Here is a 56871-nt window from a genome sequence, read left to right as displayed (position 1 = left end):
CTGTTCGCCATCGCCTTCGCCACGCTGCTGTGGTTCGATATCTCGAACCGGTTCGTGTGGATCGTGCTGTGGGTCACCATGGGCTTCGGCGCCATCGGCTGGGTCGACGACTGGCGCAAGGTGGTGAGCAAGGACCCGGAGGGCATGCGCTCGCGCGAAAAGTATTTCTGGCAATCGGTGGTGGGCCTGCTGGCGGGCTTCTACCTGCTGTTCAGCATTTCGGAAAGCTCCAACTGGCGCGTGCTGCAGCTGTTCTTCGCCTGGGTGCAGTCGGGCTTCGACCTCGACTTTCCGCCCAAGATCAACCTGCTGGTGCCCTTCTTCAAGGAAGTGAGCTACCCGCTCGGCGGCATCGGCTTCGTCATCCTCACGTACCTGGTGATCGTGGGTGCGAGCAACGCCGTGAACCTGACCGACGGGCTGGACGGCCTGGCGATCATGCCGGTGGTGATGGTGGGCTCGGCGCTGGGCGTGTTCGCCTACGTGACGGGCAGCGCGGTGTACTCCAAGTACCTGCTGTTCCCCAACATCCCGGGCTCGGGCGAGCTGCTGGTGTTCTGCTCGGCCATGGCCGGCGCGGGCCTGGCGTTCCTGTGGTTCAACACGCACCCGGCGCAGGTGTTCATGGGCGACGTGGGCGCGCTGGCGCTGGGCGGCGCGCTGGGCACCATCGCGGTGATCGTGCGCCAGGAAATCGTGTTCTTCATCATGGGCGGCATCTTCGTGGTCGAGGCGGTCTCGGTGATGGCGCAGGTGATGTACTTCAAGTACACCAAGAAGCGCTACGGCGAAGGCCGGCGCGTGCTGAAGATGGCGCCGCTGCACCACCACTTCGAGAAGAGCGGCTGGCGCGAGACGCAGGTCGTGGTGCGCTTCTGGATCATCACGATGCTGCTGTGCCTCGTGGGCCTGTCGACGCTGAAGCTGCGCTGAACACACCATGCGGCACCTGAAAGACCTCCCCGTTCTCATCCTCGGCCTCGGCGCGTCCGGGCTGGCGATGGCGCGCTGGTGCGCGCGCCACGGTGCGGTCGTGACCGTGGCCGACACGCGCGAGGCGCCGGCGTCGCTGGCCACGCTGACGGCGGAGCTGCCCGACGTGCGCTTCGTCGGCGGGCCGTTCTCGGCCGCGCTGGTCGAAGGCACGCCGATTCGCGCGGTGTACCGCTCGCCGGGCCTGTCGCCCGAAACCATCGCACCGGTGGCCGATGCGGCGCGGGCCATGGGCCTGCCGGTCGGTGGCGAACTGGACCTGTTCGCGCGCGCGCTGCTGGACCTGCGTACCGTCGAAGTGCCGGTGGCCGAATCCGAAGCCGAAGCCGAGCCGGAGGCCGCATCGGAAGCGGTCGCCGAGCCCGAGCAAGCCGAAGCGCAGGCCGAACTGCCGCTCGAAACCGCGGCATCGGCCGAAGCGGTCGAAGCGGTCGAACCTGAAACTGAATCGACGCCCGAAGCCGAACCGGTGACCGGGTCGATCGAACCCGCCGAAGCCCAGCCCGAGCCGACCGCGCCCGCCATGGCCGAAGCCATGCCGCGCGATCCGTCGGCCAGCGTGGCCGTGCCTGTGCCGCCGGAAGCGCATGAAGCACCGGTCGAGCCTGTGACAGCAGAAGAAGCGCCGGAGCCGGCCGTTGCTCCTGCGGGCACGCAGCCTGAAGCCGCGGTGCAAGACGCAGCCGGCGAAGCCACTGCATCGGACGCCGCCGATTCGCAGGCGCCCACATCGGAAGCGCTGGAAGCGCCGGAAGCTCCCACTGCTTCGCTCGCAGCCGCCACCGTCTCCCGCCTGCCCAGCACCGGCAAGCCCTACGTCCCCACGGCCGCCCGCGAAGCCGCGGAGTTCGTCGCTAAGATCGCCGAACTCGCCGCCACCAACCCGGCCTCGGCCGCGGCCGAAGAAGAAACACCCCAGCTCGAACTGGCGCCTCCCGTCGAGCCCGAAGCGCCCAAGGGCTACACGCCTGCCGTGCTCGCCATCACCGGCACCAACGGCAAGACCACCGTCACCTCGCTCACCGGGCAGCTGGTCGAGCGCGCCGGCAAGACGGTGGCCGTGGCCGGCAACATCGGCCCGACGCTGCTGGACACGCTCAGTGCGCACATCGATGCCGGTACGCTGCCCGACGTGTGGGTGCTGGAGCTCTCCAGCTTCCAGCTCGACGGCGTGCAGGGCTTCGAGCCCACCGCCGCCACCGTGCTCAACCTCACGCAGGACCACCTCGACTGGCACGGCGACATGAAGTCGTACGCCGCGGCCAAGGCGCGCATCTTCGGCGCGCGCGGGCTCATGATCCTGAACCGCGACGACGCCGGCGTGATGGCCATGCTGCCCCCGCCCTTGCGCGTCAAGCTGCAGCGCCCGCAGATCCGCACCCACGTCACTTTCGGCGCGGCGATGCCGCTGCGCCCGGGCGACTACGGCATCGAGCGCGTCAACGGCATGACCTGGCTGGTGCGCGCGCTGGAAGCCGACGAAACGCAGAAGCGCAAGCGCGGCGCGGTGGTGGAAGAAGAAATCTTCCTGCAGCGCCTGATGCCGGCCGACGCGCTGCGCATCCGCGGGCGCCACAACGCGATGAACGCGCTGGCCGCGCTCGCGCTCGCGAGTGCCGCCGGCTGCGCACTGGGACCGATGCTCTACGGCCTGCGCGAATACCGCGGCGAGCCGCACCGCGTGGAGTCCGTCGCCATCGTGGACCAGGTCGAGTTCTTCGACGACAGCAAGGGCACCAACGTGGGCGCCACCGCCGCCGCACTGGTCGGCCTTGGCGAAGAGCGCCGCGTGGTCGTGATCCTCGGCGGCGAGGGCAAGGGCCAAGACTTCGAGCCGCTGGCCGAGCCCGTGCGCCAGTACGCACGCGCCGTGGTGCTCATCGGCCGCGATGCGCCGGTCATCGAGGCCGCGCTGGCCGCCACCGGCGTCTCGCTGCTGCACGCCGCCTCGATGCACGACGCAGTCAAGCTCGCCGGCGCGCGCGCCAACCCGGGCGACGCCGTGCTGCTGTCGCCGGCCTGCGCGAGCTTCGACATGTTCAAGGACTACGCGCACCGCGCCGAGGTGTTCCGCGAGGCCGTGCAGGCCTACGAGGACAGCCCGCGCGGCCTGGTGGAAGGTCTTGCTTCCGATTCGACGGAGGAACCGCTGTGAACCCCGCTGCCGCAGGCGCCACGCCCAACACCCGCACCAGCCGGTTCAGCGGCTGGTTCAGGCGCGCCCGCAGCGGCATCGACGCGCTGCCCGTGCACCTGCCCGTGCGGCTGGGCGGCGCCGGCATCGCGCAGACCAAGGCCACGCCGATGCGCGTGCTGGGCTTCGACCAGGCGCTGGTCTGGGTCACGGTCGCGCTGCTGACCTGGGGCCTGATCATGGTGTATTCGGCCTCCATCGCGCTGCCGGACAACCCGCGTTTCGCGCGTGCCGGTTACAGCGCCTCGTTCTTCCTCACGCGGCATGCCGCGTCGGTGGCCATCGCGTTCGTCGCTGCGCTGCTGACCTTCCAGATCCCCATGAAGACCTGGGAGCGCGCCGCGCCCTGGCTGTTCGTGGCGTCGCTGCTGCTGCTGGTGGCGGTGCTCATTCCGCACATCGGCATCAACGTGAACGGCGCGCGCCGCTGGCTGCCGATGGGCTTCATGCGCTTCCAGCCGTCGGAGCTCGCCAAGCTCGCGATGGTGCTCTACGCCGCCAGCTACATGGTGCGCAAGATGGAGATCAAGGAGCGCTTCTTCCGCGCCGTGCTGCCGATGGGCATCGCGGTGGTGGTGGTGGGCATGCTGGTGATGGCCGAGCCCGACATGGGCGCGTTCATGGTGATCGCCGTGATTGCCATGGGCATCCTGTTCCTGGGCGGGGTGAACGCACGCATGTTCTTCGTGATTGCCGCGCTGGTGGTGGTGGCCTTCGGCAGCATCGTCGCGAGCAGCCCGTGGCGCCGCGAGCGCATCTTTGCGTACCTCGATCCGTGGAGCGAAGAGCATGCGCTGGGCAAGGGCTACCAGCTGTCGCACTCGCTGATCGCCATCGGGCGCGGCGAGATCTTCGGCGTGGGCCTGGGCGGCAGCGTGGAGAAGCTGCACTGGCTGCCCGAGGCGCACACCGACTTCCTGCTCGCGGTGATCGGCGAGGAGTTCGGCCTGGTCGGCGTGCTGCTGATCATCGGCCTGTTCCTCTGGCTCACGCGCCGCATCATGCACATCGGCCGCCAGGCCATCGCGCTCGACCGCGTGTTCTCGGGCCTCGTGGCCCAGGGCGTGGGGGTGTGGATCGGCTTCCAGACCTTCATCAACATGGGTGTGAACCTGGGCGCGCTGCCGACCAAGGGCCTGACGCTGCCGCTGATGAGCTTCGGCGGCTCGGCCATCCTGATGAACCTGGTGGCGCTGGCCATCGTGCTGCGCATCGACTACGAAAACCGCGTCCTCATGCGCGGAGGCCGCGTATGACCGGCAAGACCGCACTCGTCATGGCGGGCGGCACGGGCGGCCACATCTTCCCGGGCCTTGCCGTGGCCGAGGCCCTGCGCGAGCGCGGCTGGCGCGTGCACTGGCTGGGCGCGCCCGGCAGCATGGAAGAAAAACTGGTGCCGCCGCGCGGCTTCGCCTTCGAGCCGGTGCAGTTCGGCGGCGTGCGCGGCAAGGGCCCGCTCACGCTGTTCCTGCTGCCGCTGCGCCTGCTGCGCGCCTTCTGGCAGAGCCTGGGCGTGGTGCGCCGGGTGAAGCCCGACGTGCTGGTGGGCCTGGGCGGCTACATCACCTTTCCGGGCGGGATGATGGGCGTGCTGCTCGGCAAGCCGCTGGTGCTGCACGAACAGAATTCGGTCGCCGGTCTCGCCAACAAGGTGCTGGCGGGCGTGGCCGACCGTGTGTTCACGGCCTTCCCGAATGTGCTGAAGAAGGCGCAGTGGGTGGGCAACCCGTTGCGCGCGGCATTCACGTCGCAGCCCGACCCGGCTGCGCGTTTCGCGGGCCGCACCGGGCCGCTGAAATTGCTGGTGGTCGGCGGCAGCCTGGGTGCGCGCGGCCTCAACACCGTGGTGCCGCAGGCGCTGGCCCGCATTGCGCCCGAGACGCGCCCGCAGGTGCTGCACCAGAGCGGCGCCAAGCAGATCGACGAGCTGCGCGCCAACTACACGGCCGCCGGCGTCGAGGGCGAGCTCACGCCTTTCATCGAAGACACCGCGCAGGCCTATGCGGACGCCGACATCATCGTCGCGCGGGCCGGCGCCAGCACCGTCACAGAAATCGCGGCCGTCGGCGCAGCAGCGCTGTTCGTGCCTTTTCCCTCGGCGGTCGACGACCACCAGACCACCAACGCGCGCTTCCTCGTGGACGCGGGCGGCGGGTGGCTCGTGCAGCAGGCCGACCTCACTCCTGAATTGCTGGCTGATTTGCTACAGACAACCGAGCGCACCGCGCTGATCGACAGGGCCGCCAAGGCCAAGACCATGCAGAAGACCGAAGCAGTGGAAGCGGTCGTCCGCGCCTGCGAGGAGTTGGCCAAATGAAGCACGCGATCCGTCATATTCACTTCGTGGGCGTCGGCGGCTCGGGCATGAGCGGCATTGCCGAAGTGCTGCTGAACCTGGGCTACAGGATCACCGGCTCCGACCTGTCCGACAGCGTCACGCTGCGCCGGCTCGCGGGCCTGGGCATCGGCACCTTCGTGGGCCATGCGGCCGCGCACATCGCAGGGGCCGACGCGGTCGTCACCTCCACCGCCGTGCAGGCGGACAACCCCGAGGTGCTGGCCGCGCGCGAGAAGCGCATTCCGGTGGTGCCGCGCGCGCTGATGCTGGCCGAGCTGATGCGCCTGAAGCAGGGCATCGCCATTGCCGGTACGCACGGCAAGACCACCACCACCAGCCTGGTGGCGAGCGTGCTCGACGCCGCCGGCCTGGACCCGACCTTCGTGATCGGCGGGCGCCTGAACAGCGCCGGCGCCAATGCGCAGCTGGGCAGCGGCGACTACATCGTGGTCGAGGCCGACGAGTCGGACGCTTCGTTCCTGAACCTGCTGCCGGTGATGGCGGTGGTCACGAACATCGACGCCGACCACATGGAAACCTACGGGCACGACTTCGCGAAGCTGAAGAAGGCCTTCGTCGACTTCCTGCACCGCATGCCGTTCTACGGCGTGGCCATTCTGTGCACCGACGACCCGGCGGTGCGCGACATCGTGGCCGACGTGACCTGCCCGGTCACCAGCTACGGCTTCGGCGAGGACGCCCAGGTGCGCGCCATCGACGTGCGCGCGGTCGGCGGCCAGATGCACTTCACCGCGCAGCGCCGCAACGGCGTGACGCTGCCCGACCTGCCCATCGTGCTGAACCTGCCGGGCGAGCACAACGTGCGCAACGCGCTGTCTGTGATCGCCGTGGCGGTCGAGCTCGGCATCGCCGACGAGGCGGTGCAGCGCGGGCTGGCCGGCTTCAAGGGCGTGGGCCGCCGCTTCCAGAGCTACGGCGACGTGGCGGTGCAGGGTCATGAAGACGGTGCCGCGGGCACTTTCACCGTGATCGACGACTACGGTCACCATCCGGTCGAGATGGCAGCCACCATCGCGGCGGCGCGCGGTGCGTTTCCGGGCCGCCGGCTGGTGCTGGCGTTCCAGCCGCACCGCTACACCCGCACGCGCGACTGCTTCGAAGACTTCGTGAAGGTCATCGGCACGGCCGACTCGGTGCTGCTCGGCGAGGTCTATGCCGCCGGCGAGGCGCCCATCGTGGCGGCCGACGGCCGTACGCTGGCGCGCGCCCTGCGCGTGGCCGGCAAGGTCGAGCCGGTGTTCGTCGACGACATCGCCGACATGCCGCGCGCCATTCTCGACAACGCCCGCCCGGGCGACGTGGTGCTCTCGATGGGGGCCGGCTCCATCGGCGCGGTGCCGGGCAAGGTCGTCGAACTCGCCGCCGTGCTGTCCGCCACGGCTTCCACATTGCAGCGCGACACGCGCAAAGAGGGGGGCGCATGAGCCTTCAGGATCCCACACGCTTCGGCAAGGTTGCCGTTCTGTTCGGCGGCAGTTCCGCCGAACGCGAAGTTTCATTGATGTCGGGCACCGGCGTGCTCGAAGCCCTGCGTTCGCGCGGTGTGGACGCGCATGCCTTCGACCCGTCGCAGCGCGAGTTGACCGAGCTCAAGCGCGAAGGCTTCGCGCGCTGCTTCGTCGCACTGCACGGCCGCCACGGCGAAGACGGCACCGTGCAGGGCGCGCTGGAGCTGCTCGGCATTCCCTACACCGGCTCGGGCGTGATGGCTTCCAGCGTGGCCATGGACAAGGTCATGACCAAGCGCATCTGGCAGGCCGACGGCCTGCCGACGCCCAAGTACGTGCGCCTGGCCTTCGACCAGCAAAGCCGCGAGCAGGTGATGGCCGTGCCCGACGTGCTGGGCCTGCCGCTGATCGTGAAGCCGCCGCGCGAGGGCTCGTCCATCGGCGTGACCAAGGTCGAGGGCTACTCGCAGATGCAGGACGCGGTCACGCTGTCCGCCAAATACGACGCCGACGTGCTCTGCGAGGAATTCATCGACGGCGAGGAAGTGACCTGCGCCGTGCTCGGCCATGGGCTGGACGCGCGCGCGTTGCCGGTGGTGCGCATCGCCGCGCCCGAAGGCGCCTACGACTACCAGAACAAGTACTTCACCGACGTCGTGCAGTACCAGTGCCCGAGCGGCCTGTCCGACGCCGAGGAGCACGAGATCCAGCGCATCACGCTGGCCGCGTACCGCACGCTCGGCTGCCGCGGCTGGGGCCGCGCCGACGTGATGATCCGCGCCAGCGACCGCAAGCCGTTCCTGCTGGAGATGAACACCTCGCCCGGCATGACCAGCCATTCGCTGGTGCCGATGTCCGCGCGCGCCGCGGGCATCGCCTACGAAGACCTGTGCCTGCGCGTGCTGGCATCGGCCGCGCTCGACGCAACGGGAGGCTCGCAATAGCCATGGCCGACAGCATTCCCGCGCCCTTCGACGTCAAGCTCATGAACATCGTCGCGAACATTGCGTTCGTGATGGTGACGCTCATGCTGCTGGCGGCGGGCGCCTGGTGGGTGCTGCGCCAACCGTTCTTCCCGCTGGCCGGCATCAAGGTGGACGGCGAGGTCACGCACAACAACGCGGTGACCCTGCGTGCCAACGTGGCGCCGCAGCTGAACGGCAACTTCTTCACCATCGACCTGGCGCGTGCGCGCACCGCCTTCGAGTCGGTGCCCTGGGTGCGCAGCGCGGTGGTGCGCCGCGAGTTCCCGAACAAGCTGCACGTGACGCTGACCGAGCAGGTGCCGGTGGCCACGTGGGGCGACGACGCGGGCTCCAAGCTCATCAACGGCTTCGGCGACGTGTTCGAGGCCAACGTGGCCGAGGTGGACGACAACCTGCCGCGCCTGGACGGCCCTGTCGAACAGGCCGGCCAGGTGCTGGGCATGTACCGCGTGCTGCAACCGCAGTTCCAGCCCTACGACCTCGCCATCGACGAGCTCACGCTGTCGAGCCGGGGCAGCTGGAAGGTGGTGCTCGACAGCGGTGCCGAGATCGAGCTCGGCCGGGGCCAGAGCGAGGAGGTGACGGCCAGGCTGCAGCGGTTCCTGAAGACCGTGACCCAGGTCGCGGCGCAGTACCGCCGCACGATGGTCGATGTCGAAGGCGCCGATCTGCGCCACAACGACGCGTATGCATTGCGGCTGCGCGGCGTCACCACGGTCTCGGCAGAGGCCCCAAGAAAAATCAAGTAGCGAACACCGAGGAATCGAGGACATATCAATGCCCAAAGAATACAAAGACCTGGTCGTAGGACTGGACATCGGCACCGCCAAGGTCATGGTGGTGGTGGCCGAGGTGCTGCCCGGTGGCGAGCTCAAGCTGGCCGGCCTGGGCATTGCGCCTAGCAACGGCCTGAAGCGGGGCGTGGTGGTGAACATCGACGCCACGGTGCAGAGCATCCAGCAGGCCCTGAAGGAGGCCGAGCTGATGGCCGACTGCAAGATCAGCCGCGTCTACACGGGCATCACCGGCAGCCACATCCGCGGCATCAACTCCAGCGGCATGGTGGCGGTGAAGGACAAGGAAGTGACGCCCGCCGACGTGGCCCGCGTGGTGGAGACGGCGCGCGCCATCAACATCTCGAGCGACCAGCGCCTGCTGCTGGTGGAGCCGCAGGAGTTCGTGATCGACGGGCAGGACGTGAAGGAGCCGATCGGCATGAGCGGCATGCGCCTGGAGGCCAAGGTGCACATCGTGACCGGCGCGCAGAGCGCGGCCGAGAACATCATCAAGTGCGTGCGCCGCTGCGGCCTCGAAGTCGACCAGCTGATGCTGAACCCGCTGGCTTCGAGCCAGGCGGTGCTGACGGAAGACGAGCGCGAACTGGGCGTGGTGCTGGTGGACATCGGCGCGGGCACCACCGACGTGGCGATCTTCACCAACGGTGCGATCCGCCACACGGCCGTGATTCCGATCGCGGGCGACCTGATCACGAGCGACATCGCGATGGCGCTGCGCACCCCCACCAAGGACGCGGAAGACATCAAGGTCGAGAGCGGCTATGCCAAGCAACTGCTGGCCGACCCCGACCAGCAGGTCGAGGTGCCGGGCCTGGGCGACCGCGGTCCGCGCATGCTGAGCAAGCAGGCGCTGGCCGGTGTGATCGAGCCGCGCATCGAAGAGATTTTTTCGCTCGTGCAGCAGGTGGTGCGCGAGTCGGGCTACGAAGAAGTGCTGTCGTCGGGCGTGGTGCTCACGGGCGGCAGCGCGGTGATGCCGGGCATGGTCGAGCTCGGCGAAGACATCTTCCTGAAACCTGTGCGCAGGGGCATCCCGAAGTATTCCAGCGCGTTGTCCGACATGGTGGCGCAGCCTCGCGCCGCTACAGTCATGGGCCTTCTGGAAGAGGCACGTTTCGCACGCATGCGCGGCTTCAAGGTCGCGCAGAAGAATGGGTCGGTAAAGACTGCATTCGGACGTTTCAAAGACTTCATCGTGGGGAATTTCTAGCCATGATCAAGTCTCCACTGTGGCTCGCACGCGGAAGCCCCCCTTTGCATTTCAATGAGCGATGGCGACGCACAGGTCCACCATCGTGACGCTCGCACGTTGATCTCGTCACGGCACAAGAATATTCACAGATACATAACGGCAACTGCAAGATTCAAGGAGTTAAAAATGACCATCGAAATGATCGAAGTCGAAGAGTTCAATCAAGGCACGCAGATCAAGGTGATCGGTGTTGGCGGTGGCGGCGGCAATGCGGTCGCCCACATGATGGAGCGTGGCGTGCAGGGCGTTCAGTTCGTCTGCGCGAACACCGACGCACAGGCACTGCAACGCAGCAACGCGCACAAGATCATCCAGCTCGGCACCAGCGGCCTGGGCGCCGGCAGCAAGCCCGACAAGGGCCGTGAAGCGGCCGAGCTCGCGGTGGACGACATTCGCGCGGCCATCGACGGCGCGCACATGCTGTTCATCACCGCCGGCATGGGCGGCGGCACCGGCACCGGCGCGGCGCCCGTGATCGCACGCGTCGCGAAGGAAATGGGCATCCTCACCGTGGGTGTGGTGACCAAGCCCTTCGACTGGGAAGGCGGCCGCCGCATGACCAACGCAGACGCCGGCCTGACCGAGCTCGAAGCCAATGTCGACTCGCTGATCGTGGTGCTCAACGAGAAGCTGCTCGACGTGCTGGGTGAAGACATCACGCAGGACGAAGCCTTCGCGCATGCCAACGACGTGCTGAAGAACGCCGTGGGCGGCATCTCGGAAATCATCAACGAGTACGGCGGCGTGAACGTCGACTTCGAAGACGTGCGCACCGTGATGGGCGAACCCGGCAAGGCCATGATGGGCACGGCCGCCGCAGCCGGCCCGGACCGCGCGCGCATCGCTGCCGAACAGGCCGTGGCCTGCCCGCTGCTGGAAGGCATCGACCTGTCGGGCGCCAAGGGCGTGCTGGTGCTGGTGACGGCATCGAAGGGCTCGCTGAAGCTGAACGAGTCGAAGCTGGCGATGAACACCATCCGCGCTTACGCTTCGCCCGATGCGCACGTGATCTACGGCGCCGCCTACGACGAGAGCCTGGGCGACGAAATGCGCGTGACCGTGGTGGCCACGGGCCTCTCGCGCGCGGAAGCCCGCCGCCAGGCCCCGACGCTGGAAGTGATCCGCACCGGCACCGACAACATCCCGTTCACCGTGCCCACGCTCGGTGGCATGGGTCACGCAGGCAGCGGCGGCAACGGCGGCCACCAGCCGAACTACGACGGCATGGCCGTTCCCAGCGTGTGGCGCACCAACCGCACGATGGCCGCAGCCAAGGTCGACGCGCTGTCTTCGGGCGGCATGGACGACTTCGAGATTCCGGCGTTCCTGCGCCGCCAGGCCGACTGAGCCTGGCTCGCCCCCAGGCTGCGTGTACTTCGTGTCGCTTCGCCACCCCTGCCGGGGGTTGCGCGAAGCGGCCTACCGGACGCAGAGGGCACGAGGGATCGCAAGGGGTACGGGGACGACCTGAAAGGGACGTCTGCCGGCTCTAGGCGCTGCGTTCATCTCGTGCCCTTTGCGTCCATTTGCCTGGATTGCATAGAACCCATGTCTATCGGTGCCATAGCCAGGGGCATAGGGCGCCACGCCGGTGGCGCGCCTAGAATCGCCGGCGTGCTGCAACAACGAACCCTCAAGTCGATCAGCCGCGCCGTCGGCGTGGGGCTTCACAGCGGGCAACGCGTGGAACTGACCCTGCGGCCGGCCCCGGCCGACACCGGCATCGTGTTCCGCCGCGTCGACCTGCCCGAGCCGGTCGAGATCCGCATGACCGCCGAGGCGGTCACCGACACGCGCCTGGCGTCCACCGTGTCCGAGGGCGGCGCCAAGGTGCAAACGGTCGAACACCTCATGTCCGCCTGCGCGGGCCTGGGCATCGACAACCTCTACATCGACATCACGGCCGACGAAGTGCCGATCCTCGACGGGTCGGCTTCGTCCTTCGTGTTCCTGCTGCAAAGCGCGGGCATCGCGCTGCAGAAGGCGCCGCGCCGCTTCATCCGCGTGACCCGCAAGGTCGAGGTGCGCGAAGGCGAGGGCGCCAACGAGAAGTGGGCGAGCCTGGAGCCGTGCCACGGCTTCAAGCTGGCCTTCGAGATCGACTTCGACCACCGCGTGGTCAATTCGACCGGCCAGCGCGTGGAGTTCGACCTGGGCACCGATTCGTACAGCCGCGACATCGCACGCGCGCGCACCTTCGGCTTCACCAAGGAAGTCGAGTACATGCGCAGCAAGGGCCTCGCGCTCGGCGGCGGGCTGGACAACGCCATCGTGATGGACGACACCAAGGTGCTCAATGCCGGCGGCCTGCGCTACGACGACGAGTTCGTGAAGCACAAGATCCTCGACGCCATGGGCGACCTGTACGTGGTCGGCAAGCCGCTGCTGGCGGCCTACACCGCCTTCCGCTCGGGCCATGCACTGAACAACAAGCTGCTGCGCGAACTGCTCTCGCACAGCGACGCCTACGAAGTCGTGACCTTCGACGACGAGAAGCGCGCACCGCGCGGCTTCAACGAAGTCGCTCGCGCCTGGTAGGGCGCGGTTCCCCCATGCTTCTTTTCCGCTGGGCCATCCTGTTCCTTTTGCTGGTGGCGGGCGTGTCGTTCGCGTTCTACGCGGGCACGGGGCAGGTCAAGTACCGGCGCTTCGGCTGGATCGTGCTGAAGTGGACGCTGCTGGCCGCGTTCGGCTTCTTCGCGGTGCTGATCGCCGAACGCGTGGCCTGAAGCTTTTTCGGGCCTCGCGCGACGCGACCGCTCAGCGCGAACGCCCTTGCCGGTAGGTGCCGGCATGCGTCTTCGACAATTCAGCTGCCTGCGCAAGCCGCGCCATCGAACGGCCCACCTGCGCATGCGTGATGGCGATGCCCAGCGCGTCCGCCGCGTCGGCGCCGGGCGCGCCGGGCAGGTCGAGCAGGCGCCGCACCATCTCCTGCACCTGTGCCTTGGCGGCGCCGCCGTGGCCGGCCACGGCCTTCTTCATCTGCAGCGCGGTGTACTCGGCCACCGACAGGTTGTTCGTGACCAGTGCCGTCACGCAGGCGCCGCGTGCCTGCCCCAGCAACAGGGTCGACTGCGGGTTGACGTTCACGAAGATGATTTCCACCGCCGACGCATCGGGCTGGTAGCGCGCGGTGATCTCCGCGATGCCGTCGAACAGCACCTTCAGGCGTGCCGGAAGGTTGCCGCTGCCCAGGTGACGGGTGCTGATGGTGCCGCTGGCCACGTAGCGCAGCGCATGGCCGTCCGCGTCGACCACGCCGAAGCCGGTGGTCTGCAAGCCGGGGTCGATGCCAAGAATGCGCATGAAAGGAAACGTAAAGGCCTAAGCCCGGGTAAAGAGAGGCCAAAGAGGTGCGAAGCCACGCGGGAAAGCCGTGCGATCGCGGGCAGAATCCGAGCCGATTCGGACCGTCCGCCCCGCTTCTCGCAGGGCGCGCCACACAAGGAAGCGAATGTGAATGTAGTCGAGTCCTCCGCGCAGCGGCAACTGGACGAAGCCCGGGCCCTGCTCGAAAGCGCGCACCACCCCGCCGAACGCGCCGCCGCGAGCTTCAGGCAAGCCGAATTGCTCGATGAACTGGGCCGTCGCGCCGAGGCGCTGGCCGCCTGCAGCCGGCTGCTCGAAGAGTTCGCAGGCCAGCCCGCGCATGGCGTGGTGGTGCCGTGCTGCCAGGCGTTGCGCCTGCTGGCGCACATGCTGCGCCAGATGCACCGTCCCGCCGATGCGCTGACCACGCTCGATCGCCTGGTGGCTGCGCACGGGCACCGCAGCGAACCCGAGATCCGCGCGCACATCGCCGACGCGCTGTTCCAGCGCACCTGGCTCATCGACGAGCCCGCGGCCCGCTGCGCGGCGTGCGATGCCATGAGCGAGCTGCTCGATGCCCAGGCTGACACCGTGCTGGACGCGTGGCGCGTGGAAGCCCGGTTGCTGAAGGCCGACACCGAACACCACCGCGGCATGCCGCAGGAGGCGCTGGCCACGCTGGACGCCGCCATCGAGCGCTTCGACGCCAGCACCGACCCCGGCGTGGTGCTGCGCGTGGCGCGGGCGCGCCTGGCCTCGGTGCTGAACCTGCGCGAGCTGGCGCAGCACACCCAGGCCCAGGTGGTGTGCCTGCAGGTGGCCGACCAGATCGAGGCCGGGCTTGCCGATGCGGCGCCCGAACTGCGCGCCGAGGGTGTGCGCGCGTTGACCCTGTTCTTCGACGGGCTGGGCCTCGACGAGCAGGCGCGGCGTGCCGAGCTTGTCGGCTGGCTGCTCGATCGCTATGGCCGCGATGCGTCGTCGCAGGTGCGCCGCATGGCGGCGGTGCGCGCCTACGACTGGGCCGTGGGGCTGCGCGACCAGGGCGACGGCGCGGCGGCGCTGGCTGCGTGCGACCGGTTGCTCGCCACCTTCGCCGGCGACACCGATGCCGCGGTGCGGCGCACGCTGGCGAGCACGCTGCTCAACAAGGGTTTCGTGCTGCTCGAGCTGCTGGGCCGGGCAGACGATGCGCTTGCGGCGTACGAGCAGCTCATGATCGACCTGCGCGATGGCGGCACGCCTGAGCTGCAGGGCATGCTGGGCAAGGCCACGGCGGGCCGCGCGGCGTGCCTGAGGCGGCTGCGCCGGACGGGCCCGGCCGATGCCGGCGAGCTGCCTGCCGAGCTGCGCGACGAGGTTCGTGACAAGGTGAGGCAGGGCCGCAAGCACGGCGATGCGGGGGAGTCGCTGGAGGCTGTCGCGCGCTTCGACGAGGTGATTGCTGCGCATGGCGCATCGACCCACCCCGAGTTGCGCCGTCAATGCGCGCGGGCGCTGGTGCACAAGGCGTTCTGCCTGATCGCGCTCGAGCGCTTCGCCGAGGTCGTGGCCGCCGCCGACGCCATGGATGCCAGCTACGGCGCCGACGTCTCGGCGGCCATGCAGGAGCAGGTGGCGCTGTGCCTGCAGTACAAGAGCACGGCGCTGGACCGCCTGGGCCAACGCGACGAAGAGATGCGGGTGCACGACCAGATCGTTGCGCGCTGGGGCAACTCCGAGCTGCCCGACCTGCGCGCGCGCGTGGCCGGTGCGCTGTTCCGCAAGGGCGCCGCCTTGCGCCAAGCCGGGCGACTCGCCGAAGCCGTCGCCTGCTACGACGAGGTGGTCATGCGCACCGCCGTGGCCCGCGAGGGCGCGCTGCAGCTGTGGGCGGCCAAGTCGATGATCAACAAGGCCAAGGTGCTCAAGAAGCTCGGCGACCCGGCGGGGCAGGCCAAGGCCTACCGCGTGCTCATCGCGCGTTTCGGCGAGTCGGGCGATGCGGCGCTGCGCGAGCGCGTGGTCAACGCCTGCGAATGGCTGGCCGAGGCGGAAGGGCAACAGGGGCGGGTGGAGGCGCAGCGCACGGCGCTCCAGCTGGCCTTGGGCCGCTTCGGCACGGCCTTGTCCGCGGAGCAGCGCACGCGCATGTCGCGCGAACTGCAGGCCGTGAAGGCCAAGGCCCTGGGCCGCATGGCGAAGCAGGCCTTCGACCGCGTGGTGCGCCGCAAGGCCTGAGCTTCGGCGCAGACGATCAAGTCGTCTTCCGGTGCATGCCGCGGAACCGGCTTTGCCGGGCCGCAGGTATGGCCCCCCTGCAAGGTGGGGGCCGTCTACGCGTTGAAGTACCAGCGAATGGAGTGGAAGAAGATGGGTGCGGCGAAGCACAGCGCGTCGACCCGGTCGAGCAGGCCGTTCGCACCGGTCACGCCCACGCCCTTCTTGCCCCAGTTGGGAATGCCCCGGTCGCGCTTGAGGGCCTTCATCACCAAGTGCCCCATCGACCCCGCGATGCAGGCGATGACCGATACCGCGAGCGCCTGGCCGAACTTGAACGGCGTGATGAACGAGAACAGCGCGCCCACCAGGCTGGCCACCACGATGCCGATGCCCCAGCTGGTCCAGTTGAAGCTGCGGCTCACATTGGGTGCGAAGGGCGCGCGCTGCGTGCGGCGCGAGATCAGGTGCTGCACCAGCACCGAGGTCTGCACCACGAACACCAGGAAGAACACGAGGAACGCGCTCTTGCCCTCGTAGCCCGGAAAGCTCAGCAGCAGCAGCGCCGGCACATGGCTCATGCCGTAGACGCAGACCATGATGCCCCACTGCAGCTTGGCGTTGCGTTCGAGGAAATGGCTGGCATCGTTCGACAGCGCGCTGGCCACCGGAATGGCCAGGAACACGTAGACCGGAATGAACACGGTGAACAGGTCGAAGCGTGCCGTGGCCACCAGCCAGAACTGGATCGGCAGCACCACGAAGAACGCGAGGATCAGGCTGCGGTGGTCGCCGCGCCGCGTGGGCGAGAGCGTGATGAACTCGCGCAGCGCGAAGAAGGAAATCAGCGCGAACAGCACCGTGGCCACGGTCTCGCCGAGCGCCCAGCCGACCCAGAAGATGATCACCATGAACCACGTCGTGCCCAGCAGGGCGCGGAAGTGCGCGAGCTCGGCTTGCCAGGTGGCGTCGTGCACCGGGTTGCGGCGTTCCCTGAAGGTCAGGAAGAAGGCCGTGGTGCTCACGATCACGAGCACGCCGAAGACGATGAGGAAAAGGGCCGCGACCTGCTGGGTCGGGGTGAGGTTGCGCAGGAACTGGTTCATGTCAGACGTCGCGCAATGCGATCACGGCGGCACGCGCGCGATCGAGGAAGGGTCGGCGCTCTTCGCCGTCTTCCACGCGAAGCGGCGCGCCGAAGGTCACGGAGCAAAGAATGGGCACCGGCACGATCTCGCCCTTGGGCATGACGCGCTGCACGTTGTCGATCCAGGCCGGCACCAGCACCACGTCGGGGAACATCGTCGCGAGCGCGTAGAGGCCCGACTTGAACTTCTGCGGCTCGCCGGTGTGGCCGCGCGTGCCTTCGGGAAAGATGATGATCGAGTCACCGCTGCGCAGCGCTTCGATGAGCGGGGCCAAGGGGTCGGGGGCAGGCGGTGCGTCGGCCGCTGGCGGCTCGGGCTGCGCTGGCATGGCCGGTGGTTCAGGCGCGCGCGGTGGCGGCGGTGCCGGAGGTGGCGGGGCGGGAAGGTCGAGCCGGCCCTGCACGTCGTTCACGACTTCCGTGGGCGTGTCCGCGAAGGGCAGCGACATCGGAAGCAGCGGCTCCATCGACGGCTCGATGCGCTCGGCTGGCGGCGCCGCGACGGCACGTGGCGGGGGTGATGGTGGCGGTGGTGGCGCTGGAACTTCTGCCGCTGCCGCTGCGGCGCGCTCCACATACACCGCGTTGAACACTTCCGTCGTGATCCAGCGCTTGAACGGCGTGTTGGCCCAGTAGTCGCGTGCCGCGATCGGCCGCGTGATGCTGCGCAGTTCCTCGGGCAGTGCCGCCCAGATCATCACGAGGTCGGCGTGACTCTGGTGGTTGGCGAAATAGATGCGTTGCTCGGCCTTCGGTGGACACCCGTACCAGCGCGCTTGCGCGCCCGTGAGCAACCGGACGATTCCCAACAACAACCAACCTGTGAGCTTAGCCAGCATATGGGCGCGATGATACGGGCCATGCGATGGCGTTTCGATCCTCTTTCTCTGGCATGGGCGGTGGCCCTTTTCATCTTGCTCGTGCTGCTGGCCACCGTCGGCGCGCGATGGGGCTGGGTGCGCAGCTTCTTCGGCGACGTGCTGGCCGTGGTGTGGGTCTACTTCGTGTTCAAGACGGCGATCGGCGCGCGCGTGTGGCCGCTGGCGCTGGCCGCGCTGGGCGTGGGTTGTGCCGTCGAACTCGGGCAGTACCTGGCATCGGTGTGGCACCTGCGCATTTCGAACCGCGCGCTGCGCATCGTGCTCGGCAGCACGGCCGACTGGTGGGATGTGGCGGCCTACGTGATCGGCTTTGCGGCGGTGCTGGCGCTCGAAGGCCTGCGCGATTTGCTCAGGGCAGCTCGGCCGAGGACATCCGCGCCATGACGGTCGACGCCCGAGCGCTCAGGTAGGGCGAACCTGGCCGGCGCTCGAAGAACTTGGGGCTCGGCAGCATCACCGCGAGGCGTGCGGCCTCGTTGGCGCTCAGGCGCGACGCGGGCTTCCTGAAGTAGTACTGCGACGCCGCTTCGGCGCCGAACACGCCTTCGCCCCACTCGACGTTGTTGAGGTACAGCTCCAGGATGCGCTGCTTGCCGAGAAACACCTCGAGCAGCGTGGCGAGCACCAGTTCCTGGCCCTTGCGCAGCATGGTGCGCTCGCCCGACAGCAGCAGGTTCTTGGCGAGCTGCTGCGTGATGGTGGAGCCGCCGCGCAGGCGCACCGGCTGCACCGGCCTGCCGCGCGCCACCCCGCGCGCGGTGCGCTTGGCCGCCAGCTCCTCGGCCTTGGCGTTGCGCTGGCGCGCGCGCTCGATGGCCTCCCATTCCACGCCGTTGTGGTCGACGAAACCGGCATCCTCGCTCGCGATGACGGCGCGCTTGAGCGTGTCGTTGATCTGCGCATAGGGCACCCACTCCTGCCGCCAGCCCGCGCCGCGGCCCTGGTGAATGGCGATCTGCCAGGCCTCGGAGCGCTGGAAGGCGGTGCTCTGCGGATCGACCACGGCCATCGTGGCGATGCGCACCACGAAGAACAGCTCGAGTGCCACGCCCGCCACCACGAGGCAGGCGATCAGGCGCAGCACGGCCTTCATGGTTTCGCCTGGACGGGTGTGAGCGATGCGCGCACTTCCGCCAGCACCTGCGCGGACGGAGGGCGCACGCCGCGCCAGATCTCGAAGGCCTCGGCCGCCTGCTCGACCAGCATGCCGAGCCCGTCGCGCGCGACCGCACCGTGCGTCTCGGCCCACGCCATGAAGCCCGCGGCCGCCGGGCCGTACATCATGTCGACCGCGAGCCCGCCGGCACGCAGCACGCGTGCGTTCACCGGCACCGCATCGCCCGCGAGGCTGGAGGCCGTGGCGTTGACCACCACGTCGAAGCTGCCCGGCACCTCGTCGAGCGCCCAGGCTTCCAGCGCGGCGCCGTGGCGCAGCGCGATGGCCGCATGACGGCGCACCAGTTCTACGGCCTTGCCGACCGTGCGGTTGGCCACCACGACGCGCGACGCACCGGCGTCGAGCAGCGGGCCGAGCACGCCGGCGGCCGCGCCGCCTGCGCCGATCAGCAGCAGCGACTTGCCCTTCAGCGGCACCGCGGCGTTGTGCACGATGTCGTTGACCAGGCCGATGCCGTCGGTGTTGTCCGCGTGGATGCTGCCGTCGTCCGCGAAGCGCAGCGTGTTCACCGCCTGCGCGAGCGAGGCGCGTTCGCTGACGTGCTGCGCGAGCGCGGCGGCGTCGAACTTGAAGGGCACGGTGACGTTGCAGCCGCGCGCGGTGTCGCCGCGCTCGGCGGCCTCCCGGCGAAAGGCCGCGATGCCTTCGGCGAAGGCGCCGAGGGGCACCAGCCGCCGGCCGTAGTCCATCTGCTGGCCGCAGAGTTCGGCAAAGCGCGCGTGGATGCGCGGCGAGCGGCTGTGCTCGACCGGGTTGCCCACTACACAGTACAGGTCCATGGCCTTGTCTCCGCTGCCGCCGGTGGCGTTGTCTTGTCGTGTTGACGGGTTACTGGGACGAGAGCTCGATGGTCTCGTCGCGCGTGAACTTGAAGCGCGACTGCAGCACGATCTGGTCGCTCTGCTTGCGCATGGCGTCGGTGAACTTGCCGAAGTTGCCCACGCTGCGCACGATGGCCTGCGCGCGCCGGTCGAGCGTGACGTCGCCGGAGCTTTCATCGACGGCGGTGTCGAGCACCTTGCCGTCGAAGTTGACGGTGATGGTCATCTTCAGCTCGCCGTAGAGCTTCTTGCCGGCGGCCGAAGGAAAGTTCTCGGTGCCCTTCAACTCGATGCGGCGGCGCAGCGTGTCCACGTAGATCGCGTAAGCGGCTTCTCGCGTGGCGGGGCTCAGGTAGCGTTTCTTGGGGCGCGCGTTTTCCTCGTTCACGCGGCGCTCGATTTCGGCGACCAGCTCCACCATCTGGCGGCGCTTTTCCTCGCGCGCTGCGGCCTCGGTCGGCTCGCCCGCGCTGCGCGGATCGGGCACCGGCATGGCGGCCAGTTCGCGCTTGATCTGCGCGAGCATCTGCATCTGCTGGGCCTGCAGCGCCTCGACCTGGCGACGCGAATCCTCGAACGAATCGCCCATGGCGGTGAAGCTCGACGGCGGCAGCGGGCTGGTTGCGCGGCCCCTGTCGAGGTCGCCGCCGCCCGCGAGCGAGGTCTGCGCCATCACGCGCGCGTTCGCATCGGGCCTGTCGTTGGTCTTGCTGTTGACCAGGATCACTTCGAGCGGCGTTTCGCTGAAGACCTTGTTGAACGACTCGGGGTCGACGAAGCGCACCGCGAGCAGTGCGGCGTGCGCAATGACCGACACGCCCAGAGCGATCTGCAGCGTGCTGAGGTCCTTGAAGTTCATTGCTAGAAACTCCTCCAGGGGCGCATTTCTCCGGACGATCCGCCGGCGTTCATGCGGGCGTGTTTTCGGGCGCGGCCTCGTTGTCCGTCAGATCGACGGCAATGGCGATCGGGCCTGCGACCACTTCTTCGTCGTCACCCTCTTCGTCGGCAGCCGCATCGGCCGCGTCGGTTTGAGGCGCGTCCAGGCGTTCGAGCACCGTGCCGGACACGTCGAGCGCGATCTCGTCGATCTCGCCGAGCTTCACGCGCAGGCGCGCGCCGCGCTCCTGCTGGCCCGCCACGGGGAACACCAGCGGCAGCGTTTCGGCACGCACCAGCGCGCCGTTGGGCAGGTCCTTGATGACGGTGGCTTCCAGCTCGGTGATGCCCTGCTGCTGCAGGTACTTCAGCGTCCAGAAGCGCTCCATGCCGCCCTGGTAGGCGTTGTAGGTCGCGTAGGCCGCATCGAAGCCCGAGAGGATCGAGAACAGGTCGGCGTCCTTCGGCTTGAACGGCGCGGCCAGCGCGGCGGTCTTGCCGTGGCGCGCGGCCGCGATGATCTGCCACTGGTTCACCAGGTCGGTGTAGCGGCGCAGGGGCGAGGTGCTCCAGGCGTAGCTCTTCACGCCCAGGCCCGCATGCGGCAGCGCGCGCGTGCCCATGCGCACCTTGATGCCGGGCGCCAGGCTGGCCTGGCTGCGGTAGAGGCCTGGCACGCCGAGTTCGCCCAGCCAGCTGCCCCAGGTGCTGTTGGCCAGGATCATGGCCTCGGACACGATCAGGTCGAGCGGCGCGCCGCGCTGGCGCGTGCCGATCTGCACCTGCTCGTTGCCGACCGGCTCCTTGCCGTCGTTGCCCACGAGGCGGAAGTTGTAGTCGGGCCGGTTGAAGTTCTCGGGCTTGCCGCGCACCACCTCGCGCTGCGCCTTCAGCTGCTTCGCCAGACGGAACAGGAAGGAGAGCGGGGCGCGCAGCTTGGCCGCGGCGTCGGGCGTGTTGTCGCTCTGGAAGGAGGCGTCTTCGAGCCAGGGCTGCGTGACGACGGCATCGAGCTGGTCGTGGCGCAGGTTGGCCACGATCGGCACGCGCTCCAGCTTGGTTTCGGTGCCCTGCAACTCGAGCGTGGCTTCGTCGAAACGCGCATAGAGCGACACGGCCGGGCGGTCGCCGCCTTCGAGCAGCGTGTAGGTGTCGACCACCTCGTCGGGCAGCATCGTGATCTTGTAGCCGGGCATGTAGACCGTCGACATGCGCGCACGCGCCACGTTGTCGATGGCGCTGCCGGGCGTGAGCGCCAGGGCCGGCGCCGCGATGTGGATGCCGACGGTGACGGTGCCGCTGCCCAGGCCCTGCACGGACAGCGCATCGTCGATTTCGGTGGTCTGCGAATCGTCGATCGAGAAAGCCTGTACGCCGGCGGCCACGGGCAGGTCGTCCACGATGGCCGGTGCCGCGAGCGCAGGGAAACCGGTGCCCTTGGGGAAGTTCTCGAACAGGAAGCGGCGCCAGTGGAACTGGTAGGGCGAGTCGATGGCGCCGGCGCGTTCAAGCAGGTCGAGCGGGGCGCGCTGCGTGGCGCGCGAGGCGTCGACCACGGCCTTGTATTCGGGGGCGTTCTTGTCGGGCTTGAACAGGATCTTGAAGAGCTGCTCGCGGATCGGCGGCGGGCACACGCCCTCGGCCAGCTGCCCGGCCCATTCGACGATCTGCGCCTGCACGGCCTTCTTTTTCTCGATGGCGGCCAGCGCCTGCTGCACGATCTCGGCCGGCGCTTTCTTGAAACGCCCCTTGCCCGCGCGGCGGAAATAGTGCGGCGCCTCGAACAGCGCGAACAATGCCGCGGCCTGCTGTGCGAGCGACGGCTTGTCGCTGAAATAGTCGGCCGCGAGATCGGCAAAGCCGAATTCCCCCTCGGCCGCGAATTCCCAGGCGAGGTCCAGGTCCATGGTGGCGGCGAGCGTGCGCGCCTCGGCGATCAGCTCGGCGGGCGACGGTTTCTCGAACCGCAACACGATATTGGCGCTCTTGACCTTGACGCGCTTGCCCGTGTCGAGCTCGACCTGCGCCGACGCTTCGGCCTCCGACAGTACGCGGCCGCCGAGGTACTTGCCGGCTTCTTCAAACAATACAAACATGGGCGGGATTCTCCCATGCAGCAGGGGGGCGCCCGGCCCCGCCGTGTTCAGACGGGGTTGATGAACGCCATCACGTCGTCGAGATGGCCTTTCTCGAAATCCGACAGGGCGTGGTCGCTGCCTTCGAGCAGCTTGATGTTGCTGTCGGGATAGCGCGCGGACATTTCGTGCCAGTCGAGCGCCTCGTCGCCCTTGGCGATGATCGCGAAGACGCGCTCGGGCCGCGTGAGCTGGCCGACTTCCATCGCGCGCAGCTCGTGGATGTACTCGGGACGGAAGTAGAAGTGCTCGGACGGGTCGTGCCACACGGTCTGGTCGCCGATGTAGCGTGTGAGGTCGCGCGCTGGATGCACCGCGGGGTTGAGCAGCACGGCGCGGCAGCGCGTCATGCCGGCCACGTAGGTGGCGTAGAAGCCGCCGAGCGACGAGCCGACCACCGCCATCGACTTGCGCGGCCAGTGCGCGATGCCTTTCATCACCATGTCGATCGCGTCATGCGGCGACGGCGGCAGTTGGGGGCACCACCAATGCAGATCCGGGTGACGCTGCGCCACCCGCTCGGCCATGATTCGAGCCTTGGTCGAACGGGGCGAAGAGCGAAAGCCGTGCAGGTACAACAGGTGAGTGGTTTGCGGATCCATGCGAGGAAAAAAAGGTGGGTGCCGACGTAGCCCCCCACTTGCGGGAAGCGGGTAATTTTGCATGAGGTCTGTTCTCGCGAGGCCGCTTCCAACGTACAAAAACCCCGCCGAGCGGGGTTCTTAGGTAAAGACACAGCTTACTGTTGCCAGGGTGCTCGGGCATCCTGCATGCGCCCTTGTCGGGTGTTGCCGCATGCAAGGAATTCAAAAGTATTCAGAGCGCAGCCATGGAAGCTCGAATGGTCTACGTTCGGACTACTTCGTCTGCGCAAAGCCTGCCATGTGAGGGTGTGCCATTGCGCTGCGCAGGCCGCTGAAAGCGGCGCAAAGTGTCGTGGCGAGGCTTGCCGCGCGCATCCCATGAACGGGTGAGGCTCGCCGGGATGTGCGGTGTACCGCGCGGCTTATGCTTGCACCCATGAACACCGAGACTCAGCACGACGCCACGCCACGCCGCTGGGGCGTGCTTGTTGTCGAAGACGACAGTCGCGCGCGCGCATTCTTCGAAGCCAGTGTGCAGCGCAGCCCGCGGCTTTACTGGCTCGGCAGCGCCGGCACGGTGCAGGAGGCGCTGGCCTGGCTGGCCCATACGGTCACCATTCCCGATGTGTTGCTGGTCGACCTCGGCATGCCCGACGGCACCGGGCTGGACGTGATCCGCGACGCCGTGACGCGTTTTCCGGGCTGCGAGCCGCTGGTGGTGTCGGTCTTTGGCGACGAGGAGAACGTGCTCGCGAGCATCGAGGCCGGTGCTGTCGGCTACATCCACAAGGACGCCGCGCCGGAGGACATCGCGCAGACCATCGTGGAGATGAAGGCCGGCGCCTCGCCGATCTCGCCCATGATCGCGCGGCGCGTGCTGGCCAAGTACCGCAGCCTGCAGTCGGCCGCCTTGCCTGGCGCATCTGCCGCCGTGGCGGGCGCCGCCCTCGAGGCGCCTTCCGAGGAGTCCGACCGCGGGTTGCTGTCGGCGCGCGAGCACGAGGTGCTCACGCTCATCGCTCGCGGCTTCTCCTATGCGGAAATCGCGCGGCTCAAGGGCCTGAGCGTGCACACGGTGCAGACCCACATCAAGAACCTCTACGGCAAGCTCGCGGTGCACTCCAAGAGCGAGGCGGTGTTCGAAGCGACGCGGCTCGGCCTGCTGTCACACCCGGGCTGAGGCCAGATGCGGCCGAGGCTGGTGTCGCTGCTGGTGCTGTGGCTGGCGCTGCTCGTGGCCGGCTGTTCGGGCGTCGCGACTGCGGCGGAAACGCCCATCGAGTTGCGCCGCGGTACCGTGACCACCGTGGTCGACGGCGTCATCCGCACCGAGCCGGTCGATCTGTCCTACCACTGGGACCGCCAGCACCACGGGCGCCCCGGGTTTGCGCGATTCGACCTGCCGTTCAGGCTCGATGCCGCGCCCCAGACGCCGTGGGGCATCTTCATTCCGCGCGTCGGCAATGTCTTCGAGGTGCAGCTCAACGGGGCGCTGCTGCAGGTCTACGGCGACCCCGAACGCGGCAACGACGCCGACTATGCCAAGGCGCCGATCTATGTGCCCGTGCCCGGGCGGTTGCTCAAGCAGGGCGACAACCTCCTGCAGATCCGCCTGCGTGCCGACACCGCGCGGCGCGGGGGCCTGTCGCGCGTGGTGATCGGCCCGGCGGCGCCGGTGCGAACCGAACTTTTCGAGAGCGCGTATGCGTGGCGCTTCACCGGCTCGGTGCTGCTGACCGCCTTCAGCCTGGTCGTGGGCGGTATCGCGCTGGGGCTGTGGCTCACGCAGGTCGATGCCCAGGGCCATGGCGCGAGCCGGCGCGACGGCATCTACCTGTGGGCAGCGCTGGCCGAGTTCTGCTGGGCGGTGCGCGTGGCCGACGGCGTGATCGCCGAGCCGCCGCTGCCCTGGGGCGTCTGGGGCGTGCTCATGGCGGCCTGTTATGCAGGCTGGACCGCCTCGGCCATGATGTTCTGCTTTCACCTCTCGGGATGGGCCCGCGAGCCGCGCCTGCAATGGCTGCGCTGGCCCTTGTGCGCCCTGGTGGCCGGCACCGTGGCGGCGAGTTCGCTGGCGTTGCGGCGCGAGGAGCCGCTGTGGCTCACCGGCTGGCTCGCCGTGGAGATCGTGTTCGTCGCAGGCTTCGTGGGCGCGTTCCTGGTGGCCACGGTGCGCCGGCCGGGCACCGAGCAGTGGCTGGTGGCCGGCGCGGCGCTGGTGTCGGTGGCGTTCGGCGTGCGCGACTGGCTGGTGATCCGGCTGAGCGACGCCTATGGCGAAACCACGTGGGTGCGCTATTCGTCGGTGTTCTTCGGTGTGGCGCTGCTGCTCATCGTGCTGCGGCGCTTCCATGCCGCAACGGTCCAGACGCGCGGCTGGGTCACCGCGCTGGGCGACCGCGTGGCACAGCGCGAGCGTGAACTGGCGGCCACCTATGCGGAGCTCGAGGCGGTGGCGCGCGACCAGGCGCGCACCCACGAGCGCGAACGCATCCTGCGCGACATGCACGACGGCGTGGGTTCGCACATCAGTTCGGCCATCCGGCAATTGCAGTCGGGCCAGACCAGTTCGGGCGACCTGCTGCGCACGCTGCGCGATTCGCTCGACCAGCTCAAGCTGTCGATCGACTCCATCCACCTGCCCCCGGGCGACGTGGGCGCCCTGCTGGCGGCGGCGCGCTACCGGCTGGAACCCCGGCTGGCGGCGGCGGGCATCGAGCTCGAATGGGCGGTGGACGAGCTGGCGCCGGTGGCGCGGCTCGACGCGCAGGCCATGCGGCAGCTGCAGTTCCTGCTGTTCGAGGCGATCTCGAACGTGCTGCAGCACGCCCAGGCCGGCGTGCTGCGCATCGAGGCCGGCATGCAGGGCGCAACCCTGCTGTTGCGCGTGATCGACAACGGCAAGGGCTTCGACGCAGCGCTCGCGCCGCGGGCGCTGTCGGAGCGCGCGGGGGCCATCGGCGCCCGGCTGGCGGTCGAAAGCCGACCAGGGCGCACGGTCGTTCAACTCACTTTCGATTGAGTCGGCCGGCAGGGCGCGGATAATCCGCCCCCATGTCTGCCGTGTTCAATCAGCCCTCCCTGGCGCGTCGCATCGCGCCCATCTTCCAGGGCTTCGACGGCTTTCTGGCCTTCGCCGTGCTGCTGCTCGCGTTCGCCGGCTTGCTGACCATGTATTCCTCGGGGTACGACCACGGCTCCCGTTTCATCGACCACGGCCGCAACATGCTGCTGGCCGGCTTCATCATGTTCGTGGTGGCGCAGGTGCCGCCGCAGCGCCTGATGGTGGCCGCCGTGCCGCTCTATTCGATGGGCGTGGCGCTGCTGGTGGCGGTGGCGCTGTTCGGCATCACCAAGAAGGGCGCGCAGCGCTGGATCAACCTGGGCGTGGTGATCCAGCCCAGCGAAATCCTGAAGATCGCCATGCCGCTGATGCTGGCGTGGTGGTTCCAGCGTCGCGAAGGCCAGCTGCGCCCGCTCGACTTCGTGGTCGCCACGGTGCTGCTGGCGGTGCCGGTCGGTCTCATCATGAAACAGCCCGACCTGGGCACCTCGCTGCTGGTGCTGGCGGCCGGGATGGCGGTGATCTTCTTTGCCGGGCTGCCCTGGAAGCTGATCGTGCCGCCGGTGGTGCTCGGCGCGGTGGCCGTCGCGCTGATCGTGGGTTTCGAGCCCCAGCTGTGCGCCGATGGCGTCGACTGGCGGGTGCTGCACGACTACCAGAAGCAGCGCGTGTGCACGCTGCTCGACCCGAGCAAGGACCCGCTGGGCAAGGGTTTCCACATCATCCAGGGAATGATCGCCATCGGTTCGGGCGGCGTGGGCGGCAAGGGCTTCATGCAGGGCACGCAGACGCACCTCGAGTTCATTCCCGAGCGCACCACCGACTTCATCTTCGCGGCCTATTCCGAGGAGTTCGGGCTGGTGGGCAACCTGGCGCTGATCGCATCCTTCATCCTGCTGATCTTCCGCGGGCTGACCATCGCGGCCAACGCGACGACGCTGTTCTCGCGCCTGCTGGCGGGCGCCGTGACCATGATCTTCTTCACCTACGCCTTCGTGAACATGGGCATGGTGAGCGGCATCCTGCCGGTGGTGGGCGTGCCGCTGCCATTCATCAGCTACGGCGGCACGGCCATGGTGACGCTGGGGCTCGGGCTGGGCATCCTGATGTCGATAGCCCGGGCGAGGAAGCTGGCGCAAAACTAGCGCTGGCGCGCCGAGTGCCCTTTGGGGCAGCGCGGAGGAGGGTGGCTGCCTAGAATGTCGGAATGATCTCTCGCGAACCCACCATCGAGCGCCTCGCCACGGCGCAACAACTGCTCCTCACGCCGTTCGGACTCGACGAATCGCACCTGAGCAAGGCCCTGGCCGAGATCACCGCCCACAAGGTGGATGACGCCGACCTGTACTTCCAGTACACGCGCAGCGAGGGCTGGAGCCTCGAGGAGGGCATCGTCAAGACCGGCAGCTTCAGCATCGACCAGGGCGTCGGTGTGCGCGCGGTCAGCGGCGAGAAAACCGCCTTCGCCTACTCGGACGACATTTCCGAAGCTTCGCTGCTCGATGCGGCCCGCACGGTGCGCTCCATTTCCTCCGCAGGCCGCACCGGCCGCGTGAAGACACCGCCCCGCAAGATCGCTTCGAGCCGGTCGCTCTACGACGGCGTCGACCCCATCTCCACGCTCGACAGCACGGCCAAGGTCAAGCTGCTCGAAAAGGTCGAAAAACTCGCCCGCTCGCGCGACCCGCGCGTGGCGCAGGTCATGGCCGGCCTGGCGAGCGAGTACGACGTGGTGCTCGTGGCGCGCGCCGACGGCACGCTGGCTGCAGACGTGCGCCCGCTGGTGCGCCTGTCGGTCACCGTTATTGCCGAGCAGAACGGCCGCCGCGAAGTCGGCTCGGGCGGTGGCGGCGGGCGTTTCGGCCTGGCCTATTTCACCGACGAGCAGATCGCCGAGTACGTCGACCATGCCGTCAAGGCGGCCCTGACCAACCTCGACGCCCGCCCGGCTCCGGCCGGCGAAATGACCGTGGTGCTCGGCTCCGGCTGGCCCGGCATCCTGCTGCACGAGGCCATCGGCCACGGGCTGGAGGGCGATTTCAACCGCAAGGGTTCGAGCGCTTTCTCGGGCCGCATCGGCCAGCGCGTGGCGGCCAAGGGCGTCACCGTGCTCGACGACGGCACCATCGCCGACCGCCGCGGCTCGCTCAACGTCGACGACGAGGGCAATGCCAGCCAGCGCAACGTGCTCATCGAAGACGGCATCCTGAAGGGCTACATCCAGGACTCGATGAACGCGCGCCTCATGAAGGTCAAGCCCACCGGCAACGGCCGCCGCGAGAGCTATGCGCACGTGCCGATGCCGCGCATGACCAACACCTACATGCTCGGCGGCGACAAGGACCCCAAGGAAATCGTCGCCAGCATCAAGAAGGGCCTGTACGCCACCAACTTCGGCGGCGGGCAGGTCGACATCACCAGCGGCAAGTTCGTGTTCTCGGCCAGCGAAGCGTATTGGGTGGAGAACGGCAAGATCCAGTATCCGGTGAAGGGCGCGACCATCGTGGGCAACGGCCCCGACGCACTGACCCGCGTGACCATGATCGGCGACGACATGGCGCTCGATTCGGGCGTGGGCACCTGCGGCAAGGAAGGCCAGAGCGTGCCCGTGGGCGTGGGCCAGCCCACCCTGCGCATCGATGGTTTGACCGTGGGCGGCACGGCCTGAGGGATTGTTAAGGCTTGTTAAGCTGCGCTCCGTCGTTTTTCAAACAAGGAGCGTATCGATGAGGATCAGGATCAATTCGCCCGCGGCTCTGCTGGCCGCGACTGCCGTCGTGGCACTGGCGGGTGCGGGTTGCGCATCGCGCGGCGGTTCCGCTGGCAGCCAGACCGCCGCGGCGCCCGCAGTCACGCCCACGGCGCCGGCGCGTGGCGGCGCCAAGGCCGGCATGGACGCCCAGGGCAACGTGGTCGACTCGTCGAAGGTCGAGGCCGGCAGCGGCCGCACCGTCAAGGGCCTGAACGGCTACGAAGGCGAGATCACCGGCAACCCGGCGCGCAACAGCAAGTTCACGCGGCTGCAGATCGGCATGAGCGCCAAGCAGGTCACCGACCTTGCCGGCCAGCCGACCGACCAGGGCGCCTACGTGACCGGCAAGGCCTTCATTCCGTTCTATTTCGGCAGCGACCGCCATCGCTTCGAGATGACGTACAAGGGCCAGGGCCGTCTCATCTTCGCGGGCGGCGGCATGGGCGACTACTCCGCCGGCAACCTGATCTGGATCATCCACAACCCCAACGAATCGGGTTACCGATAAGAACAACGAACGCCCGGCCCCTGTGCCGGGTTTTCTTTTTCCGTGCTACATTCCGCCCACATGTCCGCCCTCCGCGCTTATTTCTTTGCCTACTTTTGGTTCCCGGTTTCCGGCGGACGAGAGGCGAGCGCGTAAAGCACACGAACACCCTCCCAGAACCGCCGGTGGCCTCAAGCCCCCGGCGGTTTTTTTATGCCCTGACGATATTCACTCCAACAAGGAAGCACCCATGAGCACGAACACTGCCCCCGCCAGCGACAGCTGGTATGCGAGCGTCGAGAAAACCAGCAAGACCGACGACGAACGCATCAAGGACATCAACGTGCTCCCCCCTCCTGAACATCTGATCCGCTTCTTCCCGATTCGCGGCACGCCCGTCGAGACGCTGATCGAAGGCACGCGCCGCAGCATCCACAACATCATGGCGGGCAAGGACGATCGGCTGCTGGTGATCATGGGGCCGTGCTCCATCCACGACCCGGCCGCGGCGCTCGAATACGCCCGCCGCCTGAAGGTCGAGCGCGAGAAGTACGCCGGCACTCTGGAAATCGTGATGCGCGTGTACTTCGAGAAGCCGCGCACCACCGTCGGATGGAAGGGGCTCATCAACGACCCGTACCTCGACGAGAGCTTCCGCATCGACGAAGGCCTGCGCATTGCGCGCCAGTTGCTGATCGACATCAACCGTCTGGGCCTTCCGGCGGGCAGCGAGTTCCTCGACGTGATCTCGCCGCAGTACATCGGCGACCTGATCGCCTGGGGCGCCATCGGCGCGCGCACCACCGAAAGCCAGGTGCACCGCGAGCTGGCGTCGGGCCTGTCGGCCCCCATCGGCTTCAAGAACGGCACGGACGGCAATATCCGCATTGCCACCGACGCCATCCAGGCGGCGGCGCGCGGGCATCACTTCCTGTCGGTGCACAAGAACGGCCAGGTCGCGATCGTGCAGACCAACGGCAACCCCGACTGCCATGTGATCCTGCGCGGCGGCAAGGCGCCCAACTACGACGCCGCCAGCGTCGAGACCGCCTGCAAGGACCTCGAAGCCGCCAAGCTGCCGCCTACGCTGATGGTCGACTGCAGCCACGCCAACAGTTCCAAGCAGCACCACAAGCAGATCGAGGTGGCCACGGACATCGCCGCGCAGATCGCCAGCGGCTCGAAGCGCGTGTTCGGTGTCATGGTCGAAAGCCATCTGCAGGCCGGTGCCCAGAAGTTCACGCCGGGCAAGGACCAGCTGTCGGGCCTCGAGTACGGCAAGAGCATCACCGATGCATGCATCGGCTGGGACGATTCTGTGAAGGTGCTCGACACGCTGTCGCAAGCCGTCAAGCGGCGCCGGGGCTGACCGGCGCCGAGGCAGGCTTCTAAAGCATTCCGGCCAGGTCGGGCCAGTGGTGCCGCATCGACGCAGCCTCGTCGCTGTCGGGCGGCACCAGGGAGAAATCGGCGAAGTCGAAGCCCGGCCCGACCATGCAGGCGACCAGCGTGTAGTCGCCTGCGGTGTGGCCCTGGATCGGCTGGGCGGCCTGCCATTGGCCGGCGGGCACCACGTGCTGGGGCCGGTTGCCATGGACGTCGACCCGGCCCAGCCGCACATGGGCCGGCGCGGTGCGCATTGCGGCGTCGCAGGTCCACAGCGCCAGCGGCACGCCTTCCAGATGGACCCAGACTTCGTCGGACAGCACCCGGTGCCAGCGCGAATGCTGGCCCGCTTCGAGCAGGAAGTAGATGCTGGTCAGCGCGCTGCGCGTTGCGCGGCCATCGGTGGGCGCGACGCTCGCGGCCGAACGGAACACTTCGCTGTACCAGCCGCCCTCGGGATGGGGCTGCAACTTCAGGGTGTCGATCAGCTCGCGTGCGCGTGGGACGGGCATGGCGCTCATGATGCCGCCGTCGCGCGCAGCGCCGCAAGCAGTTTGTCGTGCACACCGCCGAAGCCGCCGTTGCTCATGCAGACCATGTGATCGCCCGGCCGCGCCGCGGCCACGATCTGCCGCACCAGCGGCTCGATGGCACCGGCCGCCTGCGCCCGATCGCCCATCGGCGCGAGCGCTGCGGCGGCATCCCAGTCGAGCCCGGCCGTGTGGCAGAACGACAGGTCGGCCGATTCCAGGCTCCAGGGCAGTTGCGCGGCCATGACGCCCAGCTTCATCGTGTTGCTGCGCGGCTCGAAGGCCGCGAGGATGCGCTCACTTTTCTTGCCGGCTGCATCCAGCTTGCTGCGCAGCCCGTCGAGCGTGGTGCGGATGGCGGTCGGGTGGTGGGCGAAGTCGTCGTACACCGTGATCGCACCGCCTGTGCGCTCGACCGTGCCGCGCAGCTCCATGCGGCGTCGCACGTTGCGGAAGCTGCCCAGCGCCCGAGCCGCCTCGGCTGGCGCCACGCCGACATGCTCGGCCGCGGCGATGGCCGCCAATGCATTCATCTGGTTGTGCAGGCCAGAGAGTTCCCATTCGACCCGGCCGACCGCCTCGCCGCGCCGAAGCACGTCGAAGGCATCGTGCGTGCCGCGCGCCTGCCACTGCGTATTCGCTCCGCCGGCACCGAAGCGCGCCAGTTCGCTCCAGCAGCCCTGCGCCAGCACGCGCTGCAGGCTGTCTTCGGTCGCGTTCACCACCAGCCGCCCGGTGCTCGGCACCGTGCGCACGAGGTGATGAAACTGGCGTTCGATGGCGGCAAGGTCGTCGAAGATGTCGGCGTGATCGAACTCGAGGTTGTTCAGCACGGCAGTGCGAGGCCGGTAATGCACGAACTTGCTGCGTTTGTCGAAGAAGGCAGTGTCGTACTCGTCCGCCTCGATGACGAAGGCCGGGCCGTCGCCCAGCCGGGCCGACACCCCGAAGTCGAGCGGCACGCCGCCCACCAGGAACCCCGGCGCCTTGCCGCCTTGTTCCAGGGCCCAGGCCAGCATCGAGGTGGTCGTCGTCTTGCCGTGCGTGCCGGCCACCGCCAGCACGTGGCGACCGAACAGCACATGCTCTGCGAGCCACTGCGGTCCGCTGGTGTAGGGCTTGCCCGCGTCCAGGATGGCCTCCATCAGCGGGAACTTGGGGCTGCCGTCGGGCAGGCGCGCGCGGGACACCACGTTGCCGACCACGAACATGTCGGGTGAAAGGGAGAGCTGGTCTGCGCCGAAGCCCTCGATCAGGTCGATGCCAAGGGCGCGCAGCTGGTCGCTCATGGGCGGGTACACGCCGGCGTCGCAGCCCGTGACCCGGTGGCCCGCCTCGCGCGCCAAGGCGGCCACACCGCCCATGAACGTGCCGCAGATACCCAGAATATGAATGTGCATCGGTCGATTCTAGGGAGGCGACCTGCGCGCCCCGCGTGGCCCCCTCGCGTTTGTCCCGTGCTTCGTACTGATGTTGATGTGGAGGATGTCTTCAGCAGGCAAAATGCCCCGATGGACACGTCCAAGCGTGAAATTGCCGCCACTGCAGCCCGCCTCGTCGTCGAGGAGGGACTGGAATACGGTCCGGCCAAGCGCCGGGCACTGCGTGATCTGGGGCTGTCGGCGCGCACGGCGCTGCCGAACAACGACGAAGTCGAGGCCGAGGTGCGCGAGTACATCGAGCTGTTCTGTGCCGACACCCAGCCGCAGGAACTGCATGCATTGCGCTTGCTGGCGCTCGAATGGATGGAGCGCATGGCGGTGTTTCGCCCTCATGTGGGCGGCGCGGTATGGCACGGTACCGCCACCCGTCTGTCAGACATTTATATTCAATTGTTCTGCGATGATTCCAAGTCGGCCGAAATCGCCCTGATCGATCACCATGTGGACTATGAGCCGCGCATGGTGACCGGCTTCCATGGCGAGCAGGTCGAGGCCTTGAGCGTGCACGCCCCAAGCCGTGCGCTCGGCGAGGAAATCGGCGTGCACCTGCTGGTCTACGACTTCGATGACCTGCGCGGGGCCCTGAAGCCCGATGCCCAGGGACGCGCGCCACGCGGCGACCTGCCCGCATTGCGTCGACTGATTGAACAAGAAAAGGACCAGTGAATGACTTCTTCGCCTACCCGTCGCGGCATGCTCTATGCCGGCGTGGCGGCAGCGGCTGCGGCCGCCGGGCTCGGTGGCGCCTGGTGGAAGGAACGTGGCAGCGGCGCGGGCGGTGAGATGCTCGATGCGACTTTCTGGGCGCAGAGCTTCGAGCGTCCCGAAGGTGGCGACCTCGTGATGTCGAGCCTGCGCGGCAAGCCCTTGCTGCTCAACTTCTGGGCCACCTGGTGCCCGCCCTGCATCGAAGAAATGCCGATGATCGATGCCTTTTTCCGTGAACATGGCGTTAACGGTTGGCAAGTGGTCGGATTGGCTATCGATCAGCCCAGCGCCGTGCGCAAGTTCCTGCAGCGCACGCCCGTCACCTACCCGACTGGATTGGCGGGCCTGCAGGGAACTGAGTTGGTCAAGAATCTGGGCAACACGGGCGGTGGGTTGCCCTTCACGCTGGTCCTCAATGGAGGCGGCTCGGTGGCGGCCCGTAAAATGGGCAAGCTCGAACCCTCCGACCTGGACACCTGGCGGCGTGAACTTGTTCATGGTTAGAATCAGCCCCCTTCCCCTGGCGTTAGACGCCGAACGCCGAAAATCAACGATTTTCGAACAAGTTATATCCTGAAGACCGGCCAAGCCGGCAATGGAGTCCCATGGACCTGCGCAAACTCAAGACACTGATCGACCTGGTGTCCGAATCGAATATTTCCGAACTGGAAATCACTGAGACCGAAGGCAAAGTCCGCATCGTCAAGGGCGGCGGCGCCGCACCGGTGCAATATGTGCAAACCCTGTCGGCGCCTCAGGCCGCTGCCGCCCCGGCTGCAGCCGGCGTGGCCGCAGCACCCGCTGCCGAAGCTGCACCTGCCGCACCGGCCGGTCATGCCGTGAAGTCGCCGATGGTCGGCACCTTCTACCGCTCGTCGAGCCCGGGCGCCGCGGCGTTCGTGGAGGTCGGCAGCAAGGTGAACGAGGGCGACACGATCTGCATCATCGAGGCGATGAAGATCCTCAACGAAATCGAGGCCGACAAGTCGGGCACGATCACCCAGATCCTCGGCGAAAACGGGCAGGCGGTCGAATACGGCCAGCCGCTGTTCATCATCGAGTGACCATGTTCAAGAAGATCCTGGTTGCAAACCGGGGGGAAATTGCCCTCCGGATCCAGCGCGCCTGCAGCGAGCTCGGCATCAAGGCCGTGATGGTGTATTCCGAGGCCGACCGCGACGCCAAGTACATCAAGCTCGCCGAAGAGGCCGTGTGCATCGGCCCGGCCCCGTCGGCGCTGAGCTACCTCAACATGCCGGCGATCATTTCGGCGGCCGAAGTGACGGATGCCGAGGCCATCCACCCGGGCTACGGCTTCCTGAGCGAGAACGCGAACTTCGCCGAACGCGTGGAGCAGAGCGGTTTCCAGTTCATCGGCCCCACGCCCGACAACATTCGCACGATGGGCGACAAGGTGTCGGCCAAGCAGGCCATGATCAAGGCCGGCGTGCCTTGCGTGCCGGGCTCGGAAGGTGAGCTCTCGGACGATGCGGCCACCAACAAGCGCATTGCGCGTGCGATCGGCTACCCGGTCATCATCAAGGCGGCAGGCGGCGGCGGTGGCCGCGGCATGCGTGTGGTGCACACCGAGGCGGCACTGGTCAACGCGATCCAGATGACCAAGGCGGAAGCCGGTGCGGCCTTCAGCAATCCGGCCGTGTACATGGAGAAATATCTCCAGAACCCGCGCCACATCGAGATCCAGATCCTCGCGGACAAGCACAAGAACGCGGTCTACCTGGGCGAGCGCGACTGCTCCATGCAGCGCCGCCACCAGAAGGTGATCGAGGAATCGCCCGCACCTGGCATTCCGCGCAAGCTGATCGAGAAGATCGGCGAGCGCTGCGCGGCCGCCTGCAAGAAGATCGGCTACCGCGGCGCCGGCACCTTCGAGTTCCTCTACGAAAACGGCGAGTTCTACTTCATCGAGATGAACACGCGCGTGCAGGTGGAGCATCCGGTGACGGAGTTCACCACGGGCATCGACATCGTCAAGACGCAGATCATGGTCGCGGCCGGCGAAAAGCTGCCGTTCACGCAGCGCCAGATCCAGATGCGCGGCCATGCCATCGAGGTGCGCATCAACGCCGAGGACGCCTGGAAGTTCACGCCGTCGCCGGGCCGCATCACCATGTGGCATCCCCCGGGCGGCCCGGGTGTGCGCGTCGATTCGCATGCGTACACCAACTACTTCGTGCCGCCGAACTACGACTCGATGATCGGCAAGATCATCGTCTACGGCGACACGCGCGAGCAGGCCATGGCCCGCATGCGCACGGCGCTGAACGAGACCGTGATCGAAGGCATCCAGACCAACATCCCGCTGCACCGCGAGCTGATGGTCGATTCCAAGTTCATGACCGGCGGCACCAACATCCACTACCTCGAAGAGTGGCTGGCGGCGCACAAGCGCTGACCCGGGACGCCGCGATGTTTGAACTCCGCCTGATGGCGCCGGAAGACCGGGTCGAAACGCTCAGCGATGCGCTCGACGCCCTCGACGCGCTGAGCGTGTCGGTGGAAGACGCCGATGCGCAGACCGACGCCGAGCAGGCGCTGTTCGGCGAGCCGGGCATGCCGCCGCCCAAGGAGGGCTGGCAGCGCTCGCGCGTGATCGCGCTGTTCTCCGATGAAGCGCTCGCGAAGGAGGCTGCATCGGTGCTCGCGCTGCAGGACTTCTTCGAAGGCTGCGAGGTGCTGGGCATTGCGTCGGTGCCCGAGCAGGACTGGGTGCGGCTCACGCAATCGCAGTTCGCGCCGGTCGAGATCACGCCCGAGTTCTGGATCGTGCCCACGTGGCACGAGCCGCCGGCGCAGGCGAAGCAGGTGATCCGGCTCGACCCGGGCCTGGCCTTCGGCACCGGCACGCATCCCACCACGCGCATGTGCCTGCGCTGGATCGCGACACAGGGCGCGCTCGGCAACCAGCGCGTGCTCGACTACGGCTGCGGCTCCGGCATCCTCGCGATCGGCGCGGCCAAGTTCGGCGCCACCGATATCGACGCTGTCGACATCGACGAAGCCGCGGTTTCCTCGACCGTGCTCAACGCCGAGGCCAACGCGGTGCAATTGAAGGCCGGGCTGCCCGAAGCCGCCAAGGGCGCTTACGACACCGTGCTCGCCAACATCCTCGCCACGCCCCTCAAGGTGCTTGCACCGCTGCTGCGCAGCCATGTAAAAGCCGGCGGATCGCTGGTGCTGGCCGGCATCCTCGCGCGCCAGGCCGACGAGCTGAAGGAAGCGTACGCGCCTTACGCCGCGCTCGAAGTCAGCGACACCGAGGACGGCTGGATCCTCATGACTGCGCGCTGCTGAGTTGTCGATGGCGCGCGCGGCCGGCGGTTCGCGCCGCGTCGCATCCCTCACGCGGCGAGGGCCCAACCCTACAATCGCCCGGTCATGAGCCTCGTCACGCGCTGCCCCGCCTGCACCACCACCTTCAAGGTGGTGCGCGACCAGCTTCGCATCTCCGACGGGTGGGTGCGTTGCGGCCGATGCAGCCACGTGTTCGACGCCACGCTCGACCTGCACGAGGCACCCGACGGTGCGCTGCCGCCGGCGCAGGGTGGCTACATGCCCGGGTTGGTCGACCCTTCGGGTGAGCCCAAGGCCCAGGTGTCGGTGACACCTGAGATCACGCCGCCATCGCCGCCCGGGCCCACAGTGCCCGTGCCGCAGTCGGAGGACGCGGACTTCTTCGACGAAGAACTCGAACTGCCGCCGCGCGCAGAGCCGGCGCCCCCGGCGCCTGTGCCCGCTCCCGAGCCCGTCGAACCCGCTAAGCCTCCCGTTTTCTCCCTGACATTGCCCGACCACGGCATCGCTGCGGACGAGCCCTGGTCCGACCTCGATGTCACCGAGCCCGCGTGGAAGCCGCCGCCGAGCACGTTGCCGCCGTTCCCGAACATCGACCTCAACCTCGCGTCGCCGCCACCTGCGGCACGCCCGCCTGCGCCGCCGCTGCCGGTTGCGTCTCGCATCAAGGTGCGCTCCCTCATCGAGCGCGCGAGCGACGACGGGGAAGGGGAGCGCGAGCAACAGGAAAAAGACCACGACCAGGTGCAGATGCAGAAGGCGCTGCGCCGCGCCCGCACCAAGTCGGCCAAGATCGCGGACGCCAAGGCACGCGACGAGCGCGCAGCCGCCAAGGCCGCCGGGACCACCGAAGGGTCGGTGGTGCAGGTGGCGAGCGAGCCCGACTATTCGCTGTCCTCGGCTTTCGAGCTGCCGGTGGGGCACCCCCTTGCCGACGAGGACGAGCTCGCCGACACCTCGCCGGGCTTCTGGCACCGCAAGGGCGTGCGCATGGTCCTGGTCGTGCTGGCGGTGCTTGCCGTGCTGCTGCTTGCCGCACAGGTGCTGCGCCACAACCGCGACGGTATCGCCGCGCGCCAGCCCAACCTGCGCCCCGCGCTCGCCATGCTGTGCCAATACACCGACTGCGAACTTGCGGCCCTGCGCCAGATCGGCGACATCGTGATCGAAGGCGCGGCCTTCGCGCGCGAGAAGACCGGCGCCAGCGACTACCGGCTGAGCTTCACCCTGCGCAACGGCGCCACCGTGCCGCTCGCCATGCCGGCCGTCGAGCTCTCGCTGCTCGACACGCAGGAGCGTGCCGTGGTGCGCCGCGTGCTCATGCCCGCTGACTACGGCGCACCGGCGGTGCTGCAGGCGCGCACCGACCGCGCGGCCTCGCTGCCCCTGAGCCTTTCGGCCTCGGAGGCCGCGGCGTTGCCGCCCATCGCGGGGTACCGCGTCGAAGCCTTCTATCCCTGAACGGGTGCTTTCACGCATCCCGTTCTCGTCCTTCATTCTTCTACCTTCAACCAACGGTTCAACCATGGCAGCAGTGATTTGCGGTTCTCTCGCGTTCGACACCATCATGACTTTCGAGGGCCGGTTCGCCGACCAGATCCTGCCGGACCAGCTGCACATCCTCAATGTGTCGTTCCTGGTGCCGACGCTGCGGCGTGACTTCGGTGGCTGCGCCGGCAACATCGCGTACAGCCTCAACGCGCTGGGCGGCACGGCGCTGCCCATGGCCACGCTCGGCAACGATGGTGCCGCGTACCTGGAGCGCATGCGCACGCTGGGCATCGACACCGAGTTCGTGCGCCAGCTCGACGACACCTACACCGCGCAGGCGATGATCATGAGCGACGTCGACAACAACCAGATCACCGCCTTCCATCCGGGCGCGATGCAGCAGGCGCACATCACCAAGGTGGCCGCGCGCGACGACATCAAGCTGGGCATCATCGCGCCCGACGGCCGTGACGCGATGCTGCAGCATGCCGAGCAGTTCGCCGCGGCGGACATCCCCTTCGTGTTCGATCCGGGCCAGGGCCTGCCGATGTTCGACGGCGAGGCGCTGCGCCACTTCGTCGAGCTTGCGAGCTGGGTGGTGGTGAACGACTACGAAGGCAAGATGCTCTCGCAGCGCACCGGCTGGAGCCTGGCCGAGATCTCGCAGCGCGTGCGCGGCCTGGTGGTCACGCTGGCGGGCGAGGGCTGCGAGGTGTGGGTCGGCGGCGAGCGCGAGCATGTGCCCGGCGTGGTGGCGACCGAGGTGGTCGAGCCCACGGGCTGCGGCGACGCATGGCGCGGCGCGCTGCTGTTCGGTCTGGAAAAGGGCTGGTCGCTGGCGCAGTGCGCGGCGTTGGGCAACAAGGTCGGCGCGATCAAGATCGCGCAACGTGGCCCGCAGAACTACGAGATCGACCGCAAGGCCCTGGGCCTCTGAGCGTCTTCTTCCCGCGCCGGCTCGCCGGCTTGTGCTCGTTCATCGAGCGCTCATGAAAAAAGCCCGACACCGTGAGGTGCCGGGCTTTGCGCCTTCAAGGCTGCTGAGAAAACTCAGGGCTTGCTGGCCGTGGGGAACGGCCAGGCTGCCTGAGGGTTCAGCGTCGTTTGCGCCGCAGGAGCGGGCGCTACGGCAGCTGCCTTGGCAGGCGCTGCTGCCTTGGGAGCCTTCTTTGCAGCAGGCTTCTTGGCAGCAGCGGCAGGCTTGGCGGCAGCGGGCTTTTTCGCGGCTTTCTTGGCCGCAGCCTTTTTCGCAGGCGCCTTCTTGGCAGCAGCTTTCTTCGCCGGCGCCTTCTTGGCGGCGGCCTTCTTCGCCGGAGCCTTCTTGGCAGCGGCCTTCTTGGCCGGTGCTGCCTTCTTGGCGGCTACCTTCTTCGCAGGTGCCTTCTTGGCGGCGGCCTTCTTGGCCGGTGCTGCCTTCTTGGCGGCTACCTTCTTTGCCGGCGCTGCCTTCTTGGCGGCTACCTTCTTGGCAGCGACCTTCTTTGCCGGTGCTGCCTTCTTGGCGGCTACCTTCTTGGCCGGAGCCTTCTTAGCAGCCACGACCTTCTTTGCCGGAGCCTTCTTTGCAGCGACCTTCTTGGCCGGCGCTTTCTTTGCAGTTGCCATTTCTATTTCTCCTTGATCAAGTTGAAAAAAATCAACCTATTGAAGCACTCCACGCACGTTGGGTAGCGTGAAGTGATTCATGGCGTTGGAATCTGAGCTCCAGCACCATGAACACCTGAGCCCTCATCCATGCCGCGCTCTTTGGCGCAGTCGGTGGCAAGGGCAATTCTTGAATTCACTAATTCTTGTCGAAAGATTCAATCCCACGAGAGCGCGCCGCCCGATTGGTACTCGATCACGCGCGTCTCGAAAAAGTTGCGTTCCTTCTTCAGGTCAATCATTTCGCTCATCCAGGGGAACGGGTTTTCCTCGTTCGGGAAGAGCGTTTCGAGGCCGATCTGCTGTGCACGCCGATTGGCGATGTAGCGCAGGTAGCCCTTGAACATGGAGGCGTTCATGCCGAGAACGCCACGCGGCATCGTGTCTTCGGCGTATTTGTACTCGAGTTCGACGGCCTTCATGAAGAGGTCCTTGATCTCGGCCTTGAACTCCGGGGTCCAGAGGCCGGGGTTCTCGAGCTTGAGCTGGTTGATCAGGTCGATGCCGAAGTTGCAGTGCATCGACTCGTCGCGCAGGATGTACTGGTACTGCTCGGCGGCGCCGGTCATCTTGTTCTGGCGGCCCAGCGCCAGGATCTGCGTGAAGCCGACGTAGAAGAACAGGCCTTCCATCAAGCAGGCGAACACGATGAGCGACTTGAGCAGCGTCTGGTCGGTTTCGTGCGTGCCGGTCTTGAAGTGCGGGTCGCTGATGGCGTCGATGAACGGGAGCAGGAACTGGTCCTTCTCGCGGATCGACTGCACTTCGTTGTAGGCGTTGAAGATCTCGCTCTCGTCCAGGCCGAGCGACTCGACGATGTACTGGTACGCGTGCGTGTGGATCGCTTCCTCGAACGCCTGGCGCAGCAGGAACTGGCGGCATTCGGGGGCCGTGATGTGGCGGTAGGTGCCCAGCACGATGTTGTTCGCGGCCAGCGAGTCGGCGGTCACGAAGAAGCCGAGGTTGCGCTTGACGATGCGGCGTTCGTCTTCGGTCAGGCCGTTCGGGTCTTTCCACAACGCGATGTCGCGCGTCATGTTCACTTCCTGCGGCATCCAGTGGTTGGCGCAGGTGGCGAGGTATTTTTCCCAGGCCCACTTGTACTTGAACGGCACCAGCTGGTTGACGTCGGTCTGGCCGTTGATGATGCGCTTGTCGGAAGCCTTGACGCGTTGGGCGACGGCGGGTGTTGCTGCGGCTGCGGGAGCAACCGAACGCAGCGGCGCGGCGCCGTCATCGAACGTGCCGACGGTGCGAAGAGCAGGTTGTGCAATCGACGAAGTCGGAGCATCCAACGAACGACCTGCGGGCGAACCGACGGTCGATGCGTTGTGGTGCTGCAATCCTTGTTGCATATCCTTTGATAAGGAGGGCTTGACTTCTTCGTCCCAGGTCAACATAGAAAAATCCAATGCTCAAATTATCGGAGTAACGATGTGAGTTGCAAAGTGCTCGTTCACATCGCACGCCATTTATGTGGTTGTTATGTTGCTCGCATGCATCGCGCGATGTCAGTCAATGCCGTCATTGAGTGAACGTCGAGTGTCTTTCGCATGCACCTCGCTGAATCGCTGAAGCGCCGCGCGCGCATTTCGAATGCATCGCGCGGCGCTTCACTTGCACATCACTGGCAGGCTTCGCAGGTCGGATCGTCCACACCGCAGAACGCGATGTCGGTGGCGGGCATCGCGCTCATCCGTGCCTTCGCGGCAGCCGCGGCGGCTTCGAGTGCGCTCATGCCCGAGGGTGCGTCGTTGCCCGACGACACCGCGTTGAGACGGCCCGATTGCACCGTCGATTTTTCAGCGTGCGTCGCGCTCTGCGTGCGCAGGTAGTACGTGGTCTTCAGGCCGCGCAGCCATGCGAGCTTGTACGTGTCGTCGAGCTTCTTGCCCGATGCGCCGGCCATGTAGATGTTCAGCGACTGCGCCTGGTCGATCCACTTCTGGCGACGCGAGGCGGCTTCGACCAGCCAGGTGGTTTCCACTTCGAACGCGGTGGCGTAGAGCGCCTTCACGTCTTGCGGCACGCGGTCGATCGGACGCAGCGAGCCGTCGAAGTGCTTCAGGTCCATGACCATCACGTCGTCCCACAGGCCCAGGCGCTTCAGGTCGCGCACCAGGTAGTGGTTGATCACCGTGAACTCGCCCGACAGGTTCGACTTGACCGACAGGTTGCCGAAGCAGGGTTCGATCGAGGCGTCCACGCCGATGATGTTCGAGATGGTCGCCGTCGGTGCGATGGCCACGCAGTTGGAGTTGCGCATGCCCTGCGCCTTGATCTTCTGGCGCAGCGCGTCCCAGTCCAGCGTGGACGAGCGGTCGACCTCGACGTAGCCGCCGCGCGCCTTCTCGAGCAGGTCGAGCGTGTCGATCGGCAGGATGCCCTTGTCCCACAGCGAGCCCTTGTAGCTCGAGTACTTGCCGCGTTCGCGCGCCAGGTCGGCCGATGCCGAGTACGCGTGGTAGCAGATGGCTTCCATCGACTCGTCGGCGAACTGCACGGCTTCCTGCGAAGCGTACGGAATGCGCAGCTCGTACAGCGCGTCCTGGAAGCCCATCAGGCCCAGGCCGACCGGACGGTGGCGCAGGTTCGAGTCGCGCGCCTTCTTCACGGCGTAGTAGTTGATGTCGATCACGTTGTCGAGCATGCGCATCGCTGTGGAGATCGTCTTCTTCAGCTTTTCCTGGTCGACCTTGCCGTCCTTCAGATGCTGCAGCAGGTTCACCGAACCCAGGTTGCACACGGCGGTTTCGGTGTCGCTGGTGTTCAGCGTGATCTCGGTGCACAGGTTCGACGAATGAACCACGCCGGCGTGCTGCTGCGGCGAGCGCACGTTGCAGGCGTCCTTGAACGTGATCCAGGGGTGGCCGGTCTCGAACAGCATCGTGAGCATCTTGCGCCACAGGTCCGAAGCCTGGATGGTGCGCGCGGGCTTGATCTCGCCGCGGGCAGCCTTCTCTTCGTAGGCGACGTACGCCTTTTCGAAGTCGGCGCCGAACAGGTCATGCAGGTCGGGCACGTTGGAGGGCGAGAACAGCGTCCAGGTGCCCTTTTCCATCACGCGGCGCATGAACAGGTCGGGGATCCAGTTGGCGGTGTTCATGTCGTGCGTGCGGCGGCGGTCGTCGCCGGTGTTCTTGCGCAGCTCCAGGAACTCCTCGATGTCGAGGTGCCAGGTTTCCAGGTACGTGCAGACGGCGCCCTTGCGCTTGCCGCCCTGGTTCACGGCCACGGCCGTGTCGTTCACCACCTTCAGGAACGGCACCACGCCCTGCGATTCGCCGTTGGTGCCCTTGATGTGGCTGCCCAGCGCGCGCACGCGGGTCCAGTCGTTGCCCAGGCCGCCCGCGAACTTCGAGAGCAGCGCGTTTTCCTTGATCGACTCGTAGATGCCGTCCAGGTCGTCGGGCACGGTGGTCAGGTAGCAGCTGGAGAGCTGCGAGCGCAGCGTGCCGGCGTTGAACAGGGTGGGCGTGCTCGACATGAAGTCGAACGACGACAGCACTTCGTAGAACTCGATGGCGCGCGCTTCGCGGTCGATCTCGTTCAGCGACAGGCCCATGGCCACGCGCATGAAGAAGGCTTGCGGCAGCTCGATGCGCGACTTGCGCACGTGCAGGAAGTAGCGGTCGTACAGCGTCTGCAGGCCGAGGTAGTCGAACTGGTTGTCGCGCTCGGCCTTCAGGGCGGCGCCCAGGCGGGGCAGGTCGTACTGCAGCAGCTTTTCGTCGAGCAGCTCGTTGTCCACGCCCTTCTTGATGAACTGCGGAAAGTAGTCGGCGTAGGCGGTGGCGCGGTCGACCGGCATCACTTCGCGGCCGATGATCTCCTTGAAGATCGTGTGCAGCAGCAGGCGCGCGGTGGCGAAGGTGTAGTCGGGGTCCTTCTCGATCAGCGTGCGGGCCGCCAGGATGGAAGCCTTGTAGACCTCGTCGAGCGGCACGCCGTCGTACAGGTTGCGCATCGTCTCGGCGACGATCGGCGCGGCGGTGATGCTGTCGCCCAGGTTTTCGCAGGCGGATTCGATCAGGCCCTTGAGCTGGTTCAGGTCGAGCTCGACGCGCTCGCCGTTGTCCAGCACGTGAAGCGCCTGCTGGGCCGGCATTTCATGCTCGCCCTGCTTGGAACGCTCCTGCGTGCGGCGTTCGCGGTACAGCACGTAGGCACGCGCGATTTCGTGGTGGCCGCCGCGCATCAGGCCGAGCTCGACCTGGTCCTGCACGTCCTCGATATGGAAGGTGCCGCCGCCCGGACGCGAACGCACCATGGCGCGAATGACGGCCTGGGTGAGCGTGTCGACCGTTTCGCGCACGCTGGCCGAAGCCGCGCCCTGGGTGCCGTGCACGGCCAGGAAGGCTTTCATCATCGCGATGGCGATCTTGTTCGGCTCGAAGGGCACGACCGCGCCGTTGCGGCGAATGATCTGGTAGTGGGCGAGGTTCTGGCCGGTGTGCGAGCCCGCGGTGTCGCGTTGCTGCTGTGGCGGCGTCGAGGGAACGGCGCGCGGGGTCGATTGGGGGTTCAGGGCTGTTTGCATTCGCTTCCTCTCGGTTGGCAATTCTTGTTGGTCGGCGATGCCTGGGTCGGCGTCGCGCCGGTGTGGATGACCGGACGGAGGACACTATATCTGGGGTGTCGGCACCCTACAAGCCACTACAGGTAGTGTTTTCCTTCGGATACACGCGCGGCCCGATTTTCATTCGGCAAGCGACAACGCCAGCGATGCCGCGTGGATACTGGCCTATGGTGTCCCAACCCGCATGGCGCTTGGCTTGCAGGCCGATTTGGGCTTGCAGCCCGCATGGTTGCTGGGTGCGGCAGTTGCAATCTGCGCGTCGATGCGCGTCAGGCTCAGCGCATCGCGTCGCGTCGCGCGATTGGAAAAATTAGCGCTGCACCACCTGCGCCGGAAACATCTGTGGATTCCAGCCGAGTTGTTTGCGCAACAGCCGCCAGTCGAAGCCGGCGCCCGGGTCGTGTTTGCGCCCCGGCGCGATGTGCTCGTGACCGGCGATGTACGCGATGGCGTAGTGCTGCGCGATGGCGGCGCACAGGCTCGCGAGCGTTTCGTATTGCGGCTCGTCGAACGGCTGGCCTTCCAGGCCTTCGAGCTCGATGCCGATGGAGTCGTCGTTGCAGTTGCCGCGCCCGCGCCACGACGACACGCCGGCATGCCAGGCGCGGTCGTCGCAGCTTACGAACTGCCAGAGCTCGCCGTTGCGCCGCACGAAGAAATGCGAGGACACCGCGAGCCCGCGGATCGACTGGAAGTAGGGGTGCGCGTCCCAGTCGAGCCGGTTGGTGAAGAGCTGCTGCACCGCGTCGCCGCCGTACTCGCCGGGCGGCAGGCTGATCGAGTGCAGCACGACGAGGTCGGTCTGCGCACCGGTGGGGCGGGGCCCGAAGTTGGGCGAGCGCAGCGCCTTCGCGAAGCGGTACCAGCCGGCTTGCCAGAGGCCGTCGTCGGCGGGGGCCTGCGCAGGGGTGTCAGTCGTCGGCATGGCTGCTCGCGCCATCGTCGCCGTTGGGTGTGGTGATGCCCAGCCGCGCGATGCGGTAGCGGATCTGCCGCAGGCTCATGCCCAGCCGCGCGGCGGCCGCGGTGCGGTTGAAGCCGCTCTCGTGCAGCGCGCGCACGAGGATCTCGCGTTCCTGCTGGTCGAGGTAGGCCTGCAGGTCGGAGGGCAGCGGCGGCGGCGCGGCCTTGGGCGATGCGGCCGGTGCGGCGGAAGCCGCGGGGGCGACCGGCGAGGGCGCGTCGAAAGCCGGCAGCAACGGCGCCGGCGCGGACGCCGCGGCCTCGGCGGCGGCCGTGAAGCCGCCCATCAGGTCCAGGTGCAGTTCGTCGCCGTCGTTCAGAGCCACTGCGCGGTGCAGCAGGTTCTCGAGTTCGCGCACGTTGCCGTCCAGCGGATGCAGCGACAGCCGGCGCAGCAGGTCGTGCGACAGGTGCGGCACGGGCAAGCCGCCGTCCTGCGCGATGCGCGAGAGCAGCGCGGCGCACAGCGCGGGCAGGTCTTCGCGGCGCTCGCGCAGCGCGGGCACCGCGATCTCGATCACGTTGAGGCGATAGAACAGGTCTTGCCGGAACCGCCCGGCCTGCACCTCGGCGTGCAGGTCCTTGTGGGTGGCGCTCACGATGCGCACGTCAACCGCGTCTTCCTGCGTCGAGCCGATCGAGCGCACGCTGCGCTCCTGGATCGCGCGCAGCAGCTTCGATTGCATGGCCAGCGGCAGGTCGCCGATTTCGTCGAGAAACAGCGTGCCGCCGCGCGCGGCCTGGAAGTAGCCGTCGCGGTCCTGCGACGAGCCGGTGTACGAGCCCTTGCGCGCGCCGAAGAATTCGGCCTCGAGCAGGTTCTCCGGAATGGCGCCGCAGTTCACCGCCACGAACGGGCCTTCGCTGCGCTGGCTGCAGGCATGCACCGCGCGCGCCACCAGTTCCTTGCCGGTGCCCGATTCGCCGCGCACCAGCACCGGCGCCATGCCGCGCGCCACTTTCGCGATGCGCGACTTGACGAGGCGCATGGGTTCCGAATCGCCCACGAGGCGCTCGAGCGCGGCGATGCCGGTGCCCGAGGCCATCACCGGCGCATCGAGGGTGCCGGCGGGCGCCGCCTGCGCGGCGCGGGCCGGCGGCGGCATCGCCTGGCGCGCCTGCACGGCGGACGCGACGACGGCGCGGAACTGCTTCAGGTCGACCGGCTTGGTGAGGTAGTCGAAGGCGCCTGCCTTCAGCGCTTCGACCGCGTTCTCGGCCGAGCCGTAGGCCGTCATGACCACGCAGCGCTCGCTGCGCTGGTCTTTCTGGATGCGGTGGATGATCTCCATGCCCTGGCCGTCGGGCAGCCGCATGTCGGTGATCACCGCGTCGAAGCGCCCGGCCTCCAGGTACTGCCACGCCTCCGACACGCTGCCCGCCGCCTCGACACGGTAGCCCTCGCGCAGCAGGGTCAGCTCGTACAGCGTGCGCAGGTCGGGTTCGTCGTCGATGACCAGGATCTGCGCCGGCCGCGGGGTGGAAGGGGGGGAAATGCTCACGGCGCTATTGTGTCAGCCGGTTTTCGCTCGCGGCGAAGCTGACGAAGAATTCGTTGCCCTCGGGCCCGCCCGGCACCAGTGCGCGCCGCTCGTAGCCGATGGTGGCGCCGTGCCGGCGGCACAGCTCGCGGCACAGGAACAGGCCGAGCCCGCTCGAACGGCTCTCGGAAGAAAAGAAGGGCTCGAACAGGTGCCGCTGCACCGCTGGCTCCAGCGGCGCGCCGTCGCTCCACACCATCAGGCTGGGGCGTGCGGTGGTGCCGCGCTGCAGGCTGGTCAGCACCTGGATCGAGCCTTCGCGCTTGCCGGCATAGCGTGCCGCGTTGTCCAGCAGGTTGACGATCAGGCGGCGCAGGTGCTCGGCGTCGAAGCGCACGTCGCTGCCCGGCGCATCGAGCGAAACCTGCACGCCCTGGCGCTGCGTCTGGCGCACCCATTCCTCGGCCAGCACCTGCACCGCGGGGTCGAGCACCACCTGCTCGCCGAGCGACAGCACGCGCTGCTGGCGGGCGCGCGACACGTCGAGCACGTCGTCCACGATGCGTGCCAGGCGCTGCGCGTTGTGCTGCACCATGCTCGTGAGCTTGCGGTGCGCGGGGTCGGTCAGGTCTTCGTTGAGCAGTGCGCTGGCCTGCGTGATGGCGGCCAGCGGGTTGCGGATTTCATGCGCCACCGCGGCCGACATGCGGCCCATGGCGGCGAGTTTCTCGGTGCGGATGCGCGCCTCGAGTTCGCGCAGGTCCTGCAGGAACATCACGCACAGGCTGTCGGCGCGCTGCTCGCTGGTGGGCGTGAGCCGTGTGCGCACGCGCACCTCGCGCGCCGCGCCGCGCGCCTGCGCCACCGGAATTTCCTCGGTCTGCGGCGCCCGGCGCGCGAAGGTCTGGCGCGCCAGCGCGGCCAGCGCGTGCCAGGCGGGCTGCGCATGCAGCGGGAACGGCAGCGTCAGCTTCGCCAGGCCCTGGCCCAGGATGGCGTCGGCGGCCGGGTTGGCCGCGTGCACCAGGCCTTCGGCGTCGATCACCAGCACGCCTTCGCTCAGCGTCTCGATCACCAGGACGTTGACCTGCGCCTGCATCTGCGCGCTGCTGCGGTTGCGCTGGGCCACCGTTTCTTCGCGCGCCAGCCGGCGGGCCAGTTCGTGCGCGAGCAGCGCCACCACGAACAGGCCGGTGCCGGTGAGCGCGGCCTGCACGAAGCGGCCCGAGGAATCGACCGGTTGCTGCAGCCAGTGCCAGCCCGCGTCTGCCAGCAGCAGCAAGGTGACGCCGGCCGTGGTGCCCAGGCTCACGATCATGGTGCCGAGCACTGCGCTCATGAGCACCGGCAGCGCGAACAGCGGCGTGTAGTTGACGCTGCCGCCCTGCAGCACCTGCAAGGCGGTGAAGGCGCCCAGGTCGATGCCGATGGTCAGCAGCCAGAGCGCGGTGAAGCCGCGGATCGGCGGCTGGAAGCGCGTGTAGCGCATGCCCAGCCAGCTGGCGACCACGTACAGCGCGGAGATGGCCATGGCCGCCGGCTGCATCGGCTGTCCGAGCGCGAAGGCTACGGCCTGCAGCACCACCAGCACCAGCGCGACGAAACAGCGCGCGCCCATGAAGCCGCGCCACAGGCGGGTCAGCGCGCTGCTTTCGCCGGGGCCGAGGTCGAGCAGGTCCCAGTCGGTGACGGGGTCGCCGCGCGACGGCAGGGGCGCGTTCATCGCACCGCGGCGGCTTCGCGGTGCGCGGTGCTGCAATAGACCGTGCCGCCCGGGCCGCCGATGGCGTCGGTCGCCGGCAGGTGCAGCCCGCAGTGGGCGCAGCGCACCATGGCCTGCGGCGCCGCGACCTGCGTCGGCGCGCGTTGCTGTGCCTTGGCCGCGCGCTCGCGCATCGCGTCGCGCATTTCTTCGCGCCGGTTCTTGCGCCAGAGCCAGATCGCGATCCACAGGACGGCGAGAACGAGGAGGTATTTCATACGGGAGGACGCGACAGCACCACTTCGAGCACGAAGCGCGAGCCCACATAGGCCAGCAGCAGCAGGGCCGAGCCGGCGTACAGCACGCGGCGCGCGGTGCGGCCGCGCCAGCCGAAGCGGGCCCGGCCGATCAGCAGGATCGCGAAGGTGATCCAGGCGAGCACCGAGAAGGTGGTCTTGTGGTCCCACTTCCACGCGCGGCCGGCCGCGCCGTAGAGCTGCTCGCTGAACAGCAGGCCGGCGAGCAGCGTGGCCGACAGCAGCACGAAGCCGGCGGTGACGAAGCGGAAGGTGAGGCGTTCGAGCGTGAGCAACGGCACGCCGCCCTGCGGCTCGGCGGTGGCCAGGCGGATCTGCTTTTCGGCGCGGGTGATCAGCCAGGCGTGCACGACGGCCGCGCCGAACAGGCCGTACGAGGCGATGCCCAGCGCCAGGTGCAGCGGCAGCCACGGCGAGGCCGTGACGTGCAGCGGCGTGCCGGGAAACAGGATGGCCAGCAGCACAGCCGCCGCGCCCAGCCAGGCGAGCGCGCGGCGCACCTTCAGCTGGGGATACATGCGGCTTTCAATGGCATACACGGTGAGCACCAGCCACGCGGTGACCGACAGGGCGGGCGCGAAACCGAAGCGCGGCTCGCTGCCGATGAGGCCGTGAGCCAGCACGGCGGCGTGCAACAACCATGCAATGCCCAAGGCCCACTGTGTCGATTGGCGACTCAGTTTTGCGCCTGCAGCGGCGGCAAAACCATAGGCAACCGCGGTGGCGATGCCCAGCGCCACGCCGAGTGGAGAGGGGATCGCTAAAATCATCGGTCGGAGTGTAATGGCTCGCCCCCAGGCTTCGCGCACTTCGTGTCGCTATGCCAACCCCCTGCGGGGGGCAACACCTGCGGCCCGGCAAAGCCGGTTCCGCGGTGTTTCGCGAAAAAGGCAGTGCCTGCTGTTGGCTCCAGGTTCCACGACTTCCATCGGTTCGCTCCAGCGGACAACAAGGTATTTCCTCCATGGCCACCGCCCTCACAGAAAAGTTCTCCCGCCTCGTCAAGACGATGAGCGGCCAGGCCCGCATCACCGAAAGCAACGTGCAGGACATGCTGCGCGAAGTGCGCATGGCGCTGCTGGAAGCCGACGTGGCGCTGCCCGTGGTGCGCGACTTCGTCGCCCGCGTGAAGGAAAAGTCACTCGGCCAGGAGGTGCTGGGCTCGCTCAAGCCGGGCCAGGCGCTGGTGGGCATCGTCAACCGCGAACTCGCCGCCACCATGGGCGAGGGCATCTCGGACATCAACCTCGCGGCCCAGCCGCCCGCGGTGATCCTCATGGCCGGCCTGCAAGGCGCCGGCAAGACCACCACCACGGCCAAGCTGGCCAAGCACCTGATCGAGAAGCGCAAGAAGAAGGTGCTCACGGTGTCGGGCGACGTGTACCGGCCGGCGGCCATCGAGCAGCTCAAGACCGTCACGAAGCAGGCCGGCGCCGAATGGTTCCCGAGCACCCCCGACCAGAAGCCGCTGGACATCGCGCGTGCCGCGCTCGACCATGCCAAGCGCCACTACTTCGACGTGCTGCTGGTCGACACGGCCGGCCGCCTGGCCATCGACGAAGTGCTGATGACCGAAATCAAGCAGCTGCACGCGGCGCTCGACCCGGTCGAAACCCTGTTCGTGGTCGACGCCATGCAGGGCCAGGACGCGATCAACACGGCCCGCGCCTTCAAGGACGCGCTGCCGCTCACCGGCATCATCCTGACCAAGACCGACGGCGACTCGCGCGGCGGTGCGGCGCTGTCGGTGCGCCAGGTCACGGGCGTGCCCATCAAGTTCGCCGGCACCAGCGAGAAGATCGACGGCCTGGAGGTGTTCGACGCCGAGCGCCATGCGGGCCGCATCCTGGGCATGGGCGACATCGTCGCGCTGGTCGAGCAGGTCACCGCCGGCGTCGACGTGGTGGCGGCGCAGAAGCTCGCGGCCAAGGTCAAGAGCGGCGCGGGCTTCGACCTGAACGACTTCCTCGGCCAGTTGCAGCAGATGAAGCAGATGGGCGGCCTGTCGAGCCTGATGGACAAGCTGCCCGCGCAGATGGCCGCCAAGGCGACCGAGGTCGACATGAACCGCGCCGAGCGCGACATCCGCCGCAAGGAAGGGATCATCCAGAGCATGACGCCGCTGGAGCGCCGCAAGCCCGAGCTGCTCAAGGCCACGCGCAAGCGCCGCATCGCGGCCGGCGCGGGCGTGCAGGTTCAGGAAGTGAACCGCCTGCTCAACGAGTTCGAGCAGATGCAGGGAATGATGAAGAAGATGAAGGGCGGCGGCCTCATGAAGATGATGAAGAAGATGGGCGGCATGAAGGGCATGGGCGGCATGGGTGGCCCCGGCGGTCCCAAGCTGCCGTTCTAGGCGAACGCTGCGTCACTGCATATATATAAGAGGGCCCGCCGGTTCGCACCGGCGGGCCCTCGTGCCTTCAGGTCTGGACTTCGTAGACCGTCTCGTGCGCCTCGACGGGCGCGGGCAGCTCCCAGCGGTGCAGCATCCGCTCGATGCCTGCGTTCGACAGCGTGGTGTCGCGCTCGCGGTTGCGGCGCATCAGCTCGGCATGCGGCGCCTCCAGGTACACCAGCTCGGTCTGCGCGTGGTAGTTCCACAGCAGGTCGAGTGTCTTGGTGCGCATCTGCTGGCTCAGGTGCGTGGCGTTCCACACGAAGCGCTCCTGCCTGCGAAGCAGCGCCTTGGCCTGGTCGACGGCATGGTGTGCCGCCATGCCGCCATGCCGTCGTTCTCGCCGTGCTTGAGCCCCAGCTCGGCGCGCGCATCGTCGAAGGACACCACCGGCCAGCCCTTGCGGTGCTGCGCGACCCAATGGTTCTTGCCGCTCGCGGGCAGGCCGCACATCACCGTCACCTGCGAGCCCGCGGTCTGGAACAGCGGGTAGTCGGGGCTGGTGTCGGCGCCGCGAAAGTAGGCCAGGCGCGTGTGCGCATCGGCCATTCGTCGCGGGCCTTCCCAGCACCCTTCTTCCTGCGCGAGTTCCTCGAACAGCGCGATGTCGGCCATGCTGTCCGCGCGCCTCTCGAAGTGGCGCCCGCGCATGTCGCAGCGCGCCACGCAGCACAGGTCGGGCAGGCTCAGCTCCCACGAAAGCTTGTGCGCCAGCCACTCGGGCCGCACGCCCTTGCGCGAAGCGAAGGCGTGGAACGGCAACTGGTGCACCGCGATGATCCGGCACACGGCTTCGCGCAGCGCGAACGGCACGCGCGCCTTCCACATCAGCACGCGCACGTCGACCGCACCGCGGCGCGAATGGCCGGGTTGGCCGATGCGGCCGCTGGCCTCGTCGATCACCGTGGTGTCGGGCTTGGCGATGTCGTGCAGCAGGCAGGCCATGAACAGCACGAAGCGGCCGTCGGCATCGGCGCGCTGGTAGTGCGCGTCCTGCATCAGCGCGTCGAGCACCATGCGCGTGTGGATGCCGACGTTGCCTTCGGCGTGGTAGTACGGGTCTTGCGGCGTCTCCTCGAGGCGCAGCAGGGCCGGCAGCAGGTCGCAGCATTGCGGCCAGTCGGTGCCCTTTCCGGGCGCGGGCACCAGCGCTTTCAGATCGGCGAAGTTCATCGCGACCTCCTTGAAGTTGTTGTTGTCAGCTCGGCCGGGTCTCGCAGCGTGCGCAGCCCCAGGTCTTGCCATGTCGTCGTCGGCGTCGGTGCGTAGAGGTCCACACCCGGCGCCAGCTGGTTGGGCAGTACCGGCCGCCGGCTGTGGTGCGAGCCCGAGTCGAGGATGGTCTGGACAAAATCCGGTCGCACCCACTTGTAGCGGCCCGTCACCTGGCCGTCCGATTCGGTCTTGAGGTACAGGCCCTCGGCCAGGTCGGACGGGTCGGTCTGATGGCGCACGAGGTCGAGCGGCTGGCCTTCGTGCGCCACGGCCTGTTCGAACGCCGCCTTCCAGTCGGCACTGCGCGCGAGCGACGGCTGCACGAGCGAGCGCAAGGCCTTCGCCTGTCGCGGCATCTCGCCGTCGTAGAGCACCGGCACGGAGAGCACCGGGCCGCCGTCGAGCAACCCATGCCGCGCCGGCGTCGACAGGAAGCACTGCGCCCGCCGGTCGTAGAGATCGAACTCCAGGAAGAACGCAGGCAGCCGGTCGTACCAGCAGCTGTGCTTGGCAAAGCACCACTCGCCGTACATCACGTAGCGGTCTTCGAGCCGCGCCAGCAGCGCGCCTTCATGGGCCGCGGCCCAATGCTTGAAGAGGTTGAACTGCCGCTCGCCGGCGCCGCCCGCGAGGTAGTGTCCGCGCGACTGCAGCAGCAGTTCGCCCGCCGAGGTGAAGGACACGGCGGCATTCGCGCCGTCGAGCTTTTCCTCGATGACCACCTGCATGCCGTGCAGCGCGGCGAGCGGCGTCTGGCCGTCGTCGGTGTCGCCCGCCTGCAGGCGCGAGCCTTCCAGGTGCGCAGTACGCGGGTACTTGAGCAGCGGAATCGATGAGAGAGAAGAGAGAGTGAACACGTGGGTTCTCCAGATGCGAATCAGGAAAAACCGACAACGTGCGGGAGCGAAGCTGAGAGATCGGGAGCGACTTCTTCGGCCTGTGTCCCCCGTGTGGGGGCGGCCGTGTCTGGTCAGTGGGTACGCAGCTTGGCGCCCGACATGACCAGCAATGAAGCGGCGTTGTCGGCGTCAGAGAGTGATGACGGCGAATCGGGGCACTTGGCGCTCCAGGGGATCGAACGATCCGTGGGTTGAAAGAAAAAGAGTGGGCGATTCTAGCCACGCACCATGAAAAAAGCCGACCCTGAGGTCGGCTTTCTGAAGGGCTGTGTCTTCAGCGCATCAGGCGGTGGCCAGTGCGGCAGGGCGGGCCAGGCGCACGGCGTGCATCCAGGCGCGGCGCAGCACGGCCGGCGAGCGCGATTCCTCGGGAATCAGCAGGAAGCCGCGGTCGCGCAGCGTGGTGCCCAGCGCGATCTGGCTGGTCAGCACGGTCAGCGGGATCGCCAGCAGCAGCGGCAGGCCCACGGGCATCAGCCAGATCAGCGCGCTCGGGTCGATCATGGCGACGCCGACGGCCAGCATGGCGATCACCAGCGTCATGGGCGCCAGTTGCGCGGCAGCGATCTTCCACGGCACGGCGGCAGCTTCGCGGGGGGGCGACTTCCAGTCGAGCTTGATGCCGGTGAGGGCAACGACCACGAACAGCGAGTGGGCCAGCATGCGGACCGGGGCTTGCACGATGGCCAGGCCGCTTTCGAGCACCGAGCTCTTCACCAGGCCCCACACACCGCCGTACTGGCGTTGCTCGCCGCGCATCAGCACGGCGGCGATGCCCAGCACGCGCGGCAGGAACAGCAGGCACAGGGTCCAGATCCAGAGGCCGGCCAGTTCGGCGGGCAGCACGCTCCAGCTCGACACCAGGCTCGAGCCGCTCAGCCACAGGGCCGTGCCCAGCGTCAGGAACGCGAGCCACAGCGGGGCCGACACATAGGCCATGGTGCCGGTCACGAACATCGCGCGGTGCACCGGGTGGATGCCGGGTTCCATCATCAGGCGGGCGTTCTGCAGGTTGCCCTGGCACCAGCGGCGGTCGCGTTGCAGCTCGGCCAGCAGGTCGGGCGGTTGCTGTTCGTAGCTGCCGACCAGGTCGGACACCAGCCACACGTTGTAGCCGGCACGGCGCATCAGCGCGGCTTCGACGAAGTCGTGCGACATGATGCCGCCCGACATGCCGCCGGTGCCCTTGATGGGGGCCAGCGCGCAATGCTTCATGAAGGGTTCGACGCGGATGATGGCGTTGTGGCCCCAGTAGTGCGATTCGCCCAGTTGCCAGAACTGCATGCCCAGCGTGAACAGGCGGCCCGTCACGCGGGAAGCGAATTGTTGTGCGCGGGCATGCAGCGTGACGTGGCCGATGGCCTGCGTCGCGGTCTGGATGATGCCGGCGGTGGGGTTGGCTTCCATCAGCTTGACCATCGAGGTCAGGCAGTCGCCGCTCATCACCGAGTCGGCATCGAGCACGACCATGTAGCGGTAGTCCTTGCCCCAGCGGCGGCAAAAGTCGGCCACGTTGCCGGCCTTGCGGTGCGTGCGGCGGGTGCGCAGGCGGTAGTACACCTCGACCTGCGGCTGGTTCGGGCTCTCGGCCAGGGCGGCGCGAAGGTCTTCCCAGGCGGCGCGCTCGGCGGCGGCGGTTTCGGGCGTGTAGCTGTCGGACAGCACGAACACGTCGAACTGCCTGGCGTGGCCGGTGGCCGCGACCGATTCGCAGGTGGCGCGCAGGCCGGCGAAGACGGTGGACACGTCCTCGTTGCAGATCGGCATGATGATCGCGGTGCGCGCTTCGGGGTTCATCGGGTGGTTGGCCACCTGCTTCACCGACAGCGCGTGCTTGTCACCGCGCACCGAGACGTAGAAGCCCATGAGCGCCGTCACGAAACCGGTCACGACCCAGCCCGAGAGCAGGCCGTACAGGCCGATCTGGCCGTACTCGAGCCAGACGTTGTCGTAGTCGGGTTGCACGCTGGCGAACAGCGACGACGCGATCACGGTGCTCAACAGGGTGAGCATCATGAAGGCGAAGCGGCGCTGCGCGGCGGCGCGCTGCCACGGTTGCTTGACCTGCTGGGCCGATTCGGCGCTGGCGGTTTCACCCGAGCGGCCGGCGCCGAGCTTCACCAGGGCGGCGGTGCCCAGGCTGTTCCAGAAACCGCGCCAGGGGCGGGGCGTCATGGAGCCGCGGTTGACCGGCGGTGCGGTCTCGGCGTTGGGATGGCGCTCTTCACGCACCACGCTGCGGTGCGAAAAGTCGGCATCGGCCAGAACATTCAGTTGCGAGAAGTCGTTTGGCTTCATGGTGATTACCAACGTTGCTTGTCGAGGGAGGGGGTGTCGCCAATGGCAGGAAAGCGCTTGATCACGCAATCCGGCTCGGCGCCGCCTGCGCTTGCGAGCGCGGCCAGCGAATGACCCGCGGCACGGGGCCGCGAGAGGGAAAACTGCTTTTGACGCAGGCCGTCGCGCTGCTGGCGCAGTGCGAAAGATGGGCTGGTAAGTGCTGTCATGCCAGTACAGGGGCAAACCCTGTGCCAGGCTGGAAAAACGCTTTCAGATCAATGACTTGCGTCGATCCGGAGTGGTTTTTCGGGGGTGGAGGCCGCCGGAAGGCCTCCAAACCCCCATTTTTGTCGCCGAATCCCGACAAGCCTGGGAGGATGGCGGTGAATGGCTATATGAATCAACGACTTAGGTGCGTCGCTACTCGGCGACAGGGTCGCTGCCATTGGCGACAGGGTCGGCCTTGAAGTGGCCCGGCGTGAGCTCGTGCTTCTGCAACAGGCGGTAGAACTCGGTGCGATTGCGGTCGGCCAGGCGGGCTGCGTCGGCCACGTTGCCGTCGGTCAGTTTCAGCAGGCCGACCAGGTAATCGCGCTCGAAACGCTGCTTGGCGTCGGCATAGGTCTGGACCTCGACGCTGGGCACGCGCAGCGCGCGCTGCACCAGCGCCAGCGGGATCAGCGGCGAACTCGACAGCGCACAGACCTGTTCCACCACGTTGAACAGCTGCCGCACATTGCCCGGCCAGGCGGCCGTGGTCAGCGCCTTCAGCGCCTCGGGCGCAAAGCCCGACAGGCGCTTGCCGTACTTGGTCGACAGGCGCTGCAGGAAGTGGTTGGCCAGCAGGGGAATGTCTTCGCGCCGCGCCGACAGCGGCGGCAGCGTGAGCGTGACCACGTTCAGGCGGTAGTACAGGTCTTCGCGGAACTGGCCGGCCTCCATGGCCGCGTCCAGGTCGCGGTGGGTGGCCGAGACGATGCGCACGTCCACCTCGATCGACTGGCTCGCGCCCAGCGGGCGCACCGCGCGTTCCTGCAGCACGCGCAGCAGCTTGACC

General features: G+C 67.7%; 48 protein-coding genes and 1 pseudogene (2 of these 49 only partly in view). 27 read left to right on the top strand and 22 right to left on the bottom strand.

Annotation, left to right across the window (positions count from 1 at the left end):
• The 11 genes from mraY to ACSFBM_RS21725 form a co-directional block, all read left to right on the top strand.
• Positions 1-933, top strand: the 3' portion of a protein-coding gene (mraY, locus tag ACSFBM_RS21775; protein ID WP_435486227.1) for a phospho-N-acetylmuramoyl-pentapeptide-transferase. The gene continues 246 nt to the left of window position 1, outside the view; the window shows 933 of its 1179 coding nt (coding positions 247-1179); its start codon lies beyond the left edge, outside the window; it ends in the stop codon at positions 931-933.
• Positions 934-940: 7 nt separating this feature from the next.
• Positions 941-3148 carry a UDP-N-acetylmuramoyl-L-alanine--D-glutamate ligase gene (murD, locus tag ACSFBM_RS21770; RefSeq protein ID WP_435486226.1) on the top strand — a complete coding sequence of 736 codons (2208 nt, stop codon included), beginning with the start codon at positions 941-943 and terminating at the stop codon, positions 3146-3148.
• Positions 3145-4443, top strand: a complete 1299-nt coding sequence (gene ftsW, locus ACSFBM_RS21765; protein ID WP_435441249.1) for a putative lipid II flippase FtsW — start codon at positions 3145-3147, stop codon at positions 4441-4443. The genes murD and ftsW overlap by 4 nt, the downstream gene beginning before the upstream one ends.
• Positions 4440-5504 carry an undecaprenyldiphospho-muramoylpentapeptide beta-N-acetylglucosaminyltransferase gene (gene murG / locus ACSFBM_RS21760; RefSeq protein ID WP_435441250.1) on the top strand — a complete coding sequence of 355 codons (1065 nt, stop codon included), beginning with the start codon at positions 4440-4442 and terminating at the stop codon, positions 5502-5504. Before ftsW ends, murG begins: the two co-directional genes overlap by 4 nt.
• Positions 5501-6970 (top strand): UDP-N-acetylmuramate--L-alanine ligase, encoded by a 1470-nt coding sequence (murC, locus tag ACSFBM_RS21755; RefSeq protein WP_435441251.1) that lies wholly within the window; start codon positions 5501-5503, stop codon positions 6968-6970. Before murG ends, murC begins: the two co-directional genes overlap by 4 nt.
• Positions 6967-7938, top strand: coding sequence for a D-alanine--D-alanine ligase (locus tag ACSFBM_RS21750; protein ID WP_435445106.1), 972 nt, complete (start codon positions 6967-6969; stop codon positions 7936-7938). Before murC ends, ACSFBM_RS21750 begins: the two co-directional genes overlap by 4 nt.
• A 2-nt stretch (positions 7939-7940) precedes the next feature.
• Positions 7941-8729: a cell division protein FtsQ/DivIB gene (locus tag ACSFBM_RS21745; RefSeq protein ID WP_435486225.1), complete on the top strand. Its 789-nt coding sequence runs from the start codon at positions 7941-7943 to the stop codon at positions 8727-8729.
• Between the two features lie 28 nt (positions 8730-8757).
• Positions 8758-9987 (top strand): cell division protein FtsA, encoded by a 1230-nt coding sequence (gene ftsA / locus ACSFBM_RS21740; RefSeq protein ID WP_013539446.1) that lies wholly within the window; start codon positions 8758-8760, stop codon positions 9985-9987.
• A 168-nt stretch (positions 9988-10155) separates the two neighbouring features.
• A complete protein-coding gene (gene ftsZ, locus ACSFBM_RS21735) occupies positions 10156-11376 on the top strand; it encodes a cell division protein FtsZ (protein ID WP_435441254.1) in 1221 nt (406 codons plus the stop codon).
• Between the two features lie 267 nt (positions 11377-11643).
• Positions 11644-12567 carry a UDP-3-O-acyl-N-acetylglucosamine deacetylase gene (lpxC, locus tag ACSFBM_RS21730; RefSeq protein WP_435486224.1) on the top strand — a complete coding sequence of 308 codons (924 nt, stop codon included), beginning with the start codon at positions 11644-11646 and terminating at the stop codon, positions 12565-12567.
• A gap of 14 nt (positions 12568-12581) precedes the next feature.
• Positions 12582-12758, top strand: a complete 177-nt coding sequence (locus tag ACSFBM_RS21725; protein WP_435441256.1) for a hypothetical protein — start codon at positions 12582-12584, stop codon at positions 12756-12758.
• A 31-nt stretch (positions 12759-12789) separates the two neighbouring features.
• On the opposite strand, the gene ruvC is transcribed toward ACSFBM_RS21725, so the two are convergent.
• Positions 12790-13338: a crossover junction endodeoxyribonuclease RuvC gene (ruvC, locus tag ACSFBM_RS21720; protein WP_435486223.1), complete on the bottom strand. Its 549-nt coding sequence runs from the start codon at positions 13336-13338 to the stop codon at positions 12790-12792.
• Between the two features lie 150 nt (positions 13339-13488).
• Here ruvC and ACSFBM_RS21715 point away from each other — a divergent pair, with 150 nt between their 5' ends.
• On the top strand, positions 13489-15561 hold the full coding sequence (locus ACSFBM_RS21715) for a tetratricopeptide repeat protein (protein ID WP_435486222.1): 2073 nt from the start codon (positions 13489-13491) through the stop codon (positions 15559-15561).
• Between the two features lie 95 nt (positions 15562-15656).
• Here the strand turns inward: ACSFBM_RS21715 and ACSFBM_RS21710 are convergent, their stop codons facing one another.
• Both ACSFBM_RS21710 and ACSFBM_RS21705 read right to left on the bottom strand, forming a co-directional pair.
• On the bottom strand, positions 15657-16646 hold the full coding sequence (locus tag ACSFBM_RS21710; protein WP_435486221.1) for a phosphatidate cytidylyltransferase: 990 nt from the start codon (positions 16644-16646) through the stop codon (positions 15657-15659).
• Position 16647: 1 nt separating this feature from the next.
• Complete coding sequence (locus ACSFBM_RS21705) at positions 16648-17526, bottom strand: 1-acyl-sn-glycerol-3-phosphate acyltransferase (RefSeq protein WP_435486220.1); 879 nt, start codon at positions 17524-17526, stop codon at positions 16648-16650.
• A 9-nt stretch (positions 17527-17535) separates the two neighbouring features.
• Between ACSFBM_RS21705 and ACSFBM_RS21700 the strand changes: the two genes are divergently transcribed.
• Positions 17536-17952 carry a ribosomal maturation YjgA family protein gene (locus tag ACSFBM_RS21700; RefSeq protein ID WP_435486458.1) on the top strand — a complete coding sequence of 139 codons (417 nt, stop codon included), beginning with the start codon at positions 17536-17538 and terminating at the stop codon, positions 17950-17952.
• On the opposite strand, the gene ACSFBM_RS21695 is transcribed toward ACSFBM_RS21700, so the two are convergent.
• Genes ACSFBM_RS21695 through ACSFBM_RS21675 form a run of 5 tightly spaced genes read right to left on the bottom strand, consistent with a single transcriptional unit; the run spans position 17918 to position 23182 of the window.
• Positions 17918-18661 carry a transglycosylase domain-containing protein gene (locus tag ACSFBM_RS21695; RefSeq protein ID WP_435486219.1) on the bottom strand — a complete coding sequence of 248 codons (744 nt, stop codon included), beginning with the start codon at positions 18659-18661 and terminating at the stop codon, positions 17918-17920. The two genes, ACSFBM_RS21700 and ACSFBM_RS21695, sit on opposite strands and share 35 nt — an antisense overlap.
• Positions 18658-19524, bottom strand: a complete 867-nt coding sequence (gene aroE / locus ACSFBM_RS21690; protein ID WP_435486218.1) for a shikimate dehydrogenase — start codon at positions 19522-19524, stop codon at positions 18658-18660. The genes ACSFBM_RS21695 and aroE overlap by 4 nt, the downstream gene beginning before the upstream one ends.
• Positions 19525-19573: 49 nt before the next feature.
• On the bottom strand, positions 19574-20425 hold the full coding sequence (locus ACSFBM_RS21685; protein ID WP_435486217.1) for an energy transducer TonB: 852 nt from the start codon (positions 20423-20425) through the stop codon (positions 19574-19576).
• Positions 20426-20474: 49 nt separating this feature from the next.
• On the bottom strand, positions 20475-22541 hold the full coding sequence (locus ACSFBM_RS21680; protein WP_435486216.1) for a ribonuclease catalytic domain-containing protein: 2067 nt from the start codon (positions 22539-22541) through the stop codon (positions 20475-20477).
• A gap of 47 nt (positions 22542-22588) precedes the next feature.
• Positions 22589-23182, bottom strand: a complete 594-nt coding sequence (locus ACSFBM_RS21675) for a YqiA/YcfP family alpha/beta fold hydrolase (RefSeq protein ID WP_435441265.1) — start codon at positions 23180-23182, stop codon at positions 22589-22591.
• 406 nt (positions 23183-23588) lie between these two features.
• On the opposite strand from ACSFBM_RS21675, the gene ACSFBM_RS21670 reads away from it, so the two are divergent.
• The 6 genes from ACSFBM_RS21670 to ACSFBM_RS21645 all read left to right on the top strand — a co-directional run bounded on the left by ACSFBM_RS21670 (position 23589) and on the right by ACSFBM_RS21645 (position 30836).
• Complete coding sequence (locus ACSFBM_RS21670) at positions 23589-24344, top strand: response regulator (RefSeq protein ID WP_435486215.1); 756 nt, start codon at positions 23589-23591, stop codon at positions 24342-24344.
• Positions 24345-24350: 6 nt separating this feature from the next.
• On the top strand, positions 24351-26186 hold the full coding sequence (locus tag ACSFBM_RS21665) for a sensor histidine kinase (RefSeq protein WP_435486214.1): 1836 nt from the start codon (positions 24351-24353) through the stop codon (positions 26184-26186).
• 32 nt (positions 26187-26218) lie between these two features.
• A complete protein-coding gene (rodA, locus tag ACSFBM_RS21660) occupies positions 26219-27373 on the top strand; it encodes a rod shape-determining protein RodA (protein WP_435441268.1) in 1155 nt (384 codons plus the stop codon).
• A gap of 62 nt (positions 27374-27435) precedes the next feature.
• The gene (tldD, locus tag ACSFBM_RS21655; RefSeq protein ID WP_435441269.1) at positions 27436-28896 is read left to right on the top strand and encodes a metalloprotease TldD; all 1461 of its coding nucleotides are present in this window, start codon (positions 27436-27438) and stop codon (positions 28894-28896) included.
• A 58-nt stretch (positions 28897-28954) separates the two neighbouring features.
• A complete protein-coding gene (locus tag ACSFBM_RS21650) occupies positions 28955-29488 on the top strand; it encodes a hypothetical protein (protein ID WP_435486213.1) in 534 nt (177 codons plus the stop codon).
• 229 nt (positions 29489-29717) lie between these two features.
• Positions 29718-30836 carry a 3-deoxy-7-phosphoheptulonate synthase gene (locus ACSFBM_RS21645; RefSeq protein ID WP_435486212.1) on the top strand — a complete coding sequence of 373 codons (1119 nt, stop codon included), beginning with the start codon at positions 29718-29720 and terminating at the stop codon, positions 30834-30836.
• Between the two features lie 19 nt (positions 30837-30855).
• On the opposite strand, the gene ACSFBM_RS21640 is transcribed toward ACSFBM_RS21645, so the two are convergent.
• Together ACSFBM_RS21640 and mpl are read right to left on the bottom strand one after the other, a co-directional pair.
• The gene (locus ACSFBM_RS21640; protein WP_435486457.1) at positions 30856-31365 is read right to left on the bottom strand and encodes a cupin domain-containing protein; all 510 of its coding nucleotides are present in this window, start codon (positions 31363-31365) and stop codon (positions 30856-30858) included.
• A gap of 5 nt (positions 31366-31370) precedes the next feature.
• A complete protein-coding gene (mpl, locus tag ACSFBM_RS21635) occupies positions 31371-32783 on the bottom strand; it encodes a UDP-N-acetylmuramate:L-alanyl-gamma-D-glutamyl-meso-diaminopimelate ligase (protein WP_435486211.1) in 1413 nt (470 codons plus the stop codon).
• A gap of 111 nt (positions 32784-32894) precedes the next feature.
• Here mpl and ACSFBM_RS21630 point away from each other — a divergent pair, with 111 nt between their 5' ends.
• The 7 genes from ACSFBM_RS21630 (at position 32895) to ACSFBM_RS21600 (ending at position 39276) form a co-directional block, all read left to right on the top strand.
• Positions 32895-33491: a hypothetical protein gene (locus tag ACSFBM_RS21630; protein ID WP_435441273.1), complete on the top strand. Its 597-nt coding sequence runs from the start codon at positions 32895-32897 to the stop codon at positions 33489-33491.
• Positions 33492-34037 carry a TlpA family protein disulfide reductase gene (locus ACSFBM_RS21625; protein ID WP_435486210.1) on the top strand — a complete coding sequence of 182 codons (546 nt, stop codon included), beginning with the start codon at positions 33492-33494 and terminating at the stop codon, positions 34035-34037.
• A 101-nt stretch (positions 34038-34138) separates the two neighbouring features.
• Positions 34139-34597, top strand: a complete 459-nt coding sequence (gene accB, locus ACSFBM_RS21620) for an acetyl-CoA carboxylase biotin carboxyl carrier protein (protein WP_435486209.1) — start codon at positions 34139-34141, stop codon at positions 34595-34597.
• 2 nt (positions 34598-34599) lie between these two features.
• Positions 34600-35949 (top strand): acetyl-CoA carboxylase biotin carboxylase subunit, encoded by a 1350-nt coding sequence (gene accC / locus ACSFBM_RS21615; RefSeq protein ID WP_435441276.1) that lies wholly within the window; start codon positions 34600-34602, stop codon positions 35947-35949.
• 14 nt (positions 35950-35963) lie between these two features.
• A complete protein-coding gene (gene prmA / locus ACSFBM_RS21610; RefSeq protein WP_435486208.1) occupies positions 35964-36848 on the top strand; it encodes a 50S ribosomal protein L11 methyltransferase in 885 nt (294 codons plus the stop codon).
• 84 nt (positions 36849-36932) lie between these two features.
• Positions 36933-38309 (top strand): zinc-ribbon and DUF3426 domain-containing protein, encoded by a 1377-nt coding sequence (locus tag ACSFBM_RS21605; RefSeq protein WP_435486207.1) that lies wholly within the window; start codon positions 36933-36935, stop codon positions 38307-38309.
• Between the two features lie 64 nt (positions 38310-38373).
• Positions 38374-39276, top strand: a complete 903-nt coding sequence (locus tag ACSFBM_RS21600) for a carbohydrate kinase family protein (RefSeq protein ID WP_435486206.1) — start codon at positions 38374-38376, stop codon at positions 39274-39276.
• Between the two features lie 113 nt (positions 39277-39389).
• On the opposite strand, the gene ACSFBM_RS21595 is transcribed toward ACSFBM_RS21600, so the two are convergent.
• The 8 genes from ACSFBM_RS21595 to ACSFBM_RS21560 all read right to left on the bottom strand — a co-directional run bounded on the left by ACSFBM_RS21595 (position 39390) and on the right by ACSFBM_RS21560 (position 49795).
• Positions 39390-39944, bottom strand: coding sequence for a histone H1-like DNA-binding protein (locus ACSFBM_RS21595; RefSeq protein WP_435441280.1), 555 nt, complete (start codon positions 39942-39944; stop codon positions 39390-39392).
• 197 nt (positions 39945-40141) lie between these two features.
• On the bottom strand, positions 40142-41383 hold the full coding sequence (locus ACSFBM_RS21590) for a ribonucleotide-diphosphate reductase subunit beta (RefSeq protein WP_435486205.1): 1242 nt from the start codon (positions 41381-41383) through the stop codon (positions 40142-40144).
• Positions 41384-41607: 224 nt separating this feature from the next.
• Complete coding sequence (locus tag ACSFBM_RS21585) at positions 41608-44523, bottom strand: ribonucleoside-diphosphate reductase subunit alpha (RefSeq protein WP_435486204.1); 2916 nt, start codon at positions 44521-44523, stop codon at positions 41608-41610.
• Between the two features lie 349 nt (positions 44524-44872).
• Positions 44873-45487 (bottom strand): 1,6-anhydro-N-acetylmuramyl-L-alanine amidase AmpD, encoded by a 615-nt coding sequence (gene ampD, locus ACSFBM_RS21580; RefSeq protein WP_435486203.1) that lies wholly within the window; start codon positions 45485-45487, stop codon positions 44873-44875.
• Entirely contained in the window at positions 45474-47027 is a 1554-nt protein-coding gene (locus tag ACSFBM_RS21575; protein ID WP_435486202.1) for a sigma-54-dependent transcriptional regulator, read from the bottom strand. Before ACSFBM_RS21575 ends, ampD begins: the two co-directional genes overlap by 14 nt.
• 4 nt (positions 47028-47031) lie before the next feature.
• Positions 47032-48729, bottom strand: a complete 1698-nt coding sequence (locus ACSFBM_RS21570; RefSeq protein WP_435486201.1) for a two-component system sensor histidine kinase NtrB — start codon at positions 48727-48729, stop codon at positions 47032-47034.
• Positions 48726-48986 (bottom strand): PP0621 family protein, encoded by a 261-nt coding sequence (locus ACSFBM_RS21565; protein ID WP_435486200.1) that lies wholly within the window; start codon positions 48984-48986, stop codon positions 48726-48728. Before ACSFBM_RS21565 ends, ACSFBM_RS21570 begins: the two co-directional genes overlap by 4 nt.
• Positions 48983-49795 carry a cytochrome C assembly family protein gene (locus tag ACSFBM_RS21560; protein ID WP_435486199.1) on the bottom strand — a complete coding sequence of 271 codons (813 nt, stop codon included), beginning with the start codon at positions 49793-49795 and terminating at the stop codon, positions 48983-48985. Before ACSFBM_RS21560 ends, ACSFBM_RS21565 begins: the two co-directional genes overlap by 4 nt.
• Before the next feature lie 194 nt (positions 49796-49989).
• Between ACSFBM_RS21560 and ffh the strand changes: the two genes are divergently transcribed.
• On the top strand, positions 49990-51378 hold the full coding sequence (ffh, locus tag ACSFBM_RS21555) for a signal recognition particle protein (RefSeq protein WP_435486198.1): 1389 nt from the start codon (positions 49990-49992) through the stop codon (positions 51376-51378).
• 67 nt (positions 51379-51445) lie between these two features.
• On the opposite strand, the pseudogene ACSFBM_RS21550 reads toward ffh, so the two are convergent.
• The 4 genes and pseudogenes from ACSFBM_RS21550 to ACSFBM_RS21535 form a co-directional block, all read right to left on the bottom strand.
• A pseudogene (locus ACSFBM_RS21550) lies at positions 51446-52593 on the bottom strand (AAA family ATPase).
• The gene (locus tag ACSFBM_RS21545) at positions 52590-53492 is read right to left on the bottom strand and encodes an RNA ligase family protein (protein WP_435486197.1); all 903 of its coding nucleotides are present in this window, start codon (positions 53490-53492) and stop codon (positions 52590-52592) included. Before ACSFBM_RS21545 ends, ACSFBM_RS21550 begins: the two are co-directional and overlap by 4 nt.
• A gap of 324 nt (positions 53493-53816) precedes the next feature.
• Positions 53817-55832, bottom strand: coding sequence for a glucans biosynthesis glucosyltransferase MdoH (gene mdoH / locus ACSFBM_RS21540; RefSeq protein ID WP_435486196.1), 2016 nt, complete (start codon positions 55830-55832; stop codon positions 53817-53819).
• 402 nt (positions 55833-56234) lie between these two features.
• On the bottom strand, positions 56235-56871 hold the final stretch of the coding sequence (locus ACSFBM_RS21535; protein WP_435441292.1) for a sigma 54-interacting transcriptional regulator. The gene runs 752 nt beyond the window's last position; the window shows 637 of its 1389 coding nt (coding positions 753-1389); its start codon lies beyond the right edge, outside the window; its stop codon occupies positions 56235-56237.

The organism is Variovorax pasteuri (assembly GCF_051216435.1).
Lineage (GTDB): Bacteria > Pseudomonadota > Gammaproteobacteria > Burkholderiales > Burkholderiaceae_C > Variovorax.
This window is presented reverse-complemented; position numbering and strand designations above follow the sequence as displayed.

Bases quoted from the DNA above. Each gene is read 5' to 3' on its own strand.
- murD (WP_435486226.1), top strand. From the start codon at position 941: ATGCGGCACCTGAAAGACCTCCCCGTTCTCATCCTCGGCCTCGGCGCG.
- murG (WP_435441250.1), top strand. From the start codon at position 4,440: ATGACCGGCAAGACCGCACTCGTCATGGCGGGCGGCACGGGCGGCCAC.
- murC (WP_435441251.1), top strand. From the start codon at position 5,501: ATGAAGCACGCGATCCGTCATATTCACTTCGTGGGCGTCGGCGGCTCG.
- ACSFBM_RS21750 (WP_435445106.1), top strand. From the start codon at position 6,967: ATGAGCCTTCAGGATCCCACACGCTTCGGCAAGGTTGCCGTTCTGTTC.
- ACSFBM_RS21745 (WP_435486225.1), top strand. From the start codon at position 7,941: ATGGCCGACAGCATTCCCGCGCCCTTCGACGTCAAGCTCATGAACATC.
- ftsA (WP_013539446.1), top strand. From the start codon at position 8,758: ATGCCCAAAGAATACAAAGACCTGGTCGTAGGACTGGACATCGGCACC.
- ftsZ (WP_435441254.1), top strand. From the start codon at position 10,156: ATGACCATCGAAATGATCGAAGTCGAAGAGTTCAATCAAGGCACGCAG.
- ACSFBM_RS21725 (WP_435441256.1), top strand. From the start codon at position 12,582: ATGCTTCTTTTCCGCTGGGCCATCCTGTTCCTTTTGCTGGTGGCGGGC.
- ruvC (WP_435486223.1), bottom strand. From the start codon at position 13,338: ATGCGCATTCTTGGCATCGACCCCGGCTTGCAGACCACCGGCTTCGGC.
- ACSFBM_RS21710 (WP_435486221.1), bottom strand. From the start codon at position 16,646: ATGAACCAGTTCCTGCGCAACCTCACCCCGACCCAGCAGGTCGCGGCC.
- ACSFBM_RS21705 (WP_435486220.1), bottom strand. From the start codon at position 17,526: ATGCTGGCTAAGCTCACAGGTTGGTTGTTGTTGGGAATCGTCCGGTTG.
- ACSFBM_RS21700 (WP_435486458.1), top strand. From the start codon at position 17,536: ATGATACGGGCCATGCGATGGCGTTTCGATCCTCTTTCTCTGGCATGG.
- ACSFBM_RS21695 (WP_435486219.1), bottom strand. From the start codon at position 18,661: ATGAAGGCCGTGCTGCGCCTGATCGCCTGCCTCGTGGTGGCGGGCGTG.
- aroE (WP_435486218.1), bottom strand. From the start codon at position 19,524: ATGGACCTGTACTGTGTAGTGGGCAACCCGGTCGAGCACAGCCGCTCG.
- ACSFBM_RS21685 (WP_435486217.1), bottom strand. From the start codon at position 20,425: ATGAACTTCAAGGACCTCAGCACGCTGCAGATCGCTCTGGGCGTGTCG.
- ACSFBM_RS21680 (WP_435486216.1), bottom strand. From the start codon at position 22,541: ATGTTTGTATTGTTTGAAGAAGCCGGCAAGTACCTCGGCGGCCGCGTA.
- ACSFBM_RS21675 (WP_435441265.1), bottom strand. From the start codon at position 23,182: ATGGATCCGCAAACCACTCACCTGTTGTACCTGCACGGCTTTCGCTCT.
- ACSFBM_RS21670 (WP_435486215.1), top strand. From the start codon at position 23,589: ATGCTTGCACCCATGAACACCGAGACTCAGCACGACGCCACGCCACGC.
- ACSFBM_RS21665 (WP_435486214.1), top strand. From the start codon at position 24,351: ATGCGGCCGAGGCTGGTGTCGCTGCTGGTGCTGTGGCTGGCGCTGCTC.
- rodA (WP_435441268.1), top strand. From the start codon at position 26,219: ATGTCTGCCGTGTTCAATCAGCCCTCCCTGGCGCGTCGCATCGCGCCC.
- tldD (WP_435441269.1), top strand. From the start codon at position 27,436: ATGATCTCTCGCGAACCCACCATCGAGCGCCTCGCCACGGCGCAACAA.
- ACSFBM_RS21650 (WP_435486213.1), top strand. From the start codon at position 28,955: ATGAGGATCAGGATCAATTCGCCCGCGGCTCTGCTGGCCGCGACTGCC.
- ACSFBM_RS21645 (WP_435486212.1), top strand. From the start codon at position 29,718: ATGAGCACGAACACTGCCCCCGCCAGCGACAGCTGGTATGCGAGCGTC.
- ACSFBM_RS21640 (WP_435486457.1), bottom strand. From the start codon at position 31,365: ATGCCCGTCCCACGCGCACGCGAGCTGATCGACACCCTGAAGTTGCAG.
- mpl (WP_435486211.1), bottom strand. From the start codon at position 32,783: ATGCACATTCATATTCTGGGTATCTGCGGCACGTTCATGGGCGGTGTG.
- ACSFBM_RS21630 (WP_435441273.1), top strand. From the start codon at position 32,895: ATGGACACGTCCAAGCGTGAAATTGCCGCCACTGCAGCCCGCCTCGTC.
- ACSFBM_RS21625 (WP_435486210.1), top strand. From the start codon at position 33,492: ATGACTTCTTCGCCTACCCGTCGCGGCATGCTCTATGCCGGCGTGGCG.
- accB (WP_435486209.1), top strand. From the start codon at position 34,139: ATGGACCTGCGCAAACTCAAGACACTGATCGACCTGGTGTCCGAATCG.
- accC (WP_435441276.1), top strand. From the start codon at position 34,600: ATGTTCAAGAAGATCCTGGTTGCAAACCGGGGGGAAATTGCCCTCCGG.
- prmA (WP_435486208.1), top strand. From the start codon at position 35,964: ATGTTTGAACTCCGCCTGATGGCGCCGGAAGACCGGGTCGAAACGCTC.
- ACSFBM_RS21605 (WP_435486207.1), top strand. From the start codon at position 36,933: ATGAGCCTCGTCACGCGCTGCCCCGCCTGCACCACCACCTTCAAGGTG.
- ACSFBM_RS21600 (WP_435486206.1), top strand. From the start codon at position 38,374: ATGGCAGCAGTGATTTGCGGTTCTCTCGCGTTCGACACCATCATGACT.
- ACSFBM_RS21595 (WP_435441280.1), bottom strand. From the start codon at position 39,944: ATGGCAACTGCAAAGAAAGCGCCGGCCAAGAAGGTCGCTGCAAAGAAG.
- ACSFBM_RS21590 (WP_435486205.1), bottom strand. From the start codon at position 41,383: ATGTTGACCTGGGACGAAGAAGTCAAGCCCTCCTTATCAAAGGATATG.
- ACSFBM_RS21585 (WP_435486204.1), bottom strand. From the start codon at position 44,523: ATGCAAACAGCCCTGAACCCCCAATCGACCCCGCGCGCCGTTCCCTCG.
- ampD (WP_435486203.1), bottom strand. From the start codon at position 45,487: ATGCCGACGACTGACACCCCTGCGCAGGCCCCCGCCGACGACGGCCTC.
- ACSFBM_RS21570 (WP_435486201.1), bottom strand. From the start codon at position 48,729: ATGAACGCGCCCCTGCCGTCGCGCGGCGACCCCGTCACCGACTGGGAC.
- ACSFBM_RS21565 (WP_435486200.1), bottom strand. From the start codon at position 48,986: ATGAAATACCTCCTCGTTCTCGCCGTCCTGTGGATCGCGATCTGGCTC.
- ACSFBM_RS21560 (WP_435486199.1), bottom strand. From the start codon at position 49,795: ATGATTTTAGCGATCCCCTCTCCACTCGGCGTGGCGCTGGGCATCGCC.
- ffh (WP_435486198.1), top strand. From the start codon at position 49,990: ATGGCCACCGCCCTCACAGAAAAGTTCTCCCGCCTCGTCAAGACGATG.
- mdoH (WP_435486196.1), bottom strand. From the start codon at position 55,832: ATGAAGCCAAACGACTTCTCGCAACTGAATGTTCTGGCCGATGCCGAC.